This is a genomic window from Aerococcus vaginalis (genome assembly GCF_053762225.1).
Genome location: NZ_JBSMYC010000001.1, coordinates 1 through 57,671, shown reverse-complemented (window position 1 = coordinate 57,671; position 57,671 = coordinate 1). Strand labels below are relative to the sequence as shown.

Sequence of the window (57,671 nt, the reverse complement as noted above, 5' to 3'; positions counted from 1 at the left end):
AATCATATATTTCCATAGCGACTAAATCGATGTCGTCAAATTCAAAATTCTCATTTTCACTGTAATCATCTAACAAAAACATCTGGCGTTCCTTATCAAAGGATACAGTACAGCGTTCTTCGCCATTTTTTTCGAATTTACGTACTTCAATCGATGAATCGTCGGCTGTCATCGCTTCTAACCGAGTGATAATCGCCTTTAATTGTGATGGCTCCATCAAAAAACTCCCTTCGCTCGACGTTCCTCGTTATTTTATCACGCCTCGCGTCCTTTATCTAGCCGATAATTTCGATTTCCGCGAATTAACCAATCGTTCATAGACCGTCATCATCTCATCATAAAAATGATCAGCGCTCACACTTGGCGTGAGCTTTTGTAAGCTCGCTACGATCTGCTGACGATAACGTGAGACTTCCTGAATCGCACGGTACAGTTCTTCAGGCGCATCAATTAAGACACCGAGCTGATGCTGTTTACTTAATGATTCGAGATAATCATTTTGCATCGCAATGACTGGTAACTGATTGACAATCGCTTCGCTAAACGTCAACCCTTGTGTTTCTGTTAGTGACAGATTGACATAGATATCGGCAATCTGATAGTAGTCAGCAACCTGTTCGTGCGCCACCATTCCCGTCATAATAACACGTTCCGTCAATTGCAATTCACGAACCTGTTTCTCCAATTTTTCACGTTCTGGACCGTCACCAACTAAAACCAACCACAACCGATCGTTCTGCTCATGGCAGGATTTGAACTGTGTCAATAATTCGGAGAGGTTCTTTTCTTCGGCAAGACGATTGACAGACAATAAGACCGTCGCATCGTCCGGAATACCGAGTGATTGTCTAATAGATAACCGCAAGTGCTCTGATATACGTTCTGGCACCTGAACGCCGGTAGAGATGGTGTTAATCGGTCGTTCCACGCTGTAAGTCTCTAATACATCAGACATCATCGCACTCGGTACAATAATCTCATTCGCGCGATTACAGAACCATTGCGAAAAGCGCTGAACGGTTTTCTTATGGATCAAATGCCCATTAAAAACGTAATGTAAATAATATTCGTACCACGTGTGATACGTATGAACGAGCGGAATATCCAACGCACGTGCAATATGCTGTCCACAGAGACCGAGACCGAACTCTGTCTGCGTGTGAATAAGATCGAGGTCGAGTCGCTTGACCTGTTTCATCACACGACGCACGAACGGCATGGCTACACGACGTTCCTTAAAGAAAACAAACGGCACCGAGCGATAACGATACACATTTGCTTTCGGTTGTGCATTGGGATCCGTTGTCGTGAAGAGATAGACCTCATGCCCATGTGCTTTTAATTCATCACACAGCGTTTGTATCGATGTTGATACACCACTCATCTGTGGGAAATAAGTATCTGTAAATATACCGATGCGCATGCGTTCCTGTTCTCCTCCGTTCTTCGTCATTCCATACTATCATAATATGCACATAACAATAAAGATGCTAGCGTTTCTTAATATTTATATAAATTTTTCATCAAAAAAGACACCCACTCTGGGATGTCCTTAGTTCAGTAATTTCACATTAATCGTTATCAACGATTAGATCTTTTAAGGTCGCATCAAAGTAAGCCTGTGCTTCTTCGACATCATCATTCTTGTAATGTGCCGCAATCAAAATATCCTTGGTTGTCTTCCAACCAGAGACACTACCGACACGTTTGAAGAAATCATACGCTTTTGTTCCATATTTAATAGCCGCGTCATAATCCTCGTTAACGTAGTACGTATATGCTAATGCACCGTAGCATTCGCCGAGGTAATCCTGCGCATACTTCTCAACCGTTTTGAGATCTTCTAACAAAATATCGATTGCTTCTGGTGTGCGTTTCTTGTTGGCGTATAACTGTGACAAGTTAATACTCAACTGACTGCGATAACGTGCAATCTGAATTTTCATCTGATCGGTAAAGATCGGACTGTTCAAGGCTGCCTTGATGACACCCAATGCATTATGCAACACCACGATAATTGTTTTTTCTGGAATCTTGTGCTTCGTCATGTAGAGCGAGTACAAGTTATCAAAAATCGCAATGTATGCCCAACGCACGGCTTCTTCATCGATCTGATGAATCATGTAGAAGAGTTGTTCCAACGCTTTGGATTGTTTTTCATCATCTTTCGTACGTTTAATGTAATACGTGGCGAGACGGTGTTGGCACAAAATCTTCTCGTATTGGTCATTTGCTAATTTCTTCGCACGTTCGAGATAAACGATCGCTTCATCATCGACCATTGCAGCAAGATAAGCGCCGATATAGAGACAATTTTCATAATTATCGATGCGCCCATCTTTGGCGAGTTTAGCCTTTACCGCATCATATACCGCCGCATAATCACCGATCGTCAGCACGTAGACATCGAGGTAGAAACCAAGATGTTTAATTGGTAGGTTATTGAGATCTTCTTCCAACACTTCAGTGCTGATCGGTTCGATGGTTCCTTCTTCAATCAATAATTGACGAACTTCTTGAATGTCTTCGTTACGACGCACCCCTAATTCGTTCAGTAATTGTGGGGCAGCGATAGTACGTTTGACCGTATGCCACTCGCTCAACTGTTTCAAACTAAAGTTGATACGTTCAATATAGAAATGCGGTAGCGGTTTACGTTGCAATGATTTGAGGTAATCATAAAGTGCTAATGCTTCCATAGGTCCTCCTTTTGATTCACTGATAACGTCTGTTTTTAGAGATCTGTTCCGATCGCTTCTTTTGGATCATGGTTCCATGGTTGTAAGACCTGGGAGAACACCTGAAAGACAACTTTTTCATCAAACTTTTTAACATATTCTTCAAGTGACATACAATTCGCTCCTTTCTCACATTTCATTTGCAAAAAAAGGCGCACAAATCATTCGCATGATCTGCACGCCCTTAAAAATAGATACGTTAGTCGGTCAATTTGGCTTTGTAGTCTTCAACTAATTGTTCAACTTCATCGGAAGTTGTGCATTCATTGATGGCTTTATCAGCTAATTGACGGCATTCTTCGGTATCCAATTGAGCTAATAAGCTGCGTGATTTCAAAATAGAAGTTGCACTCATTGAGAATTCATCGAGGCCCATACCAACTAAGATTGGTAAGGCTGTTTGATCACCAGCAACTTCCCCACACATACCTGTCCATTTACCTTCTTTGTGTGATGCGTCGATAACAAACTTAATCAAACGCAATACGGAAGGATTGTATGGTTGGTAAAGGTAGGAAACACGTTCATTCAAACGGTCAGCAGCCATTGAGTACTGAATCAAGTCATTCGTACCGATACTGAAGAAGTCTACTTCTTTAGCGAACTGGTCAGCTAATACTGCAGCAGCAGGAATTTCGATCATGATACCGACTTCGAGGTCGTCACCGATCTTAATGCCTTCGCTCTGAAGTTTTTCTTTTTCTTCTTCCAATACAGCTTTTGCTTGACGGAATTCGGCAATGTTAGAAATCATTGGGAACATGATCCCTAAACGACCGTAAGCAGAAGCTCTCAACAATGCACGTAATTGTGTACGGAAGAGATCATCGCGGTCCAAGCTGACACGAATCGCACGGAACCCTAAGAATGGGTTCATTTCTTCTGGTAATTCCAAGTAAGGTAACTGTTTATCCCCACCAATATCCATGGTACGGATGATCACTTGCTTACCTTCCATGCCTTCGATAACTTCTTTGTAAGCTTCGAACTGTTCCTCTTCACCTGGCAATTCATCAGAATTCATGTAGAGGAATTCTGTACGGTAAAGACCGATTGCTTCCGCACCGTTCGCATGAACACCTGGCATATCTTTTGGTGAACCGATGTTTGCTGCGAAGACGAATTGCTTGCCGTCTTTAGAAACAGAGTCAGCATCTTTGAGTTTTTCCCATTCAGCCTTCTGTGTTTCGAAGTCTTGCGCCATCTTTTCGTATTCGGCAATCGTTGCTTCGTCTGGATCAACAATAACGTCACCTTCGAAACCATCAACGATGATCAAGTCACCGTTCTTAATTTCTTTAGTGGCTTTGCTGGTACCTACGACAGCCGCAACTTCCAAACTACGCGCCATGATGGCAGAGTGAGAAGTACGTCCACCGACATTTGTTACAAAACCTTTAACGAAGCTGTTCAACTGTGCGGTATCACTCGGTGTTAAGTCATCCGCTACGACAATCGCATCGTCAGCGATTAATCCAAGGTCAGGAATATCTGCGTCGATTAAGTGTGCGATCAAACGATCCGTCACATCTTTAACGTCAGCAGCACGTTCCTGCATGTATGGATTGTCTTCCATTGATGAGAAGATCTGGACGAACATGTCAGCACTCTGACGAACCGCAGATTGTGCATTCATGCCTTCATCATTAATCTTAGATTCGTAGCCTGACACCATTTCTGGGTCTTCCAACATGCTCAAGTGAGCATCGAAGACTTCAGCTTCTTCAGCAGACAAGCGTTCCGCTGCAACAGCTTTGATTTTTTCGATTTCTGTGCGACTCGTTGCAATTGCTTCGTGCAAACGGCTGATTTCAGCTTCTTTGTCCTCGGTCTGTCCGATTTCGAAGCTCAAATCCGGTTGTTCAAGCAAGAATGCTTTCGCAACTGCAATACCGTCACTCGCACCAATACCTTGAAGTTTATTCATCTTATTCAGATAAACCTTCGTTCTTCATAGTGTCTTCGATTGCTGCGATTGCTTCTTGTTCGTCTGTACCTTCAACAGTGATCGTTACGTCAGCACCTTGACCAACACCTAAAGACATAACACCCATGATAGATTTCAAGTTAACAGATTTTTCTTTGTATTCTAACTTGATTTCAGATTCAAATTTGCTAGCTGTTTGTACTAATAAAGTTGCTGGGCGTGCGTGAATACCTGTTTCAGCAGTAATGTGAAAATCGCGTTTTTCCATAATTCAATCTCTCCTTATATATGCTATAAATACTTTCTATTACTGTATCGACTATTAGCGATATGTAAAAGCTTACGAAAACAATTTACCATTAAATCGCTTAATAAACAAGAGCTACTCATGTGTTGTTTATCTCAAATGACCTTTATTTCATTATTAAGATACGTTTTACTCATTTTATATTTTTTTAATATCTTTTTGATAGTTATCCCTTGAAAGTCAAAAATGGTCAATGTATAATACATCCGTAAGGTCAAATAAGGTCAACTGATAAGCCAATACCTGTTGACTGAAAGATCATAGATTTAATGTTTTCAATTAAGGAGTGTGACGAATTATGGTATGTCAACGTTGTGGTAAACGTGAAGCTGCAATTCATATGTATGCAAATATTAACGGCAAACGCCAAGCGGTTAATCTTTGCCAGGCGTGCTATTACGAAGTTGTCACCGGAAAGAAAAGTGATCAACCGACTATCGACTCAAATGATGATCAAAACAACATGAATCGTTGGGGCAATAGCGGATGGAATGATCTCGATAACATTTTCAGACAATTCCAGGAACGCGGTGGCTTCAACGCATCAAATATTAATCAGGCAAACTTTGGTGGTAATGGTGGTGGTAACCCGAATGGTGGTGGCGACGGTTTCCTCGACCAATACGGTACAAACCTCACCGAACTGGCACGCCAAGGCAAATTCGATCCGATTATCGGACGTGACGAAGAGATTCAACAGATTGTCGAAATCTTAAATCGCCGTAACAAAAATAATCCCGTATTAATTGGTGAAGCGGGTGTCGGTAAAACTGCCGTGGTCGAAGGACTCGCGCAGCGTATCGTCGACAAGGAAGTGCCGCAGAAATTACAATCAAAAGAAGTTATCAGTTTAGATGTGGCTTCGCTGATTCAAGGTACAGGTATCCGCGGTCAGTTCGAAGAGAAAATGCAGAAACTGATCAAAGAAGTCAGTGAAAATAAAAATATCATTCTCTTCATCGACGAAATCCATGAAATTGTCGGTGCTGGTGGCACGGAAGGCAATACGATGGATGCGGGTAACATCTTGAAACCTGCCCTTGCACGTGGTGAAATGCAGCTCGTTGGTGCGACGACATTTACTGAATTTAGAAATATCGAAAAAGATGCCGCCCTCGCACGTCGTCTGCAACCAATCACTGTCAATGAACCGAGCGTTGAAGAAACGATCAAGATTATCGAAGGTATCGCACCAAAATACGAAAAATTCCACAGTGTGGAATATGCTGAGGATGCGTTGCGTGCGACGGTTACGCTTTCTGATCGCTACATCACCGATCGTCAGTTGCCAGATAAAGCGATCGACCTACTCGACGAATCCGGTTCAAAGAAAAACTTGTCCGTGCCGTTCTTAGACAAAGAAACGCTCGATAAGCAGATTGATGAATTGGAAAATCTCAAAGCAATGGCAACAGAATCTGAGAACTATGAAAAAGCTGCCTACTATCGCGATCAACTCCAACATTACAAGGAAATGCGCGATAAGAATGAGTCTGTGCCGGAAAATACCCCAGTGATTAACGTCAGCGACATCCAAAAACTGATTGAGAAGAAGACGGGTATTCCAGTCGGCGACTTACAAGAAAATGAACAGACACAGCTCGTCAACCTCGATGCGAATTTGAAACAGAATGTCATCGGTCAAGACGAAGCCGTTGAAAAAGTTTCTAATGCAATCCGCAGAAATCGTATTGGCTTCAATCATTCACAGCGTCCAATCGGTAGCTTCCTATTCGTCGGGCCTACCGGTGTTGGTAAAACCGAAATGGCACGTCAATTAGCGGAAGAACTCTTCGGCTCCAAAGACGCGATGGTACGTTTCGACATGTCGGAATACATGGAGAAACACTCCGTCTCTAAATTGATCGGTTCACCTCCTGGATATGTTGGTTATGAAGAAGCTGGTCAATTGACTGAACGCGTTCGTCGTCATCCGTACTCTTTGATCTTGTTGGATGAAATCGAAAAAGCGCATCCTGATGTATTGAACACCTTCCTCCAAGTAATGGAAGATGGACGCCTAACGGATGCACAGGGACGTACCGTATCCTTCAAAGATACGATTCTGATTATGACATCTAACGCTGGTAGCGGTGGTACGGAAGCCAGCGTCGGATTCGGCGCACGCGATCGCGATCAAGAACAAGCCAACGTCATCAACCAGCTCGAAGAATTCTTCAAACCTGAATTCTTGAACCGTTTCGATGCGATCGTGAAGTTCCAACCGCTCAAGAAAGAACAGCTCACGAAGATTGTGGACTTGATGATCGATGAATTAAATGAAATGCTCGATGGTCAAGAAATTCACATTGATACGACTGCTGCTGTGAAGGAACGCCTCGTTGATCTCGGTTACAACCCGCAGATGGGCGCTCGTCCACTCCGTCGTATCATTCAAGATCAGATCGAAAATCAAGTGGCTGACGTCTACTTGAAGAACCCTGAATTACATTATGTCCACTTCGATACGAATACTGATGATCAGATTGTGGTCGATAACTTCAGTTCAGAAAAAGTGACGAAAACTGATAATTCAGAGGAAACAAACGAGACTGACAAAGCAGATAAAGAAGATAACGAAAACTAAAACAACGTACAATTAATCCCCCAAGAATAAACAACGCAAAACTCCCGCGAAAGCTATTGCCGTCGCGGGAGTTTTTTTGTATCTAAATTATAATAATGTTTTTAATTCAACATCTGGATATTTCTGTTCAAACCAATTCTTCGCAAAGACATTCTCGAAGAGGAAGACAGGTTGATCGAAGCGGTCTTTACAGAGAAGATTTCGTGACGATGACATTGACGTATCGAGATCTTCTGGATCAATCCAACGCGCAATCTTGCGCCCCATTGGATGCATCTCCACTTCGGAATTATATTCATTCTCTAGGCGGTATTGGAACACTTCAAACTGTAATTGCCCGACCGCACCGATGATGTACTCTTCCGTATGCCAAGTCTTGTACAGCTGGATCGCCCCTTCTTGAACGAGCTGCTCAATTCCCTTATGGAAGGATTTCTGCTTCATCACGTTCTTCGGTACCACCTTCATAAACATTTCCGGCGTGAAGTACGGCAACGGTGGGAAGGCTATTTTTTCCTTCCCTTGATAGATCGAATCGGAAATCTGGAAGTTTCCTGTATCGTACAGGCCGATAATATCACCGGCCACCGCCGCATCCGCATTTTCACGGCTATCCGCCATAAAGCGTGTCGTATTGTTCAAGCGCACGCTCTTACCCGTACGTTCGATAAGCACTTCGTCACCTTCGTGGAAGGAACCGGAACTAATACGTACGAACGCAATACGGTCGCGGTGGCGCGGATCCATATTCGCCTGAATTTTGAAGATAAAACCAGTCAAACGTTCATCATTTGGGTCGATGAGCTGACCATCTGTCGTTTTTTCAGGTTTCGGTGCTGGCGCATATTCAACGAAAGCGTCGAGGAAAGTCTGTACCCCAAACCCAGTCAGCGCTGAACCGAAGAAGACAGGCGTTAATTGACCATTTTTAATGGCTTCGGCATCGAACGGATTACCGGCCTCTTGCAATAACTGCGCATTTTCCAAGGCTTCCTCGTAGTAGCCAGATTGTGCGACCGCATATTCTGAGGAAACTTCCCCATTCTCGTCGAGCGGTAAGAAGTCATTGCCACCATTGTCGTCTGGATGGGTTAGCTCTAAACGTTTATTATAAATATCATAAAGCCCCTCTAAGTTCTTACCCATCCCCATTGGCCAGTTCATCGCATACGCATCAATGCCTAACACATCTTCCAACTCAGCGACCAATTCCATCGGATCGCGCCCGACACGGTCGAGCTTATTCATAAAGGTAAAGATCGGAATGCCACGCTTGCTGGCAACCTCGAATAATCGTTTCGTCTGTGGCTCGATCCCCTTTGCAGAGTCGATCACCATCACGGCACTGTCAACCGCCATTAACGTACGATACGTGTCTTCAGAAAAGTCCTCGTGCCCCGGCGTATCGACAATATTAATCTGATAGCCATCGTAGTCCACCTGCATTACCGAACTCGTTACCGAAATCCCACGTTGCTGTTCGATTGCCATCCAGTCAGATGTTGCGAACTTTCCAGTCTTCTTACCTTTAACGGTACCCGCTTGGCGAATCGCACCAGAGTATAAAAGTAAATGCTCCGTGATTGTTGTTTTCCCTGCGTCCGGGTGAGAAATAATCGCAAACGTACGACGTTTTGCGACTTCGTCTTGTAAACTCATTAATTATCATCCTCGTTTTTTCATCGTTTTCTCGTGCCGATATTATACCAAAAATGGCATAAATTGCGTCGCCACAGAGAAATAAATTAACACACTGGTTAAGTCAGAAAGCGTCGTAATAAACGGCCCAGAAGCCACTGCTGGATCAAAGCCTAATTTATCCATCAACATTGGCACTAAACTACCAGCCAAGTTAGCTACAGTGATCGCTGAAAGCATCGCAATACCGACGACACCAGCTAATGCTAAATTGCGCTGCCATATGGTAATAATTAAGAAAATCGTCACTCCAGTTGCTAGTCCACTGATCAGTCCGATCACAATCTCGTGAATAATCATGCGGAAGAAACCGGAATGCTCTTCTTTTGGCATGGCGAGACGACGCACGGCAACGGCCAACGACTGCGTCCCCGCGTTACCGGCTGTCCCTGTGACCAAGGTAATGAATAGTGACAGTGTGGCCACTTCTGAAATTAAGCCTTCAAAACGTCCGATTAACGTTGCGGTTCCCATCCCAAGGAATAACAACGTAACCAACCATGGCAAACGACCAGCAGCAGCTTGGACGGAGGTTTCATGTACTTCATCGACGTCAACGGCAGCCAAACCGGAGTAGTCTTCCAAGGCTTCTTCATCCATAACGTCCAAGATGTCGTCAACGGTGATAATACCGACGAGTTCTCCCGTATATTCGGTAACTGGGATCGCCATGAAGTCGTAGTCACGAATGACTTGGGCAACGATCTCCTGGTCATCGTGAACATTGACCGCCACCACACGCTCACTCATGATGTCAGAAACGAACTCATTCGCATCCGACAGCATCATATCACGCAAGGTCACAACCCCGACGATACGATTATTATCATCAACTACGTACAAGTAGTAGATCGTTTCGGCCACATTCGCCTTAGAACGCACCAAGGTCATGGCGGATTTTACCGTCTGATTGGCCTGCAGAGAAACGAAGTCGGTCGTCATAATCGAACCGGCTGTATCATCCTCATACTGCATCAGAACTTTTAATTCATCAGCCTGACCTTTTGGCATTAAGCGTAAATAGATCTGCGCTTTGGTCGGTTTAATTTCCTGTAGAATATCGGCCGCATTGTCGCGATACATCTCCGCTAAGATCGCAGAAGCGCGGCGATCATCCATATTTGCCAGGAATGAAATAATTTCTTTGAACGTATCTTCGTCGAACACATCATAAATACTTGCGAGTTCGTAAGGCGTTAAATAGCCATTCGCGATTTGACGCTGCTTCGCATCTAAATTCACATAGATCTGCGCCTGCTCGTAGGTATGGTTGGCCATTAATTCCTCACGAAAACCCTCACGATTATGTTCCTTCAGTAATTTCGTGACGTTTTCAAATTTTTCCATATCGGTTAATTCTTTTAATTCGTCATTTTGGTTTTCATGTTTTTCGTCTGTCATACGCAGGTCCTCTCTTTCTCTCGATTTTGGATTATTCAGCGAGTAATTGCGCTAAATCTTCAGGATACGGTGCGTTGATCGTTAATTTTTCTTGTGTGAACGGATGTGTAAAAATCAACTGGCGACAATGTAACGCTTGATGCGAAAGTATGTCATCGTTACTGCCGTAGAGATCATCGCCAACGAGTGGCGCCGCTTCGTGCGAGAAGTGCACGCGAATCTGATGTGTGCGCCCTGTATGCAGTTGCAGGCGATATTGATAGTAGCCATCGCTCGTCTCCGACTGCAACCAGTACTCGGTCTGCGCTGCCTTGCCATCATCACGCACGCAACGTTTGATGATCGAATCTTCCGTGCGACCAATCGGCAAGTCGATAAGACCGTGCGCCTGCTCAGAAACAGGTTGTGCCGTCCAAGCCGTGTAGTACTTTGCCAATCGTTTATCCGCCATCTCCTTTGCCATGATGGAATGCGCGAATTGATGTTTCGCAAACATCACCGCACCGGATGTTCCCCCATCGAGACGCATAATCGGATGGATGACCTGATCTTCGTATCCCTGCGTCTGATAGTAGTACTTGATCGTACTCGCTAACGACGTATCATCGTGATAACGGACTGGAAGCGTCCGGACACCAGCTGGTTTATTGACAATGAGATAGTGTGCATCTTCATAAAGGATTTCAAGCACGCCTTCTTTTGGCAGGATTTCTTCCTGCTTCCCTTCACTCGGTAGCTCAATCGTAACCTGATCACCAGCAACCACTGGATAGGTCACAGGCACCGCTTCACCATTCACCCAGATACCACCATACTGTTTGATACGCACGAGCAGCGAGCGCGATATCCGCTGATGTTTCAGAAACGTCTTCAGCTTCACATCACGATCTGCCTGCCATTGAAACTGTAATCCCACTACTTCGCTCCCGGCTGATCGCTGATAAATGACTGGTGCACACGATCCCAAAAGTGCGTATGACGATAGCGTGAGAAGTGAATTTGTTGTTCAGCGACTTCGAAGCGAACCTTTTCAATGTATTTCAAGGAAATGGTGAACTGATCGAGCGTCATGAAGATACCACTCTGATCTTCTTTTCCGAGATCGACGGTAAACCATTCATGGTCACACGTAATGACAGGGCTAGACAAACTGCGGTAAACGCGGTTATTCAATGGCGCAATTTCAGTCAACTGCAGGGAACGCAAACTCGGGTGAATCACTGCACCACCGAGTGATTTATTGAGTCCGGTAGAGCCGGTCGGTGTTGAAATACAGAGGCCGTCACCACGATAGCGTTCGAAGAGCTCATCTTTGATGTAGATGTTTGCTTTCATCGTTCCTTCATAACGACGAACAGTCGCCTCGTTCAAAGCCAATTTCTCGATCGTAGCCCCGTGACGATCGGTAACGCCTACCTTGAGTATCGGATAGCTGATATCTTCTCCTTCATCAGTAGCGAGACCTTGGATGAGATGGTCAACATCCTCCTTGAGCCAGTCGGTGTAGAACCCCAAATGTCCTGTATGCACACTCGTAAAACGAATGCTATCCAACTGATTTTCATAATGATGGAACGCGGCCAAAAGCGTCCCATCACCGCCGACTGTAATCACGAGCTCGGGCGACTCTTCATCAATTTCAAAATCGTATTTTTCAAGTTGTTCTTCGATATAATTTTTGATTTCTATGGATTCTTCATTATCATTATTAAAAACCGAGTACTTCATATTAGTCCTCCATTTATTCGATCGTTCGTTTAGTCTTCTAAATTCTAGCACATCCGCCGATGCAAATTCACGGGCGCAAACACAAAAACTGTAAGTGAAAGCGAAATTCAGTATAATAACTAATACGCTAAAATGAAAATTTAAAGAATGTGAGTGAGTTTTGATGAGTCAGCAGTTGGAAACGGAATTTAAGAATATGATCAGTCGTTTGGAATACCAACGACTATTGGATCATTTCGACCGGCAGGCAACCGATGCGATCATTCAAACCAACTATTATTTCGATACGCCCGACTTCGAATTGCGTGAGGCACGCATCGGTTTACGCCTCCGCCTTACAGATCATTATCGCCATCTCACGCTGAAACAACCGAGTGGGAAAAACCAAATGATTGAAATTACCGACAAACTCACACATAATGAAGCACAAGCAGTCATTACAGACGGTGCGATGCCAGAAGCGCCAGCGATTCGCGCTGAACTCGCAAAGCATCAACTGTCGCTCGATAACGTTTCGCGTTTCGCAGCTTTTGAAACCCGACGTATCGAAACTGAAATTCCAAATAGCACGCTCGTTTTCGATGAATGTCATTTCGATCATTACACCGATTACGAGCTTGAGATGGAGACGACGCTCGAACCATCGGATGGTGAGCAGCAGTTTTTAGACTTGCTTAAACAACATCACATTCCCATCCGTCCATCTGAAAAGAAAATGATCCGCATGCAGCGGACAGAACCGCTCTATCCATTAGAAGAAGGAGGTCAATCTCATGGATGAGTTTGTGACACTCAGCCAAAAATCAACTAAACATCCATCCACGCATTACTTTGATCTATTCTTATTCGTCAACCCATTAGATCCGGATAGCTTCCGCGTGGAAAAGGAAATTTTCACGTTCGTTCAAGAATCCGATCAGAACGTTTCATTACGGATTCTCTGCTATCACGAAAATAAACTCGATAATCATGCGGGACAACCCGCCTTTGAATATGCTGACTTTAATTTCATGGCGAATTACCAAGTGGCGCTCGCCTTTAAAACGGCAGCGCTCCAAGGTAAACAGGTTGCCAATCAACTACTACTGTCAATGCAAAAGGCGTTCATCAATAATCGCGAGCGATGTCGGGACGATGCCGTAAAAGACATCATTCGTCAAAATGATATCGACTATCAGACCTGGCTCAATGGTTTTACCTCACGCTATATTCGTAAAGATTACCAGAGAGATATTCAACTCATGAAAGACATGCGTGTCGACAAATTGCCAACGCTCATTGTCTCTGATTCTGTGAATGACGACTGTGCAATTAAAATTGAACAACATGTCACTTCAAAAACTTTAGAACAGTTGTTGGAATATCTCCACGACTCTTCAGGTAACCCTGCAATTGATGAATTAGAGCAGACACCGCTGAGGCTTGCTTGGCACAAAGAATATTAATACAAACAAATAACCTCTAGGAAGGTCATGTTGCGACTGTCTCTAGAGGTTATTTTTATAGATATGGATATAATATGAAAATATTGTCATGCATTTATGGAATCCCTTTAAGCACATGCATGTTTGCGTTATCATAAAGAACTGCCTATTACTTAAATGACATTACTCATTCACTGATTATCAGTATCTTCTCTAGGAGGGATCATCATGAAAAAACGCCCAGATCTATGAAAGGCAGCAATATCCGGATTTTTCGGCGGTGTTGCGATATACTTTATTATTACTACTATCCTATCGTTCCTCAATTAGTTAATTTAGATTCTTGATATAAACAGGTGATACATCCTCTGAGAGATAGTCTTTCAGGGGATTTTCTGATCATCAAAAAAGTGCTAGCAACCTCTTCTCGCTAGCACTTTGATGTATCTATTTTATCTCTCTGATAGCAATGCTTCTAATTGATCGAGTCGCTGTTCGAAGAGTTTCATGGTGGCTTCGATATAATCAGCATTCGTCATGTCGACACCGGCACGTTTCATGATTTCGAGCGGATAATCGGAATCTCCAGATTTTAAGAATTGGAGATAAGCGTCTACCTTTTCAGGATCGCCACTTGTGACACGTTCTGCAAGTGCTGTCGCTGCTGAGAAGCCGGTCGCGTACTGGTAGACGTAATAATCGTAGTAGAAGTGTGGAATACGTGACCATTCGTAGGTAATATCGCGATCTTCGGTGGATAACGCTGGCCCATAGTATTCGCTATTCAATTCGAAGTACTTCTCATTCAGTAATTCTGGCGTGAGCGCCTGCCCTTCCTGTGCGGCTTGATGCATGAAGTGTTCGAATTCCGCGAACTGCGTCTGGCGGAAGATCGTTCCTTTCACAGAGTCCAAGAAGTAACTCAATAGGTAGATCTGTGTTTCAGGATTCTTCTTCGTCTCAAGCAAGTAATGCGTCAGGATATTCTCGTTTGTGGTAGACGCAATTTCAGCAAGGAAGATCGGATAGCTGCCGTAAACATATGGTTGATTTTCAGCGGTGTAGAGACTATGCATGCTGTGGCCGAGTTCGTGAGCGAGCGTGTAGTAGTCGTTCAAGGAATCTTGCCAGTTCAATAATACGAACGGATTCGTGTCGTACACGCCGGATGAGTAGGCACCTGATGTTTTTCCGATATTTTCATAAATATCGATCCAATGCTCATCGAAGGCACGATGCAAGTTCTTGAGATAGTCTTCACCGAGTGGCGCTAGAGCTTTGAATAATTCTTCTTTCGCTTCCGCAAAGGTGTAACTGATCGGTGCTTCCCCTGTTAATGGGACGTAGAGGTCGTATGGGTAGAGCTGATCGACGTCGAGTAATTGTTTACGCAAGGCAACGTAACGGTGAAGTAATGGCAAGTAGCGATGCACTGTTTCAACCAAGGTATCGTAAACTTCTTCCGGAATGTGATCCGCTGCCATCGCTGCTTCACGTGCAGAGTGATAGTTGTGCACTTTCGCGTCGACGTTGTGGTTCTTCACGTTCCCACTCATCACGGATGCCATCGTGTTATTGACGCGACGGTACCCATCATGGAGTTGATGGAAGGCTTGTTTGCGTAGCTCACGGTTCGATGATTCGAGAAGTTTACCGTAACTACCGTGGCTGATGGTAATCTTCTCGCCGTTTTCGTCAGTCACCTCACCGAATTTGAGATCAGTATCGCTCAGATAACTGAACACATTCTCGCTATTAGATAGTACAGGTGCGAGCGTACTGAGTAGGGCTTCTTCCTTATCGGAGAGCACGTGGCCGTCCTTCTTGAGTAAGGCTTCGAAGTAATGACCGTAATGTTCATCCGCACTGAGAGCTGCCTTGATGTCATCTGACAAACTGAGGACTTCCGGTTCAAACCAAGCCGTCGCTTCGCCCGTCTGTGTGGCGAGTTGTTCTGCCCGATCATTCATCTGGATGTATGCAGTCACCTGTGTTTCCTGATCATGTTTCATGTTGGCGTAGACGACAACTTTCTCGAGTTCACGACTGATTGCTAGAATCGTTTCGAATGCTTCGATAACGACTGAATCGCCTTCACTGAGACGTCCACGGAACGCTTCGATTGCTGGTAAACGTTCAGCAACGTCTTCATAAGCCACCTGCCATGCGTCATCCGTTTCAAATACCGTCGTCAAATCCCACTGATCATCTGCTGAGATCTCTTGACGTGGTTTCACTTGTGTTACTTTTGCCATGATGATTCCTCCTTCATATGTTCAAATTGCTTTGAGAGTAGCCACACGTGATTGAGCCATTGTGAAAGATAGGGTTTAATCTCACAGTTAAACTGGCGAAAATGCAGCCATTGGAAGAGCTGACGCTGATAATCTTCCGATGGTATATTGAGCCGTCTAAGCAACGTCATCAACACGAGTACATGACTGAGTTTCTCTTGAACGAACACGCTCGGATAGTCATAATTAAAATAATCGAGCGCCAAGGTGTCTGTTGATACATGATGTTGATAGAGTAATGCCAGCAATGTTTTCTCAACCTGCGTGGGATGCCTGAGCAGTCGCGTTTTCTGCTGTACTAATTGCGTCATCGTCCGCTGCTTCGCCTTTGGACATGATACTTTACGTGCTGAATGTTCAAACGGTGCGTCATCACTCGTACAGATCGCCAGATAATCCTCAATCGATAGGATCCAACGCTGAGTCATCCGTCCGAAGAAATCCACAGATAAGAGATGCACACGCTTCTCATCCGACTGCCAGTAAGGTAAGTATACCCCAAATGTGTCATGTGTTCGCATAAAGGGTGTTAGTCGCTGAAAATTGGATGGTCGATACTGATAATGTGCTTGCGATTCATTCAGCAACCATATCACTTTTATTTTATAAGTTTCATAATCTTTTTGTCGTTTACTGACTTCAAGAGCTGTAATTAATGACGACTGCAATTCAATCGTTAAGGTTTGCTCTCCCATCGTTACATAAACATCCGCTCGCCGTTCACCATCTGCTAACGGTAATTCTAGCACTGCCTCTATTCCTACACGTTTCAGTGTACGCGCAATCCACTGCTTATTCTTCTGATGCCAGATGGATTCGTTTGCAGTAGATAACTTGCCGTAATGCTTAAAATACGGTCGTTTCCGTTGACTAATGACTAACTGTACGGGTTGTCCACGGTCTGGACAATAGTAATGGCGATGTGGTGCATGCAGCGATTTAGTCGCTTCTTCATTCGCTCGCACTGGTTCATTGTTACATAGCGCATAATACATAAAAACACACTCTCCTCTACTGATTAAGTACGCTGAGAGTGTGTTCTTTTCATTTATGAATTAGCGAAAACCGATGGCGCGTTCAATCTCTGCCAGTGTCTGTCTGGCAACTTCATTCGCGTGTTTTGCGCCTTCAGCCAAGATATCATCGAGTTCGCTACTCTGCATCAATTCCGCATGGCGTGCCTGCATTGGTTCCATCACACTAACCACGCATTCTGCCAAATCACCTTTGAAGGCACCGTAACCTTTACCATCGTATTCCTTCACCAAGTCGTCAATCGAACGGTTGGAGAATGCAGAATAGATGGATAATAAGTTAGAAACGCCCGGTTTATTTTCTGGATCATAGGCAATTTCACCGGAGGAGTCCGTCACCGCAGATTTGATCTTCTTCGTAATCTTCTTCGGTTCATCCAATAATGAAATATAACCTTTTGGATTCTTATCTGACTTACTCATCTTCTTCGTTGGATCAAGCAAGCTCATCACACGACCACCAGATTTCGGAATCAATGGTGCTGGACGATGTAAGATCGGTTGTTCCTTCGTTGCAAAACGACTGTTGAAACGATCAACGAAACGCTGCGTTAACTCCATATGCTGTTTCTGGTCAGCCCCCACCGGTACTTTGTCTGCCTGATAGAGAATAATATCTGCGACCATCAACGCTGGATAAGCTAAGAGCCCTAAGTAAACCGATTCCTGTTTCTGCGCTTTATCCTTGAACTGTGTCATACGCTCCATATCGCCGAGCGGTGACAAACATTCCACAATCCAGCCTGCCTGTGCATGTGCTGGCACATGACTCTGAACGAAGATCGTTGATTTCTTAGGATCGAGACCGAGCGCTAAATACAACGCAGCGAGCGAGCGCGTATTTTGACGCAATGCTTCCGGATCCTGTTTCACTGTAATCGCATGTTGGTTAACAACACAGTAGAAGGTTTCATAGTCTTCCTGCAAGTCAACAAATTGCTTTAAGGCACCGATATAGTTCCCGATCGTTGGGATACCACTCGGTTGGATACCTGAAAAGATTCTTTCCATAACTTTATTTCCTCCGCTTCGAATTATCGAATATCATTGCTATTCTACCAGAGTTCCGGGTAAGTCACAAAATACAATTCGACAGCTTTTACTGCATAGGTTTTATTTTACAGCAGTAATTGTTTTAACTAACATATAATCAACAATATTAGGAGGCTAAAATATACGCATCAAAAAATACTTAAATACGGTACCGTCGCAACGCTGGCTGCCCTAGTCGTCGATGCGGTCGCTAGTAGCGCCTTAATTGCAAGCACGATGCATGAAAAAGCGAACCACACGCCGGCTACAGACGATGCCAATAATGAATCACTCATTGAAAATATACAGCGGGTACCCGAAGATGATGTCGCCCTACTCCCTGATGCCATGGATTCCCTCTATATCAAGCTGTATTTGATTCGCCATGCGACCGAGCGTATCGATATGGTCTACTACATGTTTGATAATTCGGATAGTGCCACTCTGATGTTGAATGAAATCATTAGCGCAGCGGACCGTGGCGTGAAAATCCGTCTACTACTCAATGATCTCAATCATACGTTTACATTCCAGCAGCGCTGGCGTCGCGAATTGTTGACAGGACATCCAAATATTTCGTTCTATCTCTATCATAATCCGAAACTTAATTTCTACAAGTTTAATGACAATATCCATGACAAGGCACTAATTGTTGACCACGATTATCTCATTACGGGCGGCCGTAATATCCAGGATCGTTTCTATTTCAAAGATAGTCCCAGTACCGTCTATGACCTGGATTTCTGTATTCGTCGTTTAGCAGATAGCGCCTCGTCAGCCATAGATGACTATGAACATTACTATGAAGCGCTCGTACACGCTAAGCCTGTGCGTCAAGTAACTACTAAACCCGTAATGAATAATCATGCATTGCGTCAGTTACTAAGCGAAGCTGTCCATGATGTCTATCGTGCGCGGGTTTCCTTCGTTCATAATCAGCTGAACCATGTCTCAAAGCGCCAAATATTCTACGCGTGATCGCTAAGTTGGGGCATCGTTATCCAGAATTTACGTGGGTCACGCCCTACGCCGTGCCATATGAATCGCTCTGTGATATCTTGGTACTCGATAAAGGGACACAGAAAATCTCGTTGTTCACCAATTCGAAGAAAACATCGCCTAATTATCCTGCTTTTTCTGCGACACTCGCTTATGCACCGTGGCTCAATGCTTATAGTCGGCTAATGAGTTATATTGACGATGGTAGCGTCCGTATGAAAGCTGTATTGTACGGTAATCATTTGACGGCCCTTGGTTCATTTAATCTCGATCCGCGTTCGACCTTTTTGAATACGGAAAGTATGGCACTCATCGATAGTGAACCTTTCCAATCAGAAATGCGTGATTTACTTGAACAAAAAGCCTTTGTCCCATGGGCAGAAGGTAAAAAAAGTAGACACACCACTGATTAAAAATGTATTACTTTTGAGTTGTAGGGCGCTTAAAGCTATTATTTTGCTGCTCATTTAGCTTTCTTCTCGATTCACAATGAAAACGATCGCAAATTTTCTGTGAATACTCTGCACATATGGGATATCTGGAGAAAGATTGTCGTTATCGCGAAACATTATTGTCTCTTTCACAAATAAATCTTAATTTTTTTGATAAAATAATTAAAAAATGTGAAAATCCTATAGCGAGTAGACATAAAACGTGATAGAATAAGTCAGTAAACGTCAGTCAAGTAACCTAAAAAAGGGGTGGACTTCGATGGTTGAACTCTATTCTTCACCAAGCTGTACATCATGCCGTAAAGCAAAGGCGTGGTTAGAAGAAAATGATATCCCATATCACGAACATAATATTTTTGCCAATCCGTTATCTGAAGAAGAAATCAAAGATATCTTGAAAATGACGGAGAATGGTACTGAAGAAATTATCTCCACGCGCTCCAAAGCTTTTAAAGATCTCGGTATCAATATCGATGAGTTGAAACTCGATGAATTGATCGCCCTCATCCAAAACGACAGTGCGTTGCTCAGACGTCCAATTATTATGGATGATAAACGTCTTCAGATCGGCTACAACGAAGATGAAATTCGTCGTTTCCTGCCGCGTGAAGTACGTACGCTTAATCTCGAAGAAGCGTTGCGCCAACTCGCTTAACATCAAAACCCAAGGCCTACAGATAGTTTATCCGTGCTTTGGGTTTTCTTATACCCTTTTTAACGGTTGCGATGCGTCAATCGTTTACTCTTGGCGCATTTTAGAGTACACTGAATACGAGTAATCGAGGTGAGAGCTATGGAAATGGAATACATCAATGAAAATACGTTGCGTGTCTTCATCGATGCCGACGATCTCGCAGAGCGTGGTGTTTCGATTATGGATTTGCTGCAGAACCGCAGCGAAGTTGAACATTTCTTTATGTCTATTCTAGAAGAAGCGGATGTATCGAATAAGTTCCAACAGAGCGACTCCGTCACGTTCCAAGTCATGCCGAAAAGAGGCGGTTTAGACTTGTACATTAGTAAAGCGCAAGATAATAGTGATGATAGTAAACAACAAATTGAAGAATTGCTGAAAGCCATCACCGCCAACGACGATATTGATATCGACGCGTTGGATATCGACGATGGTAGTAGTAAGAAGAAAAAAGAAGTCTTTCCATATCATGAATACGCCAATACGATTGTCACCACGTTTGAATTTAATTCACTCGACGATCTAATTAATGTCTCTCAGGATACGGATATGACGGACTACGGGATCACCTACGAAGTTTATCACTACAACGATCACTTCTACCTGGTTGCCTATTTCGATGCGATGACTTTTGACGTTTATAACGTGAAAAATGTCGGCTACTATATTCTCGAATTCGCGAACATCTCACCATTTAATGAGAATGTTCTGCATGAACACGGTGAATTAATCTTCAAAAATCATTCACTCATCCCGCTGCGAGATATTTTTGAATAACACATACGAACGAAGAAAAGAGCTGCCCGACCACAGGTATTGTGGTTTGGCAGCTCTTTCTTCTTGCTTTACTGCAATGGGTTATTTCAAAATATCTGTTAATTCTTCTGCCGTCGTGTCACCGAAGTAATGGTTGATATCAATGTTGTCCAATGCTTCTCTGATTGCGGCGGCAGTGTATGGAATACCTTTGAGGTGTTCTTCCACATCTTTGATCTCCCCTAATCCGAAGAAATCGCCGTAGATCTTGATATGATCGATATGCTGGTTCGCAATATCGAGATGGAATTCAACCTGTCCCGCACCCGTACGCGCTTCCTTCACAAGTTGGTAATTTGGATTCTTACCGTAGTTCCAGTCAAAACTTCCGGTAAATTCATCATGGATCGCTTTGATCTGTTCCCAGTCGTCATCATCCAATACGTACTCTTTCACATCTTTGACATCATCGACATCGAAAATGTTCAAGAGCAGCGCTTCGCGGAAGTCTTCAATCGTCATGTCTTGATTTTCTTCTGGAAGATACGGCTTGATGTTCGTCACACGTTTTCTAACGGATTGAATCCCTTTTGAAGTGAGTTTTTCTTTCTTCGGAACTAAAGCATCCGTCGTGACATCCACATCCACATCAAACATTAATGTTCCATGCGCTGTCATACGGCCGTCTTTTGAATACATCGCATTCCCTGAGAACTTCTGGCCGTTAATCATCAGATCATTGCGCCCTTTCAGTTCTGCCCCATCGACACCCATCTTGTGCAAGGCGTCGATCACCGGCTGCGTAAATTTCTCGAAGCGACGGAAAGAGAGTCCATCATCTTTCGTGATAAAGCAGAAACAAATATTGCCGTAGTCGTGGTAAACCGCCCCACCACCGGATTTGCGGCGGACAACGTCGATCCCATGCTCATCCACATAATCCTGATTGATCTCCGCACGGGTATTTTGGTTCTTACCAATAATAATCGCCGGTTTATTGATATAGAACAGGAGGATCGGTTCATCCAACTTTACTTCTTCAACCAGGTGATACTCAATGGCCAAATTCCACTCTGCATCATAAATCTCATCACCGTGATATTGATTTTTAACGTAATACATCCTTAAAGGCCTCCATCCTTTGAATCATTCGGAGCTATTGTAACATAAAGCGTTCACAGCTATATAAAATTTTACATATCCCCTCGAAATATACAAACAATTAAAAACCAAACTCCTTTACTAATCAATGCTAAGCGTTTACAATCGACAACTGGGGTCCGAATATTTTACAAATAGAAAGGAGGCTAACAATGAAACATAAACATTCGATTTTATCGTTACTTTTTGTAGCCATTTTGATCGTCGGCTGTGGCCGCGCGGGCTCTGATGCTGAGAATATGGAACATTTTGTGGTCGGTGCCAGTGGCGATTTTGATCGTGAAATCTGGGAAGACATCGGTAAACGTTTGGAACCTCAAGGGGTCGATCTCGAAGTCAAAAAATTCAGCGACTTCGTTCAACCAGATATCGCACTGGATGAAGGTGATATCGATGCGAACTCCTACCAATATTCATCATTCCTACTCAATAACGCGATGAATCACGATCTCGATTTGACTGCAATCGCCTATGCACAGATCACTCCGCTCGGTATCTGGGCACCGAAGAGTCAGCCGCTCGATAGCTTAGCAGATGTGCCAGAAGGCGGAAAAATGGCGATTGCTAACGATCCTGTCAACTTAAATCACGAATTGCGCGTGATCCAAAATATTGGTTTGATTACGCTCACACCAGATGAGGGACAACTCTACACGTTGGAGGATATTACTGAAAATCCGAAGAATCTTGAATTCAAAGCGATGGATTCATCTTCAATGATGAGTTTTGTCGATGATGTGGATATCTTTATTACTTGGGGCAGTCTCGCCGGTCTCTCTGACTATCAACCGAGCGATGCCCTATTTATCGAGGATCCAGAAACTTTGAGTAATGATTTCAAACTTGTCTTTGCGGTACGCACTGAAGATAAGGACGATCCACTCGTTCAAAAAGTTCTCAAAGAATATCAGACGGAAGCTACAGCTGAAGCGATGGATCGTGTCACGGATGGCAAATTCGTTCCAGGATGGAATAAAGATGATATCGAAGGCGATAATCAGATTGCCTATGACTATTATCAAAAACTAAAAACAGAAGCTGAGAATAAAAAATAATTGATGAAGGAAGGCTTAAAATCATGAAACGTCGGTATTTTTTATTACCACTTTTAGTGCTTGTACTCGTACTCGTCAGTTGTAGTCAAATCCCTTCTGCCGATGATACAACGTCAAATGGGGAACCTGAAAAGTTTACCGTCGGAGCGAGTGGTGACTTTGACTTTGAAATTTGGCGTGATGTCGCGAAACGTCTCGAGCCACAAGGCGTTGATTTAGAAGTTAAGAAATTCAGCGACTTCATCCAACCAGATATCGCACTCGCCGAGGGTGCGATCGATGCGAATACTTATCAATACCCACCATTCTTATTAGATACCACCACCAACCACGAGTTGGATCTCGTACCGATCGCTTATGCCCAGATCACGCCGATTGGTATCTGGACACCGAAGAGCAAAGACAACATCCAGAGTCTCGACGATCTGCCAGATGGGACATCAGTCGCTATCGGTAACGACCCTGTCAACTTGAATCACGAGCTACGTATCTTTGAACAAATCGGTTTGATTGAATTAACCGAAGACGAAGGTCAGCTTTATACTCAGGACGATATCACAAGTAATCCGCACAATCTTGAATTCAAAGAAGTGGATACCTCTTCTATGATGAGTCTGATCGATGATGTCGATCTCTTCATTACCGGCGCGAGCGTTGCCGGCAGAAGCGACTATGAACCGTCCGATGCATTATTCATCGAAGATCCAAAAGATATCCCAGATGAATTCAAATTAGTGTTTGCGGTACGTGCTGATGATAAAGATGATCCCCTCGTTCAAAAAGTATTAAACGAATACCAGAGCGATGCGACAGCAGAAGCAATGGATCGTATTACGAATGGTAAATTCTTGCCAGGTTGGAACAAAGACGATGTTGAAGGTGACAACGAGAAAGCTTACAATTACTTCCAAGAATTGAAAAAAGAACAAGCTGAATTAGAATAGTCTATTCACTCATCTGATCAGTGTTGGAAGGAAAGTTAGCTGCATGAAATCAAAACGCTTGTTTTCGATTATTTTATTGTTTCTACTATTGTTGGTCGGTTGTACCGATCAGCAACAAACGTTCGAACAATCACGCGAAATATTTACGGTCGGTGTCAATAGCGACTTCAACCGTGATGTTTGGCGTGACGTCGGTGAACGACTCAAGAAGCAGAATATCGATCTCGAAATCAAGATGTTTAGCGATTACGTGCAGCCGGATATTGCCGTGGATGAAGGTGCCGTTGATGCGGTCACCTATCAATACTCACCGTTCCTGCTCGATACCATTATGAATCATGATCTAGCGGTAGTTCCTATCGGCTATGCGCAGATCACCCCACTCGGTATCTGGGCACCGAAAAGTAAACCACTCAATCAATTGGCGGATGTCCCAACTGGTGGTATCGTGGCGATCGGCAATGATCCTGTCAACATGGATCACCAATTACGTACCTTCGCTGATCTCAATATGATCACATTAGCATCTGGCGACCACAAACTGTACACGATTGATGATATTACCGAAAATCCGCATCGTCTCACCTTCAAACCGATCGATACGCATCGATGATGAGCTATGTGGATGATGTCGATCTATTCATCAACGGTGCGAGTGTCGCTGGTACGGCGAACTATGAACCCGACGAAGCGTTGTTCATCGAGGATCCAAAAACGGTTCCCGATGACTTCAAACTCGTCTTTGCCGTTAGTGAATCTGAAAAGAACATCCCACTCGTCCAAAAAGTACGTGCTGAGTATCAGACGGAAGCGACAGCCAAAGCGATGGCGCGTGTCACTAATGGTAAATTCGTCCCAGGTTGGGATCCGAATAACCTCGACGCTGACAATCAACGCGCCTATGATCACTTTCAAGAGTTAAAGAAAAATTATCATAAATAATGCCCCAAATAAAAAGCTGTATCTCAACGTTGCAACGTTAGATACAGCTTTTCGTATTTATGAGTTAAAGCGTCGGTTGATAGAAGTCACCGCGCGCTTCAAAGAATGCGGCACAGGCGAGTAACCAGTCTTCATGGCCTTTCGGTGCAGTGACTTGAAGACCGATCGGGAGGCCATCCGCATTCTGACCAATCGGAATACTGATGGATGGATGTCCCGTCACGTTATAGATCCAACTATAGGATGTGAGACGCTGCGAGGTATTGTACATCTCAAATCGCGTACGTGATTTATCTTCATCAGATAACTCCTCATAGTGTCGCATGCGTTCTTTGAGGTCTTCACTTTCATGGATATCATCACGAAGTGGTGATGACATACTCGTCGTCGGCTGGAAATAGAGGTCGTGATCTTCAAAGAATTGTGCCATCGACCAAGCCGCTTGATCCCACAATGCGATCCCATGTTCCAAACTATAATTAGGCAGTGACAAACCGTAATGGTATATCGCCCAGGTAAACGGCTCGATGTCATCGAGTGTTACACTGCGTCCCAGTGCTTGTTCGAAGCTGTGAATCATGCCGAGTGTATCGACACCATTCATCTCCATATAACTTTGATACAGTGGCTCCTGATCGATCGCAGGTACCGCCTCTTCGACTGTCATGCCATTCTTTAAACATGCAGCTGTAGCTTTTTCGAGCAACGCCGTCACCTCAGGCGCATCCTCACTGACGAAAGGATTATAGCTAGAATAAGCAATACGGAGATCTTTGAAATCATGTTTTGCTTGCTGGATATCAGATTCAGTCAGTGACGACACATGAAATGGTGAGGCTTCCTGTTCGGTCTGTAGTGCTAGTAAGAGACGCTCTGTATCACGTACACTGCGTGTCACTGCAAAGTGGATGGATGCACCGCCCCAGCCACGCCAGGAGTCCGGCCCCATCGCCGTACGCCCGCGTGTCGGTTTCAGACCTAATAACCCTGTATATGATGCGGGCACACGAATCGAACCTCCCGCATCACTCGCTGAAGCAACGGGCACCATCCCACTCATTACCGCCGCACTCGCACCACCGGAAGAACCGCCCGGTGTATGATCAGGCGCAATCGGTAGCTTCGCATCGCCATGTAACATCGAATCCGTCTGTGTCTTGAACCCGAACTCTGGCACATTCGTCACACCGACAATGATGAAGCCGGCATCGCGTAATGACTGTACGAAAAAATCCGTATGCTTGCTGATATTATCTTTGGTGATGCGAGACCCGTTCGTTAATGGCGTACCTTCGAGATGCTGATTGAGATCTTTGATGAGAATCGGCACCCCCGCAAACGGTGCACTGAAATCAGTCAGCGCTCGCGCCTCACGCAATGCTTCCTCTTTTCGTACATATACAACAGCATTGGAACGCTGGTTTTCGCGTTCGATGACATCGAGTGCCAGTTGTACGGCTTCAACCGGTGTTAATTTGCCCTGCTTAATGGCTTCACTGACTGCCGTCGCATCGCTAAAATCATTAAAACCCTTCAATACAAAATCCTCCAGTTAACGAAAAAAAGGGATCAGCAATTGCTTGCCCATCCCAATGTTCTTTCTAATGTTCATAGTGCTCTGCGGCCTTATCAGATACCGCCTGCGCAATAAAGACAATAATCAAAATGATGAACGTACATACTAACGTGATGTCGATCTGATTACGTTGGTACCCACGAGTGATTGCTAAGTCACCAAGGCCCCCACCACCGACTGTACCGGCCATTGCGGAGAGACCGATCACATTCACAAAGGTCAAGGCGGAGATACGAATCAACCCTGGCACGGCTTCTTTCAGTAAGACACGGAAAATAATTTGTGAGGTCGATAACCCCATCGCTTCCGCCGCTTCGATCACACCGCTGTCGACTTCAACCAGCGTATTCTGTACGGTTCGTGCATAGAATGGTATCGTTCCGACAACCATTGGCACTATAACCGCTGTTGTACCGATCGACGTACCGACGATGAAACGTGTCACGCTCACCAATAATGCAATTAAAATAACAAATGGAATCGAGCGGAAAATATTCACGAGTTTGTCCAGTACACTATAGACCACTGGCTTGGGGCGTAATCCTCCCGGCATCCAGATCGTTAATAATACACCGACAATAATCCCTAACGTAAAAGCCACAATACAGGTAAGTACCGTCATATAGAGTGTCTCTAGTGTCGATTGACCAATCACATCGAGACTTTCCATCACATTAGGTAGTAATGTTTCTAAAAAATCCATTAGTGCTTACCTCCATTCGTTACTTGATGCGTAGTGAGATGAATATCTTTAGACTTAATATATTCAAGCGCGGCCTTGATATGTTCAGCGTCACCATCCAGCGTCACAAGCAATGTGCCCACTGGCGTATTCTGGATAACCTCGACATTCCCGAATAGAATGGAGGTGTAGACGTGATAATGTTCCACAAGCTGCGCGACGAGCGGATCACCTGAAGTATTTCCCACAAATTCTAAACGGTACACCGGCTGCCCTTCATGTAGGCCGTAAATCTCTGGTGAATGCAGGACGTCTTCGATCCCTTTTTCGGCTGGGTTGGCAGAGGCAATAAAGTCGCGCGTCAAGGGTTCCTTCGATTCCGCAAAAATCTGTAACACGGTTCCCTGCTCAACCACATGCCCGTTTTCCATGATAGCCACGCGATCACAGATCTGTTTAATCACGTTCATTTCATGCGTAATGATCACGATGGTAATACCGAGTCGTTCGTTCACAGACTTCAATAGTTCAAGAATTTGAGCGGTCGTTTTCGGATCCAACGCACTCGTTGCTTCGTCACAGAGTAATACGTTCGGATCATTTGCCAATGCACGAGCGATCGAAACACGCTGTTTTTGTCCACCGGATAGTTGCGATGGATAGGCATCTTTTCGTTCACTAAGGCCGACCAAGTCGATCAGTTCATCAACTTTCTGATTAATTTCTGTTTTACTTAAACCGGACTTTCTGAGTGGGAACGCCACATTCTGAGCGACAGTGAGCGAGCGCATGAGGTTAAAGTGTTGGAAAATCATGCCAATTTTTTTGCGTTTTTCGCGCAACGCCTTTTCAGATAGCAATTGAATATCCTCACCATTTACGGTCACTGTCCCTGATGTTGTTTTTTGTAGCTGATTGATTGTACGAACCAATGTACTCTTACCAGCCCCAGAATAACCGACAACCCCAAAAATTTCACCTTTTTCAACATGGAGCGTCACATCATTAACTGCCACGACTTTTTGGCCATTGGTACCATCAAATTCAACTGAAACGTGGTCTAAATCAATCATTGGCTCCCTCCTCTCTCAAATAACAGTACTTATTATAAGGGGTATATACTGTCTAAACATTGCGATTTTTGAACAGTAGTGATCAGTATAGTCGATCATACACCATTCCGGTTCATGTCAAACCACGCTAAGTATACTAAACATACACTGAAATCACTAACTTACCGCTTTCACATATTAAAAATAAAAAAAAGCTGCACAATGACTGCTCATCGTACAGCTTCTCAATATTATCGTTTAAATTAGCTTAAAGCCGCTTTTGCTTGTTCAACGATTGCTTTGAATCCAGCAGCATCGCTAACTGCTAATTCAGCTAACATCTTACGGTTGATTTCGATGTTTGCTTTCTTCAAGCCGTTCATCAATTGGCTGTAGCTGATACCTTCTTGGCGAGCTGCAGCATTGATACGTGCAATCCATAAACGACGGAAGTCGCGTTTACGTTGACGACGGTCGCGGTATGCGTACATATGCGACTTCATTACTTGTTGTTTTGCTGTTTTGTAAAGTTTTGATTTAGCGCCGAAGTAACCTTTTGAAAGTTTTAGGTATTTCTTACGACGACGACGAGTGACTGTTCCACCTTTAACACGAGCCATTAAATTTCCTCCTCTTCAGATAATCCTGATTAGTGCGTATCGAGCATTTGTTTAATACGACGCATATCTGTTGCGTGTACTAATGCTGGTTGTTTGTGCTGACGACGTTGTTTCTTAGTCTTACCGTGGAAACGGTGACTACGTTCGGAGTGGCTGCGTTTTAATTTACCAGTTCCTGTTTTTTTGAAACGTTTTGCTGATGCGCGGTGTGTTTTTTGTTTTGGCATTTTCAATCCTCCTGATTTCGTTATTTATCATCTTTTGGTGCGAGCATCAACTGCATAGAACGACCTTCCATGCGTGGTTGTTGTTCGACCTGGGCTACATCGGACATTTCTTCAGCGAAACGCTGTAAGACTTCGCGCCCGAGATCTTTATGCGTGATCGCACGTCCCTTGAAACGAATGGAAACTTTAACTTTGTCACCTTTCTTGATGAACTTGTTACCTTGACGTAATTTCGTCTGTAAGTCGTTCTCATCAATTGCTGGACTCAAGCGAATTTCCTTCGTTTGTTGAGTCTTCTGATTCTTACGCTGTTCACGCTCTTTACGCTGTTGTTCGTAACGGTATTTACCGTAGTCCATAATACGCGCAACAGGTGGCTTAGCACTTGGTGAAACCAATACTAAGTCTAAATTAGCATCTTCTGCTTTACGCAAAGCATCATCTGTTGCCATTACACCTAATTGATCGCCATTTGGATCAATAACACGAACCTCACGCGAACGAATGTCCTCGTTAATAATCATCCCTTTTGCGATAATTAACACCTCCACATTGTTAATTGATAGACGTCCATATAGCCACTAAAAAACGGGCTTGCATGCACAAACCCGTCTTGAATATCGTCACAATGTTTCCATACGAAAACAACTGATAATATCAACCCGAGGACGTATCTTGTCAACTCAGGTGAGAAACGGGGTTTCTGCTTCTTTTCTCACAGAGAATATCATACTATCGAAATGCCCGCCTGTCAATAACTAATTAAGCCTTTTTGCGGCTCTTGTTCGCGATATCTTCTTCGATCAAGTTCAAGAAATCTTCCCAAGGCATGGTTTCCGTTTTCTTCGAACCGTAACGACGAACATTAACCGTACCATCAGCGATTTCGTTGTCACCGAAGACCAATTGGTAAGGAATCTTCTTCGTCTGTGCTTCACGAATCTTGTATCCCATTTTTTCGTTACGGTCATCGACTTCGACACGAATACCATGGATACGCAATTCGTTGCGAGCCTCAAACGCATGATCGCCGTGTGCTTCGTCATTAACTGGAATAATCACAGCCTGTTCAGGTGCCAACCACGTTGGGAATGCACCCTTGTATTCTTCGATCAAGTAGGCAACAAAACGTTCCATCGTGGAGACAACCCCACGGTGAATCATGATTGGACGGTGGGTATCCTGACCGTCTTCACCAACATAAGTAAGGTCGAATTTTTCAGGCATTAAGAAGTCCATCTGAATGGTAGAGAGCGTTTCGTCGTTACCCAAAGCAGTCTTCACCTGAACGTCTAATTTAGGACCGTAGAAAGCTGCTTCACCTTCTGCTTCGTAGTAGTCCAAGCCCATGCGATCCATAGCACCTTTTAATTGACCCTGTGCTTTTTCCCACATTTCGTCATCATCGTAGTATTTTTCTTTGTCTTCTGGATCACGGTAGCTGAGACGGAAGCTGTAGTCTTTGATACCGAAGTCTTCGTAAACATCCAAAATCATCTGTAATACACTGATGAATTCGTCTTCTAATTGATCTGGGCGAACGAACAAGTGCGAGTCGTTCAAGGTCATTTCACGTACACGTTGCAAACCGGATAATGAACCGGATTTTTCGTAACGGTGCTGCATACCGAGTTCAGCCACACGGAACGGTAAATCACGGTAAGAACGTTTGTGGTGTTTAAAGACCTGAATGTGGTGTGGACAGTTCATCGGACGCAATACCAATTCTTCACCATCACCCATGTCCATTGGCGGGAACATGTCATCGCGGTAGTGATCCCAGTGTCCGGATGTCTTGTAGAGATCCGTATTCGCCATCACTGGTGAGTAAACGTGTAGGTAGCCGTTTTCGACTTCGCGGTCAACGATGTAGCGTTCGACTTCACGACGAATCGTTGCTCCTGCTGGCAACCAGAATGGGAGCCCCTGACCGACTTTTGGTGAAATCATGAAGAGATCGAGCTCTTTACCAATCTTACGGTGGTCACGTTCTTTCGCTTCTTCACGACGTTTGAGATCGGCTTTCAAATCGTTTTCGTTGAAGAAAGCTGTACCGTACACACGTTGCATCATGGCACGGTCAGAGTCACCACGCCAGTATGCACCAGCAAGAGACAATAACTTGAAGTGTTTCAAGTAACCCGTAGACGGCACGTGTCCACCGCGGCAGAGGTCGGTAAATTCACCTTGGCTGTAAACCGTGATCTTTTCGTCTTTTGGTAGGTCTTCGATTAATTCGATCTTATATGGATCGTCCTTAAACATTTCTTTGGCTTCATCAAAAGAAACTTCATGCCCTTCGATTGGGAAATCTTCCTTCACGATCTTTTGCATTTCTTCTTCGATACGTGGTAAATCTTCTTCAGTCACCTGATGTCCAGAGCCGTTATCCGTATCGTAGTAGAAACCATCTTCGATCGCAGGTCCTACCCCAAAGTGAATGTTTGGGAACAGACGGCGCAATGCCTGTGCTAATAAGTGCGCACCGGAGTGACGTAGAATACGCAATGCTTCATCCTTAGTTGCATCGTTTTTTGGATCGATCAACGCGATCTTACCGTCATGCGCAAGCGGTTCGTCCAAACCTTTGAGTTCGCCGTCTAATTCATAGGCAACGACGCGTTTTGCCAAACTGTTACTGATGGATTTCGCAACGTCACGACCAGTGATGCCGTCGTCAAACGTCTTTTCATTGTTATCTGGGAATACTACCTTAACCATCACAATTCCTCCTCTATATAAAAAAAGTCCCTTTTCGATGACTCGAAAAGGGACGATAACTTTCAATCTAATACCGTGGTTCCACCCAATTTATACGCTAAAACAATAATTAGCGTACACTCATTACACGTGATATCGGGCGCTCCCGTCCGACTTAGGTATGACATCATACGTTCGTCGAAAAGTCTAAGAAGTGGTGACACCGCAATCGTTCAAGCCTTTCACCTACCGCTTGTCTCTGTTAAATGATTGCGATTAAATCTTCTATTATTGACTAACTACTCGTAGTATAATCGTTCACTTGCTGAAATGCAATAGGACAGTAGCTAAGAAATTAGTCGTGGCGGCGATTTTTACCGCTCATTTCAACTTCTTTGGCGAAATAACGAATACGCTCCATGAGACGTTTCGCTTTTACAGATTCCTCACCATTCTTCGTATGGACGAAGTGATCCTCTAACTGTTCAAAATTAAGGTTGGAGGTGAACAGTGTAATGCGATGCGCACTCATCCGCGCTTGGAGAATCACACCGAGAATATCATCACGCACCCAGGGGGTATTGTTCTCGGCACCAATATCATCGAGCGCGAGCACTTCGCAGTTGATCAATTCGTCAAGATGTTCCTGCACCTTATTATCATTGATGCTATTACGCAGATTGGTCACTAATTGTGGAAAATGCACCAGCGTCGTCTTAATTCCCTGATCCGCAAAAGCATTCGCAATCGCACCCATTAAGTAGGTCTTTCCGATACCGAAATTGCCGTAGATGTAGGGGGATTGAACGAATGGATCGCTTTGATTTGAATCTTTCTTCGCTGCAAGATATCTATCTTTAAACTTTATCGCTTCAATTAAAGCATTCTGACGTTCCACTTCCGTCGTATCAAAGTTCTCAAACGTCGCCTCATGAAGGTCTTTCGGCAGATCAATCAAGGTAATCGCCTGATAGCGTTCCTTCGCCTTCTGCTTATTTTGGAACTCTTTGGTCGGTTCATACTTCACCGTAATCGCATTCGCATCCATCACGAGTTTCGGCGTATAGTTCGGCATTTTGAGCGGTTTATGTTCCTTGGCACGGCGCTTTTCACTCACAAACTCATAGAGCTTGGACATACTGCGATTCATAATTTCACGACTCAATTCGTCCTTATGTTCATTGAAAAATTGGCGGACTTCAGGATCGTTGATGACTTCCTTTCGCAATAATTCACGACGCTCAGAAGGATTGATGTCATGCAAGCGCAAGGTATCCTGTTTGTTCGAAAGTACGTCTCCTACATTTTTCATGCTCATCGCTCCCCTTTGTCTTTATTGAGTAATCGCTGAATTTCATCACTGCGATCTTTCAGTCGTTTATCTGCTTTTTTTGTCGTTGATTGATCGTCTTTCATCCAATCCGGTATCATTTCTTTATAGTTATTGTTTTTGTGATAACGACGCTTCTTTTGAGACTGGCGTTCGTTGCGCTGCGCGAGATAATACAGTGCCGCTTCCGGCGTATTGATGTTTTGTTTGAGCCAGTCATTCTCCGTACGCTCCATCGTATTTTGAATTAGCGTTGGTTTATCCATTTCAATCAGATAATAATACGCCATCACATTGATAACAGCAGAAGATAAGCCATCACGCGCCACCATATCCGTTAATATCTGACGTTCACTCTTCGTCAAATAACCGTTACGTGATTCTTTCAGGTATGAGACAAAATCAATCACCGAATACTCACGCGCTTCTTTAGCCAATTCGCGCTGATCAACCGTTAACTTTTCTAAAATCTTGGGGTCATTCGTATTCGATTGTAAAGCGGCTGTCGTTGCTTGATTCTTCTTAGAAGGCAGCGAATCATAAGCTTTTTGTTGCAGCTTATCGGTGTCGATTTGCTGCCGATTGAAATCCATCGCACGATACGTCAGACGCGCCAGATCCATTTCATCATAGCCGTAGAGATCGTGAAGCACTGTCGCCAATTCCAACACCTTGTCTGTCAGCGCTCGTTCAGGAATATGCCGCTGCATCAAAGTTTGCTTGTACAGCCAAACATCGAACTGATCACCGATAACGATGGGCGCATTAGGTTCCTTTTGTGCCGTTCCTAGGATAAATGATTGACCATTCGACAAATCCGGCATCGCATCCGCTTCTTCCGGCGAAAAGCGATACACATCTCGAAACGAGTACGTCTGTGCTTGCCAATCGTCATGGCTCGCTGATGGCCAGGATACCGAGAACGAATCACGCAGTTGTTTAAAGCGTTTCTCGCCGACCTCGCGATACAGTAACGTTGATAGTACAGCATCTTCAAAGAAAACTTGTGGCGTGACGGGCGCACTGAGTTCATAGAGCCACTGCGGGTCTTGGTAAGCGTCTTTGCGATGATAGACGCCAAGCAACCCAATCCCCTCTAAATGCGCACGCGCTGTCACATAGGTACGCGCCGACCAGACAAATGTATCCGTAATATCCGTATGACGGATGACAGCTGATTTGAACTGTTTCGTTGGTAAAAGTTGGTATAGGCCATGGAACAAGGCGTAGGACTGACTACCGATGATTGGCAGGTACAAACGCGCTAACGTCGTCCAATCAAGATCTGTGAGCCAATCTGTCTGCTTTACCTGTAAGGTGTCGGTCAGTTTTAAATTTTCCCAGGGTGGCTGCCCCATATACTATCCCGTCCTCTCATTTTGCTCATTCATCGTAGTGCAATTCGATTTGTCCTTCTGTCTCGTTTTTCTGTTTTTCCTTGAGCTGTTTAATCTCATCGAGGAATACAGAGGCATCCTTGAAATCGCGGTACACACTCGCATAGCGAATATAAGCAATTTCATCGACTTTCGGCAGGCGATCCATCACCATCTCACCGATTTCACGCGATGGAATTTCTGCCTCACCCGTTTGTTCCAACTCAAACTCGATATCCTGAACTAAGCCTTCCAATTGTTCCACAGATACCGGGCGTTTCTCACACGAGCGCACCAACCCACGCAGTAATTTTTCGCGCGAAAACTCCTGACGATTACCGTCTTTTTTAATCACAAGCAACGGCTGACGCTCCAGACGCTCAAATGTCGTAAAACGGTAATCACATTTCGGGCAGACACGCCGACGACGAATGGCGGTATCCTTATCGATTGGGCGACTATCAATCACCTTCGTCCCCTTCTCTTGACAATTTGGACATCTCACCACATTCACCTCCAAAACTCAGTTTGTATTCCCTTTAATTATCCCTTTTTAAGCTTGTAAGTGCAAGTTTTATCGAATGAAAAAGGCACCGCAATCACGCAGTGCCTGAGGAGGACTAAATAAAATAATCATTACCATCCTTGACCATAAATCACTTGATTCTCAAGTTTCCCAAGTGAAAGTTCTTCAAAAATTTGTTCCAAGATGGTCAATGCTCGATCTAATTCATCATCGGTAATTACCAATGGCGGTTGAAAGCGTAAAACATTATCTGATATTACTGTTATTAACACACCTAAATCATACGCACGATTTGCAATTTTAAGTGCTACTTCGTGATCCCTTACTTTTTTCTCTTTATCTGAGACGATATCAATACCTATAGACAGTCCTTTGCCACGTACATCACCGATAAATTCATATTGTTTTTGACTTTTTCGTAGACGTTCAACTACCCGTTCACCTTTGCGTGTTGTTTCAGACAAAATCTTTTCGTCTTCAATGGTTTTAATTAATGCCAAAGAAGCTTCGCAGGCAATTGGATTACCTGCTGCACTAAAGCTATGCGCTGGACTCTTCAAAGCCAACATAATTTCTTTACGCCCTACAATGGCAGATAGTGGCATACCATTCGCAAGAGACTTTCCGAAAGCGATAAGATCAGGTTCAAAACCAAAATGTTCTGGTGATGTCCAAGTCCCAGTACGTCCCATTCCCTGCTGTACATCATCGACAGCGAGAACAATACCATATTCATTACAAATCTCTCTTAGTCGCTCGAAGTAATGTGGTACTGGTTGTAGCAAACCACCATCGCCTTGAATCGTCTCAACATTAATCATTGCTACTGTTTCCGGTGGGCAAATTGTCTCAAAGAGTTCAAATAATGGAGATAAATATTCATCTACCGCCTGAGACTGTTCAGCGCCAAACATTCCACGATACTGATCTGGATACGGAATATGGTAGACTTCTGCAACACCTGGACCAATTTTTTCATTCATGGTTGGTGAGATAGCTGACATTGCTAGCGCGCCATATGTTGCACCGTGATACGCGCGACTGAAGGTAATAATTTTCTGACGACCAGTATATGCACGAGCAAATTTCATCATTCCATCATTCGCATCGGATCCTGATAGACCAAACGTCGCTAATTTATCAAAATCACCTGGAACAATAGATACTAATTTTTCTGCTAAATTAGCTGCACTCTCTTGGTAAGTGTATGCTGGTAGGTAATGAACCAATTGCTCTGCTTGCTTCTTAATCGCTTCAACGACGCGTTCTGGTGTAGCACCTAAGTTCAACGCCGCAGCACTGGCTAATAGATCAATATACTCCTTACCATCTACATCAACAATACGCGCACCATGCCCATGGTCAACAACTAATGGGTAATACTCTATACGACCGGACGGTGCATAACTCTGGTGATCTTTTTCGATAATCTGTTCTGATTTTGTTGGCATAAAAATACCTCCAAATTTTAGTGAAAATTAAATAGTTAGACAATTTCAAAATTTCAGTTATTAATTATAGAATTTATGGACAAAATCGTCAACTGCCTATCACATTTTATTTATAATTGGCAAATAATTCTAAAAAGACTGTTGGTTTACCGATAGCTATTTAATATACTTTTTATATCTTAAAAAATAAACAGAGAAACGAGGAATCTTTATGAAGTGGCGAGATATTTGGATTATTGGGTTTATGCTCTTTGCGATGTTTTTTGGTGCTGGGAGTCTTATTTTTCCTGTAAGTTTAGGCTTTGAATCTGGTGCACATTATCAAACAGCAATGATCGGTTTCATGATTACAGGTATTGGATTGCCTTTAATGACGATGGTTGCTGGTAGTCTCTCGACAAAAGGATATCCTGGATTGCTAAAGCAAGTGAATCCAATTTTTTCCGTAATATTTCTCGCTATCGTTTATATTATGCTTGGTCCTTTTTCAACAATTCCTCGCATGGCGACGATATCTTATGAAATGGTCACTTGCGCTTTTTTCATTTGTATTTTTGATAATCACTATGTTCCTTGCGCTGTCACCAGATGATATTTCAGAGGCCATTGGTAAGTATCTGACTCCTGCACTATTGATCACTATCGGCATACTCATTATTCGTCGTCTGGTCGTTTATAGAGGCAATCCTTCAACAATGACTATCCCCCGTTTTAGTGAGTCACCAGCTCCATGGTAGGATTTATTGATGGCTATCTCACTATGGATTCACTCGGTGCGCTTGCTTTTACACTTGTCCTAAGTAATACCGTTAAGCAACGCGGGATTACTAAACCAACAACAGCTATCAAAAGTTCTCTATATGCTTCTGCCATCGCTAGTGCTTTGATTGGAATCATATACTTTTTCCTCATTTGGATGGGAAACCACACGAGCGTAACCAACATCCCAGATGGACAAAATATCGGCACGCATCTATTAGTTCGTGCTTCTCAAGATGGCTTCAGTGCACTGGATGTTTTGATTCTAGGATCTACCGTATTACTAGCCAGCATTACGACATCGACTGGCGTCGTATCAGCCGTTTCCAGTTACTTTCATGCTAATTTCCCTAAAATTAGCTATCGTAATTTTGTTTTTATTATCATCTCGTTTATTTTTCGTCAACATCTATTATCGAAAGCGTTTTTGTATTATATAAAAAAGCACCTACTCCCATGAGAGTAGGTGTTATAAGTTTTCATTTACATTTTCTCTAACAATTCCTCAACTTGTTGTTTAGTATTTTCAATGGTTGTCGAATTATCGATCATGTGATCTGCATGTTTGATTTTTTCTTCGAGCGACATTTGAGAGGCGATACGTTGCGTCGCTTCGCTATCGGTGAGTTGATTACGTTCTATCAGACGTTCTTTCTGTGTATTTTCATTTACCGCGACAACGACAATCATGTCACACAGTTTTTCATAACCGCCTTCATATAACAACGGCACATCCAATATAGCGAGCGGGATGTTTGTTTGTTTCACGCGCTCAACTTCCGACTCAATACGTGAGCGAATTAGTGGTTTTAAGACTTCATTCAGTCGATCACGCATTTTCTCATCCGCAAATACTTCTGCACCGAATTTATGGCGATCGAGTTCACCTTCTTCAGTCAGATAGGCTTCACCGAATGTATCAACAATCGCTTGCAAACCGGGTTCACCTTTGCGTTCCAAGTCATAGACAATCTGATCGGCATCGATCACTGGGATATCGTGAGATTTGAAGATATCGCTCACGGTACTCTTCCCCGTTGCGATACCACCTGTCAATCCAATAATTTTAGTCATGTATTTCCTCCAACGTTTGACAATGCGGACAGTAGGACGTGCCGCGTTGGTGGACTTTGATTTTTTCAATCATAGTCCCACAGCGGCTACACGGTTCACCCGCCTTGCCGTATACCTTTAGCGACAGCTGGAAATAGCCATTCTCTCCGAAAGTATTCTGATACGTGCGGATCGTCGTCCCTCCTGCATCGACTGCACGCGATATGACGGATTGGATCGCCTGCCGCAGTCGTTCAATTTCCGCATCTGACAAATCGTTTGCGGGACGCTCGGGATGAATTTGACTGAGCCACAGTGACTCATCACAGTAAATATTACCGATACCCGCAATGACTGTCTGATCGAGCAAGACGTTCTTGATCACACGCGTTGTGCGCTGAAATCTATCTCTGAGATAATCCAACGTCAATTCACTCGGTTCAGGTCCTAGCTGCAAGGCATTGATCGCTTCTGGCATCGCATCGCGTGCGACACGGTGGATGCGCCCAAACTTGCGAACATCACGATAGCGCAAGGAGCGACCGTCAGCGAGATCGATAATGACGTGCGTATAAGCATCGGGTTCATCACGCTGATCAACGACTAGCCACTTTCCCTCCATACGCAAGTGACTGATCCAGCCGTCTGTCGTCCAGTAGAAGAAGAGAAACTTGCCGCGTCGTTCGACGGTATCCAACACCTGTCCGACCATGCGCTCTGCAAATCCATCGATCCCAAATTCATCTTGGACGATACGTGGCCATTTCACAGTGATATGCGTAATTTCAGCGCCCTGCACCGTTTCGATCAACCCACGTCTGACCGTTTCGACTTCCGGTAATTCCGGCATTTACATCTCTCCCTGTTCTATTTCGCGTCGTACCAAGTATCACCAACATTAACGTCCGCCAACAACGGCACATCCCAGTCGACTGCACCTTCCATCACTTCTTTGACGAGTGCGGTCAGTTCATCTACCTCTTCCTTCGGTACTTCAAAAATCAATTCATCGTGCACCTGAAGCAGCATATTTGCTTGTAAACCGCGTTCGGCTAACGCTTGTTTCATGCGAATCATTGCGATCTTGATAATATCGGCAGCGGTACCCTGAATCGGCGAGTTCATTGCTGTACGTTCCGCAAAACTGCGCAATTGGAAACGACGGTTATTGATATCTGGTAAGTAACGACGACGATGCCATAACGTTTCCACATAGCCATCGGTGTGCGCCTGTTTCACAACTTCATCCATGAACTGTTTCACGTTTGGATATGTTTCAAAGTAACGATCAATAAATTCTTTCGCTTCGTAGCGCGGAATACCGATGTTCTGACTCAATCCGTAATCGCTGATGCCGTAAACAATCCCGAAGTTCACCGCCTTCGCCTGACGACGCTGGTTGGCGGTCACTTCCTCAATCGGCACATTCATAATACGACTCGCTGTGTCCGAGTGAATGTCCTTGCCGTCGATAAAGGCCTGCTTCAGATGTTTGTCGCCAGAAATGTATGCGAGTACACGCAGCTCAATCTGGGAGTAATCGGAACTCAATACGACCCAGTCCGGATGTTTGGACATGAAGGCACGACGAATCTGACGTCCCTCGTCGCTACGAATCGGGATATTTTGAAGGTTCGGATCCGCCGAACTCAAACGTCCGGTAGCCGTCAATGTCTGGACGAAGCGTGTGTGGATCTTCTGATCATCTTCATGAATAAAGTCGCTGAGTCCTGATACGTACGTCGATTGTAGTTTGGAAATCTGACGGTAATTCAGGATCAGATCGACAATCGGAACACCTTGGAGTTTCTCCAATTCACCTTGTGCGGTTGAGTAGTACTTCTCACCATTTTCGCCCTCTTTTTTGAGCTTCTTACCGTGTGGGAGTCCCATTTCGCCGTAGAGGACATCGCTCAACTGATAGGTGGAATTAATCGTAAATTCGTGTCCTGCTTCTTCGTAGATGGCGCCTTCGAGGTCTTTGAGACGCTGGTCGAAATCGATCTTGAGTTCATCGAGCACGTTCTGATCGACGTGAACGCCCTGTTCCTCCATATCAGCCAACACATCAGCGAGCGGTAATTCCATATCGCGGTACAGAGACATCATCTGCTTCGCTTCAAGATGTTCATGTTCGATCGGTACGAGATCCTGAATCAATTGAATTTTACGTGCGAGGTGATCGTACATATTGGTTGCATCATTTGGAATACCGCGCTTCGCACCCTTACCGTAGACTTGATCATCGGTCGGGAAACCAGAAATTTCTTCTGCCGTTGCGACTTTAGCGATGTCGACACTCAAATCTTCCGAATGGCTGAGGTAGGAGCCGATCAGTACATCTTCCGTGACACCATGCATCTGAACGCCTTGGTAGTACCACATCACGCGCTGGCGTTTCATATCGAATACCCATTTCGGTGCGTCTGAAGTCAGCCAGTTTTGGAATACATCCGATGCGACTAGAACGTCAACAGGTGCTACATAGACGCTATCGGCATTCCCCCATGCTGCCGCAATCATGGTGCCGTCATGGTAATTCTTCTCCAACATTTCCGTGTAGAAAGCTTGGGCGTCGCCTTTGAACATGTCAGCCGTGAGCTCATCGGCTGAGGTGACCACCTGATATTCGGGCACTTCGACCGAGGTCTCCGATTTAACGGCTGCTTCGCCGCCCATTTCAGACAGGAACTGATTAAAGTTCATATCCTCATAAAACTGACGCAATTTTTCATCATCACGCGCCCGCATTTCAATATCATCAATCGTCAATTCAACCGGCGCATCAGTGCGAATGCGTGCGAGATCCTTCGACATGAAAGCTTGTTCCTTGTCTTCGATCAGATGCTCTTTGCGTTTTTTACCGGAAATATCGTCGATGTGATCGTAAACGCCTTCTACCGTTTCATATTCCTTCAACAACTTCAATGCTGTCTTCTCACCGATACCTGTAACCCCCGGATAGTTATCGGAAGAATCCCCCATCAATCCCTTGAGATCGACAATCTGTTCAGGGATAATCCCATATTTTTCCTTCACGGTATCAGGGGTGTAATCTTCCATATCGGTCGCACCACGGCGATTGAGTTTGACCGTCACGTGTTCACGTGCGAGCTGGGTGAGGTCTTTATCCCCTGAGATAATGACGACATCGTATGCTTCGGCTGGCACACTGAAAGCGAGCGTCCCGATGATATCATCCGCCTCATAGTTGACGAGTTCGTAATGCGAAATACCGAAACCGTCCAACATTACATTGAAGAATGGCATCTGTTCGCGGAATTCATCCGGTGCGCTCTGACGGCCGCCCTTGTAGTCGGCATACTTTTCGGTACGGAATGTGGTCTTGCCGGCATCCCAGGCAACGAGCGCATAATCCGGCTTTTCATCATCTAAAATCTTCGTCAACATGCGATGGAACGTGTAGAGTGCATTCGTGTGCAACCCATTCTTATTAGTGAAGCTATCAATATTTTGAATCGCATAGAATGCGCGAAAAGCTAGCGAACTGCCGTCAAAAAGGACTAATTTCTTTTTAGTTGTCGCCATGTGCGTCGTGTGCCTCCTTCATATGCTCCGTGTACTCGTTCGACTGGTTGACCGTCTGTACGGCTTCATCGATATTCTCAGAGGCGCTCTTACCGTTCTCATCGAATACGAGGACGGAAAGCATGGCGTCCAAAATATTATCTTCACCGGTTTTTTCATTCAGTCCTGTCACGTGAATCATCAGCATTGAGCGCCATTCTTCCTTACGAACGATTTCGAAACTGAATGTCACCGTCGAACCGATCTCGATGGCTTTACTCTGCGAATAGTTGAATTCAACGATTGCGTTGTTGGCACCTGGGAAGTGCATCGATACAGTCCGTGTCAACACACCCATTACTGCGATGATTGGTACAAAGCCAAAGTTTTTAATCTTGCGGTCATCATTTTTTTGTACTTGACCGAGATAGTGTGGATTCGTATCTCCCGTCACACCCATATACAATAAAATATCCTGTGGTCTGAAGGATTCACTTACTTGGAATGTATCGCCGACCGTGATCTTATCTATTTCCTTTGCGATCGGATCGGTTTTTAAATAATTTTTACTAGCCATGTGTCCGCCTCCTCAAAGACTTTTCTTGCTCTACTAGTTTATCAAAGTCTGGAAGTCTGAAACAACTCAAACCCGATCTAACAAACTTTTATTGCCTAGCTAATGAATAAAGCCCTTTCTTGTGGTAAAATGTACCCAAGAAGAAATCAAATGGAGAGGAGTGAACGGTGTGCAAGCTATTCATTATTACTTTATTCGTCATGGGGAAACGGAAGCAGAGGTTAATAACATCATCGAAGGGTGGCAGGACTCACCATTGACCCCTCGAGGTATTGAACAGATGCGTGCGTTGAGTCAGAGTTTCCAGGAATTGCCGATCGCACTGGTCTTTGCGAGTCATCTCGAACGCTCCACTAAGAGTGCCGAGTTACTTGTCGAAGGTCGTGATGATGATTTAATGGTGTCGTCGATGGAAGGTCTCAAAGAGTACGGTTTTGGTGGACTCGAGGGCGAAACATTCGAGGACGCTTTCCAACCGTCGATCAACGAACGTATCGAACTATTAAAAGAACAGAAAATCCCCGAAACACAATTATTGCCCGAACTGATGGCAAATATTGCGGAGGTCGATGGATTAGGTGAAACCGAACGTTTCATCGACTTCTGGTCGCGCGTGGAAGAGGCGATGCTTCAACTGCACGATGAAGCGCTCGAATATCGTATCGATCATCAAAAATCTGAAATCAACGTGATGATTGTCGGTCATCAATTTGCGATTACCGCCTTCCTACACGAAGTGCTGCCCGACTTCGACTTAACCAATCGTCTCGATTGTGGGCATTTCGCGGAAGTTACCTATCAGGATGGACAATACACACTCGAACAATGGAACGAAAGCTAAAACAACCATCAAGTCATACAAAAAGAGAGCCACTTCAACGAGTGACTCTCTTTTCTTTTGTTTATGTTTATTGTTTCAATTTAGGGATTGCTTCGTTCTTCAGATATTCTCTAAAACCATCCGCAATTTCTGGATGATGCAGTGAAACCTGAATGCTTGCCTTTAGCATACCGAATGGTTCACCCACTTCGAACCATTCGCCTTCGTAATCTGAAGCATATAGCGCTTGCTGCTTGGTAACGGTATCGAGCGCATCCGTCAATTCTAATTCTTGCTCGGTCTGTTTCTCCGCTAATTCGCGAATCACTGGGAAGATATCCGGCGTTAAAGCATAGCGACCACATAGCGCATGTGCTTTTCCTGCTACATGTTCTGGTTTTTCAGTCAAACCGCTCACACGGTAGCTATTCGCTGCCCCGTTGACAGGCTCACCTGACATAATGCCGTAATGGGTGGCTTCTTCCTCAGACACTTGCTGCGTGAGCACGGTCATTGCCTGGTTCTCTTCAAACGCAGATATCACCTGCTCAGAAGCAGTCGGCTCGCCATCCGCACTGAAGAAAATATCGTCTCCGAGTGCGAGTAAGAACGGTTCATCGCCAACGAATGATTCGGCTTCGAGTACCGCGTTTCCTAAGCCGTTTGGATAGTGCTGACGTTTGAACTGGACGTTGCCCAAGGTTGAACGACGAACCATTTCAAGCATTTCAATTTTTCCTTTTTGTGCGAGATTATTCTCAAGCTCGATGTTCGCATCAAAATGATCTTCAATCGCACGCTTATTGCGGCCCGTAATAATCAGGACTTCCTCAATACCACTCGCCAAGACTTCTTCAACGATAAACTCAATGACGGGTTTATCGACAATCGGCATAATTTCCTTCGCCAATGCTTTCGTCGCAGGTAAAAAACGTGTACCCATGCCGGCCGCTGGAATGACCGCTTTACGAATCTGTTTCACTGATATTCCCTCCTAACGCTACTCGGCGTTATTCGCCTCCGTCAGTGCTGCAATATAATCATCCGCATACTTCATCACATCACCCGCACCCATAAATAAGAGTACCGCATCGTGATAGACGAGTAACTGATCAATCGTTTCCTTCGTCAAATGCTTCGCTGGTGTCGTCATCTTCGTGGCGATATCCATACTTGTGATTTCGTGTTTATCCTGTTCACGCGCAGAAGCAAAAATATTACATAGATACACTTCATCTGCCAGACTCAAGCTCGCCGCAAATGGTGTCAGTAACGCCTTTGTACGTGAATACGTATGCGGTTGGAAAATACCGATGATCGGACGATCTGGATATTCCTGACGTGCAGCCTGAATCGTCGCCTTGATTTCAGATGGATGATGCGCATAATCATCGATCAGGATATTCGAATCAACCGTACGTTCATTGAAACGACGCGTCACCCCGCCAAATGTGCCGAGACTGCTGTTCACGACATCGGCTGGGAAACCTTCGAAGTAACAGAACGCGATGACTGCGGTCGAATTCAAGATGTTGTGATCACCAAATTGATTGATGTGGAAACGACCATAGAATTTATCTTGAATGTATACATCAAAGGAAGACCCGTTCGTATCCTTTTCGATATTCGTCGCGACGATATCGTCTTCATCACTGAAACCGTAGTACCAAATATCTGGCAGGTCTTTGAAGCGAGCCAGCATCGGGTCATCACCATAAGCGATCACTTTTTTCTTCACTTGGTTAGCGAATTGACGGTTAGCATCGTAAACTTCTTCCAGATTGTGGTAGTAGTCCGGGTGGTCGAAGTCGATATTCGTGAAGATCGCATAATCAGGCTTGTAAGCTATGAAATGTTTACGATATTCATCCGCTTCTAAGACGAAGTAATGCGAATCGCTCGCACCATTCCCTGTTCCATCACCGATCAAGTAGCTCGTTGGGATATTATCGTTCAACACATGACTCATAATCCCTGTGGTTGTCGTCTTACCGTGTGAACCAGTAATCGCGACACTCGTATACTTCTTGATCCATTCACCTAAAAATTCATGGTAGCGAATCACCGTATTACCGAGTGATTTGGCTTGGACGATTTCTGGATGATCATCTGAGAAGGCATTCCCACAGATAACGGTCATTCCCGGTGCAATGTTGTCCTCTGAAAAAGGGAAAATTGGAATTCCTGCTTCGTTCAAACCTTTCTCAGTGAAAAAGTGTTCCTGAACATCGGAACCCTGTACCTTGCAACCGGTACCGTGCAATACGAGCGCTAATGCACTCATACCTGTGCCTTTAATACCTGTAAAGTGATAAATTGTTTCAGTGTTCATGACGTTTATTTTCTCCATTCGTTTCCTTTTTTAGATAAGGTGGGAGATCACGATCCTCCGTGACGTAGCGTTGTTTGAAGGTCTGTTCTGAAATTTCAGGTTCTCGTGATTTTATCCCCGAAAAATCAATCGAACGTCCCGCCCGTTGGTGACTTTGCGTTGTACGACGTATAGCTGTCGATGATTGCGAGGAGGCCGGCTTCGATGCTACCGACTTTGACTGAGACGGTGGCTTCGGCTGACGCACCTGTGACTGTTCTGTCGCAACACGCGAAGTTTTGGATCGTTCAGTGTTCTGCCAAATAGATGGGACTTCCGTCCGTCTAAATGGCTGATGGTTACGATATTTCCGATAGTCTTTGATATCCTGGCGCAACTTCTGGTAATAGTCTTTCTTATCTTCTGTACGCGAAATCGGTTGATTCGCTACCTGCTTTGATGGCTGCTTCTCAGTTGGCGCCTGATTGGTAGATTGACGGTACGGATTTAAATAATTGGGAAAATCAACCTTATATCCTTCACGTGGACGCTTATTTCGCTCGGTCGATGCTGATGAGCGAGGCGAACGCGATGAACGTCTGCGCGTGTGGTATGTTGTTTCATCCCAATCCATCTTCCGATCACTCCCCAATACTAATTAGTTACTTCAATACTTCTGTCGCTGGCGTACCTGGTGCAACAGGTTCATCGAGATCAATGATCCCTTTTAATTTGTGTTCTGGATCAACACCCAGTTCATAAGCTGAACATAACATACCGATACTGTCGACCCCGCGCAATTGACCAGGACGAATAATTTGACCGTCAGGCATTACCGCATCCGGTAACGCAGCGATCGTAGTCATCCCTTCATGTACATTCGCGGCACCACAAACAATCTGTACGGTTTCGCCACCGATATCCGTTTGCGTGATGGATAAATGATCTGAATCCTGATGCGGTACGCACTCTAATACTTTGGCCACAACGAGGCGCGGTGTGCTATCAATCTGAACAGGATCAAAACCGGATTCATAGAGATGCTGATTCAACAAATCAATCTGTGTCGCATCCAATGTGACGTGTCCGGTCTCTTCTAATTCGAAGTAATTTGAAAGATCAAAAATATTGTATCCGTATGTCTCATTGGTTTCTTTATCAAAGATTCGTGTAATATTTGCTTGTGTTTCTGTAGCCACTTGCTCCTTCTGCAAATCGCCTGCGACGAGCATTAACACATCGCCAACGCCCTTCGGATTATAGAAACTTAACCACATACTCTGATACGCTCCTTTATACTTTTGCTTGTTATTTTTAACATTTTTTTGTTAAATACTAAGCGGCATATTCCGAATGATTATAACCTTTTCCAAACAAAAGTGCAACGTTACTATTCGGTCTTCCCTTCGACGGTTTTGAGGTCTTCCTTGCCATCAAATTGCACAATGGCGCGGATTGCAGCGGTGATGCCGCGCACAATATCTTCCAAAGCCATCGCTGGTGTACCGGGACGTGAAACGACCTGTTCAGGTAGGAACGGAATATGCATGAATCCCGCGCGTTTCCCCTTAAATTCAGTGTTCGTCAAATACAAAGTTTGATACATGATGTGATTGCAGACGAACGTTCCAGCGGTGTTCGATAATTCGGATGGTAAGCCTTCATCACGAATCGCTTTTACCATCGCCTTAACCGGTAATTGACTGAAATAAGCTGGTGCGCCGTCTTCTCGGATCACGCGATCGATCGGCTGATTCCCTTCATTATCTGCAATACGTCCGTCATCGCAGTTGATTCCCACACGTTCAGGCGTTAAACCAAAACGTCCACCGGCTTGCCCAATGTTGAAAATTACGTCGGGGTTTTCCTTAATGATCGCTTCACGGACAACATCCGCAGACTTATCAAAAACTGTTGGAATTTCTAATTTAACAATCTCTGCACCTTCGATCGTTTCCGGTAGATGTTTCACCGCTTCGATCGCCGGATTCACCTTATCGCCGCCAAATGGATCAAAACCTGTAACTAAAACCTTCATCGAAAATCATCCTTTCTTAAAATGCCCAAACATACATCAATACAATATGAAAAATTAATGTCACGATTGCGAACGGAATTTGTGCTTTTAGCACGCCATTCTCATCATTCATTTCTAAAATAGCGACTGGTAATACATTGAAATTACCTGCCATTGGCGTCATCAACGTACCACAGAATCCCGCTGTCATTCCAAGAGCAGCAACAATTACTGGATCGCCACCCTGCATAATAACAAACGGAACACCGATACCCGCTGTAATAACGGTGAAAGCAGCGAATGCGTTCCCCATCACCATCGTGAACAATGCCATACCAAGAACATAGGCAACAACACCAGCGAAAATACTCCCTTCTGGTACTGCTCGACCAATTAACTGACTGACTACTTCTCCAACGCCTGATGCCACGAAAATCGCGCCCAGAGCGGCCAATAATTGTGGTAGGATAGCCGTCGTTCCGACATCTTTTACCATCCGTTCACTTTCATGAACAACTTGTTTTGCAGATGGCTTGAATACAACCAATGCAACAACTAGTCCTGCAAGAGAACCAAATGCCAGAGAAGTCGCACCTGCTTCAGGAAAAATAAATGGTACGCTCAATGCACCGACAGATAATGCAATCATTGGAATAAATACCTTCCATCGCAAGCGATCTGCACGCGCCTTGATCGTGTCAGTATCTTCAGGTTGCTTTTCACCAGCACCATACTGTCTGAATAAAGTAATAACAGCGATAATGCAGACTAGAATCCCTGAAATAATACTTGGTAACCATTTCCCAAATACAAAGATGATTCCTAATACAAACCAGAACAATCCTGTTCCAATACGTTTACTATTCGTGTGATCTCTAAAAGCACTGAAACTGGCTAAGAAGAACATTAAACCAGCAATGATATAAAAAAATTCAAGTGCGATATCGAAAAAATTCTGCATATTACTTCGCCTCCTTTTGACTATCAGCGAAGTGGTTATCGAGTTTGCGATCAAAGTGCCAGTTCCAAACCCATCCTAAAATCCAAGTGAATAAAACTACTGGTAATGATGCTAGTGCGATGTCCACATTAGTGACAGGGTAGCCGAGTTCCTTTAATGCACCAACAATCAAAAGCACCCCACTAGCGCCCACAAAGGCTTGCTGTGAGAAAAAGTTTCCAAAGTTTTCTGCAGCAGATACTTGTCCTTTAACGAGATCTTTCGCAAAGTCGTCGTTTTTGCCATATTTTGTGGTAATCGCAGCCTGCGCCATTGGTTCGACAATTGGTCGAATTAACTGAATATGCCCGCCGATACGAATTGACATAATTCCCGCAATTTGGCGTAGTGTCAGATATAATGTGACAAATTTTCCAGCGGTTAATTTTTTGAAACGTTGAATCAAATTAACAGCTGAATAACGCATACCGTAGCGTTCAGCGAGTCCCACCATCGGAAGCATCAGCACAAAAAACGTCACGTAGCGTTGCTCTACGAATGAGCCACCCATAATTTCCAAAAATTCTTTTATCGACAATCCGCTCACCAACGCAGTGGCTAAACCAGCAATAACTACGACAGCGAGTGTATCGAGTTTAAAGACAAACCCAACAACGATAATCAAAATCCCTATTAATTTCACATATTCCAAGGTTATCTCCCCCTTAATCAGTAATAAGGAGTTTATTGTACCATAAACGTGAAAACCTTTTCGTTAAAATTAGTACATGAAAAAAGCAAGTACTTCATGTACTTGCTCCATTAGTCTATTTAAATACGGCGCGCAGGTAATAGATTGGCTGACCTTTCGCGCTAAATTTATCTTCATATTCGGTGGTGACATTATCTTCTGCTAATTCACTCTCATGCAGGTCTAAAGATACCTCTTCAAGCACCATGCCGTATTGTGAGAGGCTGGCGAGTGAATACTCAAAAAGACCGCGATTGTCCGTCTTAAATTGCAGATAGCCGTCTTTGTCTAAAATCTTTTCGTATTCAGAGAGAAAACGTTCATTCGTCAGACGGCGTTTCGCATGACGACGTTTTGGCCACGGATCAGAGAAATTCAAATATAATTGATCGACTTCACCCTGCTCAAAGTATTCCGCAATCTCCTGACCGTTCCCATTGATAAAACGTAGATTCGTCAGCTCTGTTTCTAACGCCTGCTCCAACGCCATCACGAGAACATCAGACTGTAACTCAATGCCGATGAAATTCTGTTCGGGATATTTCTTCGCCATGTTGATAATGAACTGCCCTTTACCAGTCCCTACCTCAACATGAAGCGGTTTATCATTCCCAAACACATCATTCCATTCACCCGCATGTGCCTTAGGTTCAGGAACCACCCATTCCGGATGATCCCCAATCATATCGCGTGCCCATGGTTTGTGTCGAACTCTCATAATACCTCCTTACAGTGCGGCCGCATGCATGACTTGCTGCGCCAAATAAATACAATGATTATACGTGTAGTGATTATTGCGCTGGTAGGATTCTGATGCCACGCGCAACAGATGGAACAACTTATACCACTGCAGATGTTTCTGTTCTTCCGAGTCAAGCATCATTCCATAAGCTGATAACCACTCTTCATGCGTTTCATCTGGAATGTACTGGACGAATAATTGACTGATATCATAAAGCGGATCAGCCAATTTCACCATTTCCCAGTCCACCAGATAGAGACGCCCATTTTCTCCTAAGAGAAAATTACGGCGATTCAAGTCGCCGTGGCATACCGTCAACGCCTCATGATTGAGCGTTGGTGCAGTGTCTTTTAAGGTTTGAATAATTTCTCTCACATAACGTGTCTCACGGAAAGCAGCAGGACTATTCGCTAATAAATCGTCAAGAAAACGTTCAGCCTGCCACTCTTCACCGTCGACCTTCTCTAGCATACGTAAGAGATAAGGTGAATTCTGATAGCGATGAATCAACTGTGTCACCATCGCCGTGCACATTTCATCACGTGTGAGAATCCGACCATTCATCCATTCCTGTGCCGAATAGGTATCACCATTGGCCACGCGTTGTGTCCAAATCAATCGTGGCGTGATACCCTCCATCGCTACCGCTGTGAGGAACGGTGAGGAATTACGCTTCAAAAAAATCTTTTCTTCGTTGTATGTTCCCATAAACGCCTGTCCAGTCGCACCATCTAGCGGATGCAAGATCCACTCGCGCCCCGTCCATTGATCATTCATTCGCGTAATTCCTCCTTTCTGTGTTTCTTTTTTAATGTATTACTGTTTTTTTCGATAGCGGAATATTACTGTTGTTTCCGATAGCGGAAAGGCAAATATACCCATAAATATAATACGACAGTCGCTATTGTAACAAGGATTGCCGGGAAAATAAAACCTGGTGTCGCCAAATAATGCCAAATCGCCACCATACTTGTGACGATTGCGGTCAGACTGAGCGGCAAACCCAACCAGCGTGCACCATCCTTAGCCTTATGGGACGTCGTATTCGGATAGATGCGCAAGAGCGGTTCACGATCATAGCTATTCATCAATGGCAACAACTGCATACCATTCATTAGAATTAATAGAGCGATGATCACGAGGCTAAGCCAATGCGCAGGCAAGAAAAACGTGACAACCGCTGTAAAGAGCGTCAAACGCACCCACAAGCCGAGCCAGAAATTCTGACGCCAGAAAGTCCGTGAATAGAGAAACGGATACGGTGTACGGCTTGCTTGTTGGTTGACAAGCAGATGATCTACCCATTTGCGACGTTTCACCGCCATCATACGGTGCGGTACATCCACAAACAGACTCAGCACCGCATCAACCTGCTGTTGACGACGGTTTTCCTGATCGATCAGTCGTTCCCATTGCCATGTTCTAGAAGCCTTCACGCGTCGTACTAATAGGAAGGTTAACCCAAAAATCAGTACGCCGCATATTGGATAGAGCCAGATCTGATAGTTTAATGTCCCCCACAGGATCAACGCATGGGCGACCATCAACACAAAATGGCTATAACGCCACGCATCGCCGGACTGCTCGAACGTCTTGGTCTGTGTAAGCAGCATCGCCCACTTGAAACCGAGTAGAGCGATCAACATGCCGATAAACGTGAGACCTGAAAACTCACCGACACGACTCAAGAATGGCCAGCTGACCGCTAACACGCCGGCCAAAAACGCACTCGGCCAGCGCAAACTGTAGCGAAATGCTGAACGCATGTATTCCTCGAAATGTTTCTCAGCCGGCAGCAAGAAAACGATATCTGCATGTTCAACAAACGTCGCTAGCTGTCCAACCAACAATAACAAGGAAATTATAAGCACCCAGAGGATGACCCATCGCTGTGGGACACTGCCTGGTGTCAATGTCTGAATCCACGAGGCATACTGAAAAGCAAGTGCCCCGAGTAGAAACATCAACGCCAATACGAAATGATCATTGAAGATATACTTGAAATAGCCGAACACACGCTTCTGTTGCTGCTTCGATCGCTTGGTAAAGAGTTCTGTCATCATTGAACCGTCCCTCGCGCGAGTGCCAAGTAGATATCCTCTAAGGTCGCATTGCCCATCTGCCACTGTTCGCGAATCTCATCCAACGTCCCGAGTGCGCGAATCTCGCCATCCTTCAAGAAGATGAAACGATCGCAGTAACGCTCCGCATTCGCCAAAATATGTGTCGACAATAAGACCGAGTGTCCCGATGCACGTTTCTCTAACAGCATATCGGTGAAATCCGCAATAGCGAGTGGATCCAAACCTACAAACGGTTCATCCACCACGTAGAGCGGCGTATCGAGCATCATACTGCAGATGATCATGACTTTCTGCTTCATCCCTTTGGAGAAATGCGCAGGCAGCCACTCTAAGCGTTCCGTCAATCGGAACTGATCCAGGAGTGGCTTCGCACGATCCATTGCTTCCGCAGCCGATAATCCATAAACCTTGCCGATCATTTCGATATGTTCGCGCAAGGTCAACGTATCGTAGAGAATCGGTAATTCCGGAATATAACTGAGACTGTGATGATAGGCCTCAGCATCTTCCGCAATCGTTGTACCATTGAGACGAATTTCGCCTTCGATCGGATTCAATAACCCGATAATGTGTTTCATCGTGGTACTCTTGCCGGCACCGTTCAATCCGATCAAGCCGACAATTTCTCCAGATGCTAGCGTAAATGTTAAATCTTTAAGTACCGCGCGATGGTGGTAGCCACCGCTCAAATTTTTCACTTCTAAAAGACTCATTTGTTTTTCCTTCCGCCTGTCACTGATCCTTCCATTTTAACAAACCAAACCGCGAATGACTATGTTACTTATACAACTTTTTTGTGCATGTTATGCTAGAATAGAAATGATTATTATAAAGAAGGAGCGTGTTTTTGATGCGTACCATCGATGAAAATTGTATCTTTTGTAAGATCGCAAATGGCGAAATCCCAACACATATGGTGTATGAAGACGATGACGTGGCCGCATTCCTAGATGCAGGACAGGTGACATTCGGTCATACCCTGCTCGTCCCGAAATATCACCTCAAAGATATCTTCGCTTATGACGATCAAGATGCACAGACCGTCTTCGCTCGCCTACCAAAAATTGCCAAGGCCGTGAAAGACGCTTTCCCTGACGTCAAAGGGGTTAATATCCTCAACAACAACGGTGAACTCGCTGGACAGTCCGTCTTCCACAGTCACATCCACATCATTCCACGCTACAGCGATACGGATGATTTCGACCTCAAGTGGCAACCGCAACCAGAAGACACCTACTCAGCAGAGGAACTCGACGATCTCGCCAAGACAATTAACGCACAGATTAAGGAGTCATAACACATATGTTCAAATCATTTATCAAAGGATTAGTTATCGGTGGTGGTGTCTTCGGCTCCATCGCCCTACTCAACAACAAAAATACTGGTGACGTCAACCGCCAAAAAGTCAAAGACTACAGTCGCGAAGTCGAAGGGGCGACCCGTTCATTAACGCAGAGCATCGCGAACTTACAGAACGCCTTCACCGACCTCGCGGCTCAGAGTCAGACCACACTCGTCAGCGTACAGAAGAGCGTCTCAGATATCAGTTCGAGCTTCATCGATCGCTCAGAACCGCAGTTGATGAACTTAATGCATCGCGTTGATCAACTCAAACACGACCTCAAAATTGCACAGGATCGTTTGGAAAGTGCGAAAGCACGCCACGTGGATGAAGAACCTGAAGACAACGAAAACGACGACTAAATCACAACTGAATAACTAAACATTAATAAAGTATGAAGTTTCCATTTCAAAACGGGAGATTTCATATTTTTTTGTGGAAATATGCTATGATTCCAGAAAGACTCTAACAAGGAGATTGATACACACTTATGAACAAAAAATTACTAACCACAGGAATCGCCATGCTCAGCACCCTCACACTTGCTGCATGTGCGAATAACAGTAGCAATGCAGAAGGCAATATCGTGACTGGAGAAAATATCGCCATCTCTAATGAAGACTTCATGAAAGAACTTAAAGATACCGCCGGCGAATCGATTCTCTCACGCATGATCCTGACCGAACTCTTCACCAAAGAAGTCGGTGAACCGAAATACAAACAGCTCGATCAGGCCGCCGATGCCGCTGTTAAAACCTCCAAAGCGCAGATCGGCGAAGACGGCTTCAACAACCTACTTCAACAGATGGGTGTCGGTACCGAAGAAGATTACCAGAATAACTTGCTCTTCTATTCATTGATGAATGAAGTATTACCGAACTACATCGAAATCACTGATGAAGAATTGAAACAGGCATACGAAGACTACCAACCGGAAACGGAAGTCTCACATATCCTAGTCGATGACGAAGAAAAAGCGAAAGAACTCATCGAACGTGCGAAGAACGGCGAAGACTTCGCTGAACTTGCGAAAGAAAATTCTACGGACGATCAGACGAAGGACAACGGCGGTTCGCTCGGCAAACTTGACAACACGGGAATTATGCAGCTTCAGGAACCGTTCCGTAACGCAATGAAAGATATCGAAGTGGGACAGATTGGCGACGAACCAGTACAGACCTCCTTCGGCTATCACGTCATCAAGATCGACAGTCGCGAAGACAAACCAGCGCTCGACGATATCCGCGATGACCTACAAAAACAGGTCACCGCTCAAAAAGCACAGCAGGATAACGTCGCCGTCACTAAAGCACTCAAGAAACTCGTCGACAAGTACAAAGTCGAAGTCACGGATGATGACCTCAAATCTGTCATGGATCAGTTCGACCCTGAAAAAGTTCAGCAGAACCCATTACAACAGACACCGGGACAAACCCCAGCACCTGCACCGCAGGGATAATCATATAACACATCTAAAGCACCGACATGACGCGCAATGCGATTGTGCCGGTGCTTTTTTGTGCACAAAAAAATCCCGCACAGCAATGGGGAAACTGTACGGAATTCTAGAGGTATACGTGTATTGGGGAGATTAATTGTAGTTGTTAGTTATATGCAATATGTATTTAGTGTTTAATTAGTGTTTATTTTAGTGGCGTTTCTTAAACGTCATGCCGAAGCCGAATGTGCTCAAGAACAAGCCGAGACCGAGCGGCAAGATGCCGAACTCTGCACCAGTTTGAGGTAATGTCTGTTGTGCGGAACCTTGTTCAGGGGTTTTAGCAGGTTCTGCATTCGTAGACGCTTTCGCAACAGCACCGCTGTGGGAAGTAGCTGGTGTGTTAGTACCTGGCACTTGGTGTCCCGGTTGACCTGAGGTGTGCGTACCTGGTTCGTCAGGCGTTTCCACGTTTGGCATACCCGGGGTTTGGGTATGTGGCTTGCCTGGAGTGGTTGTTCCTGGATTTTCAGGTGTCACTTCGCCTGGGTTCTGAGGCGTTTCTTCATCAGGTGTACCTGGTGTTTCAGTGCCCGGTTCTTCCGGATCTTCTTCACCTGGGTTGTCTGGCGTGTTACCGTCTGGGGTTCCTGGTTCCTGAGGCGTTTCTTCATCAGGTGTACCTGGTGTTTCAGTGCCTGGTTCTTCTGGATCTTCTTCACCTGGGTTGTCTGGCGTATTGCCGTCTGGATTACCTGGGTTTTGAGGGGTTTCCTCATCAGGTGTACCCGGTGTTTCAGTGCCTGGTTCTTCTGGATCTTCTTCATCTGGTTTTTCAGGTTTACCATGGATGTTACCAATTTCAACCATTGTGAAGTCGTTCTTCACGATAATCACATCACCGGAGACCGTAATCATCACATTTTGAATACCAGTTGGGTTCTTATCGCCTTCTGGATCTTTCACGTGACCCGCGTTAATCACACGACCATCAGTCAATGTAATCAACAAGTCGCCAGCTTCATTGATCTTCGCATCTTGAACGCTGACAGGTTCTTTATCCGTACCGTAGTGGTTGTGGATTGTCGTTTCGCTGCCGTCTGTGTAGTGAAGCACGAAGTCACCATCTTTGTTGATAGTGATGTTCGTAATCACAGTCACTTCTGCAGGTTCTTCAGACTTATCGAAGTTGATCTCCTTCGTTGAACCGTCAGTCAATGTAATAACGATCGTGTTGTTGTCCTTGTTTACGATTGAAACAATACCAACGCCGTCCTTACCATTTTCACCAGTGACTTTACCAGCGTTTTCAGTAGAACCATCGCTGAAGACTAAGATCAATTCACCGTCTTGATTGATGAAGGTTTCAGTGACAGAAAGTCCGTCTTTACCGACAACCTGACCGAGGTTATCTTCGCGACCGTCTGTGTATTGGATGTGGAGGTTACCGTTCTGGTCGATATACGCACCAGTTACGCCAACGCCGTCTTCACCCTTGTCACCTTTATCGCCTTTGTCTCCCTTATCACCTTTTTCACCACGTGGGATGAAGATTGTCTTACCGTCACTGAATGTTACGGTTGTACCTTTTTCATCCGTTACCGTATTTGTGATAGTGATCGATTCACCAGGTTTACCATCTTTACCGTCTGGGATAAAGGTTCTGTCAATCTCATTGTTCTTATCATCAGTGATGACTAACCAATGACCAGTCTGACCTTTGTATTCGCCAGGTTCAGTGTAGGCGTGGATAGAAGAGCCATCTTTACCATTTTCACCATCGAAGACAAATTCACGGTCGATTTCTTCACCGGTTTCTTTATCACGGAAGATGATGATTGTACCTGGACGACCATCCTGTTCACCGCGTTGAGCGATAACAGTTACAGATTGTCCATCCTTACCATTGCGAACCGTTTCACTACTGATGACGTTGCCATCTGGATCGATCACAACGACATCGAATGAGCCGTCACGGTTAGGAACAATCTTCACGCTGTTTCCATCTTTACCGTCTTTACCTGGCTCACCCTGAGGACCTTGTGGACCCTGAGCTTTAATACCAGTATCAACCGTTCCAATGAACCAGTTTCCGTTTTCACCGATATGTGGTGTTACACCATTCTCGCCATCTTCGCCATCTGGGATGAAGTAGGTGTCGAATGATACGTAAACTTCACCGTTTTCATCGTATGCAGGAGTTGTAATGATAACGAAGTGTCCATCTTTACCGTTTTCTTTACCAGATACGACGTTGATGATTGGGGAAAGACCGTTCTTGACAGTTTCTCGTTCGATTTCTTCGCCATCCGGTGTAACGATTACGACATCAAATGTACCGTCTTCGTTAGGTTCAATCTTAACGCTGTTACCGTCTTTTCCATCCTTACCGTCTTCACCATCGTTACCGTTTTGACCGTCACGAATGATTTCTTCACGGATGACTTCGTCTACGCCTTCAGTGTATTCACCGTCGCCGTCCACGTCGAAGTAGAATGTGATCGTTGTTGTCTTCGCTTCTTCATCGCGTTCAGTAGTTACAGATGGGGTGCGTCCGTCATCACCATCTTCACCATCGTTACCGTTTTGACCGTCA

55 protein-coding genes and 2 pseudogenes (1 of these 57 running past the window's edge) are annotated in these 57,671 nt (G+C 44.6%); 17 read left to right on the top strand and 40 right to left on the bottom strand.

Annotated elements, in window-relative coordinates; translation table 11 throughout:
- From ACWOEX_RS00285 to ACWOEX_RS00265, 5 genes are all read right to left on the bottom strand, one after another.
- On the bottom strand, positions 1-217 hold the 5' portion of the coding sequence (locus ACWOEX_RS00285) for a YkuJ family protein (protein WP_455297266.1). It extends 11 nt beyond the left edge of the window; only the first 217 of its 228 coding nucleotides appear in the window; its start codon is at positions 215-217; the stop codon falls past the left edge of the window.
- A gap of 54 nt (positions 218-271) precedes the next feature.
- A complete protein-coding gene (locus ACWOEX_RS00280) occupies positions 272-1,453 on the bottom strand; it encodes a glycosyltransferase family 4 protein (RefSeq protein WP_455297265.1) in 1,182 nt (393 codons plus the stop codon).
- A gap of 118 nt (positions 1,454-1,571) precedes the next feature.
- Positions 1,572-2,699, bottom strand: coding sequence for a hypothetical protein (locus ACWOEX_RS00275; RefSeq protein WP_455297264.1), 1,128 nt, complete (start codon positions 2,697-2,699; stop codon positions 1,572-1,574).
- Positions 2,700-2,937: 238 nt separating this feature from the next.
- Positions 2,938-4,665 carry a phosphoenolpyruvate--protein phosphotransferase gene (gene ptsP, locus ACWOEX_RS00270; RefSeq protein WP_455297263.1) on the bottom strand — a complete coding sequence of 576 codons (1,728 nt, stop codon included), beginning with the start codon at positions 4,663-4,665 and terminating at the stop codon, positions 2,938-2,940.
- 1 nt (position 4,666) lies between these two features.
- A complete protein-coding gene (locus tag ACWOEX_RS00265; protein ID WP_455297262.1) occupies positions 4,667-4,933 on the bottom strand; it encodes a phosphocarrier protein HPr in 267 nt (88 codons plus the stop codon).
- Between the two features lie 337 nt (positions 4,934-5,270).
- On the opposite strand from ACWOEX_RS00265, the gene ACWOEX_RS00260 reads away from it, so the two are divergent.
- Positions 5,271-7,559: an AAA family ATPase gene (locus tag ACWOEX_RS00260; RefSeq protein ID WP_455297261.1), complete on the top strand. Its 2,289-nt coding sequence runs from the start codon at positions 5,271-5,273 to the stop codon at positions 7,557-7,559.
- An 87-nt stretch (positions 7,560-7,646) separates the two neighbouring features.
- Here ACWOEX_RS00260 and ACWOEX_RS00255 read toward each other — a convergent pair whose 3' ends face one another.
- Genes ACWOEX_RS00255 through ACWOEX_RS00240 form a run of 4 tightly spaced genes read right to left on the bottom strand, consistent with a single transcriptional unit; the run spans position 7,647 to position 12,386 of the window.
- The gene (locus ACWOEX_RS00255; protein ID WP_455297260.1) at positions 7,647-9,218 is read right to left on the bottom strand and encodes a peptide chain release factor 3; all 1,572 of its coding nucleotides are present in this window, start codon (positions 9,216-9,218) and stop codon (positions 7,647-7,649) included.
- Between the two features lie 42 nt (positions 9,219-9,260).
- Complete coding sequence (gene mgtE / locus ACWOEX_RS00250; protein WP_455297259.1) at positions 9,261-10,658, bottom strand: magnesium transporter; 1,398 nt, start codon at positions 10,656-10,658, stop codon at positions 9,261-9,263.
- Positions 10,659-10,689: 31 nt separating this feature from the next.
- Positions 10,690-11,574: an RluA family pseudouridine synthase gene (locus ACWOEX_RS00245; protein ID WP_455297258.1), complete on the bottom strand. Its 885-nt coding sequence runs from the start codon at positions 11,572-11,574 to the stop codon at positions 10,690-10,692.
- Positions 11,574-12,386 (bottom strand): NAD kinase, encoded by an 813-nt coding sequence (locus ACWOEX_RS00240; protein ID WP_455297257.1) that lies wholly within the window; start codon positions 12,384-12,386, stop codon positions 11,574-11,576. Before ACWOEX_RS00240 ends, ACWOEX_RS00245 begins: the two co-directional genes overlap by 1 nt.
- A gap of 163 nt (positions 12,387-12,549) precedes the next feature.
- On the opposite strand from ACWOEX_RS00240, the gene ACWOEX_RS00235 reads away from it, so the two are divergent.
- Positions 12,550-13,167: a CYTH domain-containing protein gene (locus tag ACWOEX_RS00235; protein ID WP_455297256.1), complete on the top strand. Its 618-nt coding sequence runs from the start codon at positions 12,550-12,552 to the stop codon at positions 13,165-13,167.
- Positions 13,160-13,831: a DsbA family protein gene (locus tag ACWOEX_RS00230; protein ID WP_455297255.1), complete on the top strand. Its 672-nt coding sequence runs from the start codon at positions 13,160-13,162 to the stop codon at positions 13,829-13,831. Before ACWOEX_RS00235 ends, ACWOEX_RS00230 begins: the two co-directional genes overlap by 8 nt.
- Positions 13,832-14,262: 431 nt before the next feature.
- On the opposite strand, the gene pepF is transcribed toward ACWOEX_RS00230, so the two are convergent.
- Genes pepF through trpS form a run of 3 tightly spaced genes read right to left on the bottom strand, consistent with a single transcriptional unit; the run spans position 14,263 to position 18,149 of the window.
- Positions 14,263-16,065 carry an oligoendopeptidase F gene (gene pepF / locus ACWOEX_RS00225; RefSeq protein ID WP_455297254.1) on the bottom strand — a complete coding sequence of 601 codons (1,803 nt, stop codon included), beginning with the start codon at positions 16,063-16,065 and terminating at the stop codon, positions 14,263-14,265.
- Complete coding sequence (locus ACWOEX_RS00220; protein ID WP_455297253.1) at positions 16,053-17,099, bottom strand: competence protein CoiA; 1,047 nt, start codon at positions 17,097-17,099, stop codon at positions 16,053-16,055. The genes pepF and ACWOEX_RS00220 overlap by 13 nt, the downstream gene beginning before the upstream one ends.
- A gap of 60 nt (positions 17,100-17,159) precedes the next feature.
- Entirely contained in the window at positions 17,160-18,149 is a 990-nt protein-coding gene (gene trpS / locus ACWOEX_RS00215; protein WP_455297252.1) for a tryptophan--tRNA ligase, read from the bottom strand.
- Between the two features lie 258 nt (positions 18,150-18,407).
- On the opposite strand from trpS, the gene ACWOEX_RS00210 reads away from it, so the two are divergent.
- The 4 genes from ACWOEX_RS00210 to ACWOEX_RS00195 all read left to right on the top strand — a co-directional run bounded on the left by ACWOEX_RS00210 (position 18,408) and on the right by ACWOEX_RS00195 (position 21,092).
- On the top strand, positions 18,408-19,148 hold the full coding sequence (locus ACWOEX_RS00210; protein WP_455297251.1) for a phospholipase D-like domain-containing protein: 741 nt from the start codon (positions 18,408-18,410) through the stop codon (positions 19,146-19,148).
- An 8-nt stretch (positions 19,149-19,156) separates the two neighbouring features.
- Positions 19,157-19,582: a phospholipase D-like domain-containing protein gene (locus ACWOEX_RS00205; RefSeq protein ID WP_455297250.1), complete on the top strand. Its 426-nt coding sequence runs from the start codon at positions 19,157-19,159 to the stop codon at positions 19,580-19,582.
- Between the two features lie 298 nt (positions 19,583-19,880).
- Entirely contained in the window at positions 19,881-20,276 is a 396-nt protein-coding gene (spxA, locus tag ACWOEX_RS00200; protein WP_455297249.1) for a transcriptional regulator SpxA, read from the top strand.
- 138 nt (positions 20,277-20,414) lie between these two features.
- Positions 20,415-21,092 carry an adaptor protein MecA gene (locus ACWOEX_RS00195; RefSeq protein ID WP_455297248.1) on the top strand — a complete coding sequence of 226 codons (678 nt, stop codon included), beginning with the start codon at positions 20,415-20,417 and terminating at the stop codon, positions 21,090-21,092.
- Positions 21,093-21,173: 81 nt separating this feature from the next.
- Here the strand turns inward: ACWOEX_RS00195 and ACWOEX_RS00190 are convergent, their stop codons facing one another.
- Complete coding sequence (locus ACWOEX_RS00190) at positions 21,174-22,193, bottom strand: lipoate--protein ligase (RefSeq protein ID WP_455297247.1); 1,020 nt, start codon at positions 22,191-22,193, stop codon at positions 21,174-21,176.
- Between the two features lie 191 nt (positions 22,194-22,384).
- Here ACWOEX_RS00190 and ACWOEX_RS00185 point away from each other — a divergent pair, with 191 nt between their 5' ends.
- From ACWOEX_RS00185 to ACWOEX_RS00170, 4 genes are read left to right on the top strand one after another with little or no spacing between them, the layout of a single operon-like run.
- Positions 22,385-23,287, top strand: coding sequence for a MetQ/NlpA family ABC transporter substrate-binding protein (locus ACWOEX_RS00185; RefSeq protein WP_455297246.1), 903 nt, complete (start codon positions 22,385-22,387; stop codon positions 23,285-23,287).
- A 23-nt stretch (positions 23,288-23,310) separates the two neighbouring features.
- The gene (locus ACWOEX_RS00180; RefSeq protein ID WP_455297245.1) at positions 23,311-24,231 is read left to right on the top strand and encodes a MetQ/NlpA family ABC transporter substrate-binding protein; all 921 of its coding nucleotides are present in this window, start codon (positions 23,311-23,313) and stop codon (positions 24,229-24,231) included.
- Positions 24,232-24,274: 43 nt separating this feature from the next.
- Positions 24,275-24,844 carry a MetQ/NlpA family ABC transporter substrate-binding protein gene (locus tag ACWOEX_RS00175; RefSeq protein ID WP_455297244.1) on the top strand — a complete coding sequence of 190 codons (570 nt, stop codon included), beginning with the start codon at positions 24,275-24,277 and terminating at the stop codon, positions 24,842-24,844.
- Positions 24,841-25,173, top strand: coding sequence for a hypothetical protein (locus tag ACWOEX_RS00170; protein ID WP_455297243.1), 333 nt, complete (start codon positions 24,841-24,843; stop codon positions 25,171-25,173). The genes ACWOEX_RS00175 and ACWOEX_RS00170 overlap by 4 nt, the downstream gene beginning before the upstream one ends.
- Positions 25,174-25,237: 64 nt before the next feature.
- On the opposite strand, the gene ACWOEX_RS00165 is transcribed toward ACWOEX_RS00170, so the two are convergent.
- From ACWOEX_RS00165 to ACWOEX_RS00115, 11 genes are all read right to left on the bottom strand, one after another.
- Positions 25,238-26,710: an amidase family protein gene (locus ACWOEX_RS00165; RefSeq protein ID WP_455297242.1), complete on the bottom strand. Its 1,473-nt coding sequence runs from the start codon at positions 26,708-26,710 to the stop codon at positions 25,238-25,240.
- A 64-nt stretch (positions 26,711-26,774) separates the two neighbouring features.
- On the bottom strand, positions 26,775-27,452 hold the full coding sequence (locus ACWOEX_RS00160; protein ID WP_455297241.1) for a methionine ABC transporter permease: 678 nt from the start codon (positions 27,450-27,452) through the stop codon (positions 26,775-26,777).
- The gene (locus ACWOEX_RS00155; RefSeq protein ID WP_455297240.1) at positions 27,452-28,504 is read right to left on the bottom strand and encodes a methionine ABC transporter ATP-binding protein; all 1,053 of its coding nucleotides are present in this window, start codon (positions 28,502-28,504) and stop codon (positions 27,452-27,454) included. Before ACWOEX_RS00155 ends, ACWOEX_RS00160 begins: the two co-directional genes overlap by 1 nt.
- 242 nt (positions 28,505-28,746) lie before the next feature.
- Positions 28,747-29,103 carry a 50S ribosomal protein L20 gene (gene rplT, locus ACWOEX_RS00150; protein WP_455297239.1) on the bottom strand — a complete coding sequence of 119 codons (357 nt, stop codon included), beginning with the start codon at positions 29,101-29,103 and terminating at the stop codon, positions 28,747-28,749.
- Between the two features lie 29 nt (positions 29,104-29,132).
- On the bottom strand, positions 29,133-29,330 hold the full coding sequence (gene rpmI, locus ACWOEX_RS00145; RefSeq protein WP_455297238.1) for a 50S ribosomal protein L35: 198 nt from the start codon (positions 29,328-29,330) through the stop codon (positions 29,133-29,135).
- 20 nt (positions 29,331-29,350) lie between these two features.
- Complete coding sequence (gene infC / locus ACWOEX_RS00140) at positions 29,351-29,854, bottom strand: translation initiation factor IF-3 (protein ID WP_455297635.1); 504 nt, start codon at positions 29,852-29,854, stop codon at positions 29,351-29,353.
- 238 nt (positions 29,855-30,092) lie between these two features.
- Entirely contained in the window at positions 30,093-32,051 is a 1,959-nt protein-coding gene (gene thrS, locus ACWOEX_RS00135; protein WP_455297237.1) for a threonine--tRNA ligase, read from the bottom strand.
- 334 nt (positions 32,052-32,385) lie between these two features.
- On the bottom strand, positions 32,386-33,342 hold the full coding sequence (dnaI, locus tag ACWOEX_RS00130) for a primosomal protein DnaI (protein WP_455297236.1): 957 nt from the start codon (positions 33,340-33,342) through the stop codon (positions 32,386-32,388).
- A gap of 2 nt (positions 33,343-33,344) precedes the next feature.
- The gene (locus tag ACWOEX_RS00125) at positions 33,345-34,718 is read right to left on the bottom strand and encodes a DnaD domain protein (RefSeq protein ID WP_455297235.1); all 1,374 of its coding nucleotides are present in this window, start codon (positions 34,716-34,718) and stop codon (positions 33,345-33,347) included.
- 25 nt (positions 34,719-34,743) lie between these two features.
- The gene (nrdR, locus tag ACWOEX_RS00120) at positions 34,744-35,241 is read right to left on the bottom strand and encodes a transcriptional regulator NrdR (protein ID WP_455297234.1); all 498 of its coding nucleotides are present in this window, start codon (positions 35,239-35,241) and stop codon (positions 34,744-34,746) included.
- Positions 35,242-35,372: 131 nt separating this feature from the next.
- Positions 35,373-36,713 carry an aspartate aminotransferase family protein gene (locus tag ACWOEX_RS00115; RefSeq protein ID WP_455297233.1) on the bottom strand — a complete coding sequence of 447 codons (1,341 nt, stop codon included), beginning with the start codon at positions 36,711-36,713 and terminating at the stop codon, positions 35,373-35,375.
- A 211-nt stretch (positions 36,714-36,924) separates the two neighbouring features.
- On the opposite strand from ACWOEX_RS00115, the pseudogene ACWOEX_RS00110 reads away from it, so the two are divergent.
- A pseudogene (locus ACWOEX_RS00110) lies at positions 36,925-37,450 on the top strand (branched-chain amino acid transport system II carrier protein).
- Positions 37,444-37,932, top strand: a complete 489-nt coding sequence (locus ACWOEX_RS00105; protein WP_455297232.1) for a branched-chain amino acid transport system II carrier protein — start codon at positions 37,444-37,446, stop codon at positions 37,930-37,932. Before ACWOEX_RS00110 ends, ACWOEX_RS00105 begins: the two are co-directional and overlap by 7 nt.
- Before the next feature lie 23 nt (positions 37,933-37,955).
- Here the strand turns inward: ACWOEX_RS00105 and coaE are convergent, their stop codons facing one another.
- From coaE to ACWOEX_RS00085, 4 genes are read right to left on the bottom strand one after another with little or no spacing between them, the layout of a single operon-like run.
- Positions 37,956-38,546 (bottom strand): dephospho-CoA kinase, encoded by a 591-nt coding sequence (coaE, locus tag ACWOEX_RS00100; RefSeq protein ID WP_455297231.1) that lies wholly within the window; start codon positions 38,544-38,546, stop codon positions 37,956-37,958.
- Positions 38,539-39,375 (bottom strand): bifunctional DNA-formamidopyrimidine glycosylase/DNA-(apurinic or apyrimidinic site) lyase, encoded by an 837-nt coding sequence (gene mutM / locus ACWOEX_RS00095; RefSeq protein ID WP_455297230.1) that lies wholly within the window; start codon positions 39,373-39,375, stop codon positions 38,539-38,541. Before mutM ends, coaE begins: the two co-directional genes overlap by 8 nt.
- Positions 39,376-39,392: 17 nt before the next feature.
- Entirely contained in the window at positions 39,393-42,074 is a 2,682-nt protein-coding gene (polA, locus tag ACWOEX_RS00090; RefSeq protein WP_455297229.1) for a DNA polymerase I, read from the bottom strand.
- Positions 42,061-42,630 carry a dehydrogenase gene (locus tag ACWOEX_RS00085; RefSeq protein WP_455297228.1) on the bottom strand — a complete coding sequence of 190 codons (570 nt, stop codon included), beginning with the start codon at positions 42,628-42,630 and terminating at the stop codon, positions 42,061-42,063. The genes polA and ACWOEX_RS00085 overlap by 14 nt, the downstream gene beginning before the upstream one ends.
- Before the next feature lie 169 nt (positions 42,631-42,799).
- Between ACWOEX_RS00085 and ACWOEX_RS00080 the strand changes: the two genes are divergently transcribed.
- On the top strand, positions 42,800-43,471 hold the full coding sequence (locus tag ACWOEX_RS00080; RefSeq protein WP_455297227.1) for a histidine phosphatase family protein: 672 nt from the start codon (positions 42,800-42,802) through the stop codon (positions 43,469-43,471).
- A 67-nt stretch (positions 43,472-43,538) separates the two neighbouring features.
- Here ACWOEX_RS00080 and ACWOEX_RS00075 read toward each other — a convergent pair whose 3' ends face one another.
- The 11 genes from ACWOEX_RS00075 to ACWOEX_RS00025 form a co-directional block, all read right to left on the bottom strand.
- Positions 43,539-44,432, bottom strand: coding sequence for a UTP--glucose-1-phosphate uridylyltransferase (locus ACWOEX_RS00075; RefSeq protein WP_455297226.1), 894 nt, complete (start codon positions 44,430-44,432; stop codon positions 43,539-43,541).
- An 18-nt stretch (positions 44,433-44,450) separates the two neighbouring features.
- Entirely contained in the window at positions 44,451-45,782 is a 1,332-nt protein-coding gene (murC, locus tag ACWOEX_RS00070) for a UDP-N-acetylmuramate--L-alanine ligase (RefSeq protein ID WP_455297225.1), read from the bottom strand.
- On the bottom strand, positions 45,772-46,395 hold the full coding sequence (locus tag ACWOEX_RS00065) for a hypothetical protein (protein WP_455297224.1): 624 nt from the start codon (positions 46,393-46,395) through the stop codon (positions 45,772-45,774). The genes murC and ACWOEX_RS00065 overlap by 11 nt, the downstream gene beginning before the upstream one ends.
- A gap of 28 nt (positions 46,396-46,423) precedes the next feature.
- Complete coding sequence (gene ytpR, locus ACWOEX_RS00060) at positions 46,424-47,038, bottom strand: YtpR family tRNA-binding protein (protein ID WP_455297223.1); 615 nt, start codon at positions 47,036-47,038, stop codon at positions 46,424-46,426.
- A gap of 113 nt (positions 47,039-47,151) precedes the next feature.
- The gene (gene pcp / locus ACWOEX_RS00055; protein WP_455297222.1) at positions 47,152-47,799 is read right to left on the bottom strand and encodes a pyroglutamyl-peptidase I; all 648 of its coding nucleotides are present in this window, start codon (positions 47,797-47,799) and stop codon (positions 47,152-47,154) included.
- Between the two features lie 16 nt (positions 47,800-47,815).
- Entirely contained in the window at positions 47,816-48,739 is a 924-nt protein-coding gene (locus ACWOEX_RS00050; RefSeq protein WP_455297221.1) for a DUF979 domain-containing protein, read from the bottom strand.
- Between the two features lies 1 nt (position 48,740).
- Complete coding sequence (locus ACWOEX_RS00045; protein WP_455297220.1) at positions 48,741-49,430, bottom strand: DUF969 domain-containing protein; 690 nt, start codon at positions 49,428-49,430, stop codon at positions 48,741-48,743.
- A 115-nt stretch (positions 49,431-49,545) separates the two neighbouring features.
- On the bottom strand, positions 49,546-50,187 hold the full coding sequence (gene trmB / locus ACWOEX_RS00040) for a tRNA (guanosine(46)-N7)-methyltransferase TrmB (protein ID WP_455297219.1): 642 nt from the start codon (positions 50,185-50,187) through the stop codon (positions 49,546-49,548).
- A 9-nt stretch (positions 50,188-50,196) separates the two neighbouring features.
- The gene (locus tag ACWOEX_RS00035) at positions 50,197-50,988 is read right to left on the bottom strand and encodes a phosphotransferase family protein (RefSeq protein WP_455297218.1); all 792 of its coding nucleotides are present in this window, start codon (positions 50,986-50,988) and stop codon (positions 50,197-50,199) included.
- 65 nt (positions 50,989-51,053) lie between these two features.
- Entirely contained in the window at positions 51,054-52,274 is a 1,221-nt protein-coding gene (locus ACWOEX_RS00030; RefSeq protein ID WP_455297217.1) for an ABC transporter permease, read from the bottom strand.
- A complete protein-coding gene (locus ACWOEX_RS00025) occupies positions 52,271-53,008 on the bottom strand; it encodes an ABC transporter ATP-binding protein (protein WP_455297216.1) in 738 nt (245 codons plus the stop codon). The genes ACWOEX_RS00030 and ACWOEX_RS00025 overlap by 4 nt, the downstream gene beginning before the upstream one ends.
- Before the next feature lie 137 nt (positions 53,009-53,145).
- Here ACWOEX_RS00025 and ACWOEX_RS00020 point away from each other — a divergent pair, with 137 nt between their 5' ends.
- From ACWOEX_RS00020 to ACWOEX_RS00010, 3 genes are all read left to right on the top strand, one after another.
- On the top strand, positions 53,146-53,592 hold the full coding sequence (locus ACWOEX_RS00020; RefSeq protein ID WP_455297215.1) for an HIT family protein: 447 nt from the start codon (positions 53,146-53,148) through the stop codon (positions 53,590-53,592).
- A 5-nt stretch (positions 53,593-53,597) separates the two neighbouring features.
- Complete coding sequence (locus ACWOEX_RS00015; protein WP_455297214.1) at positions 53,598-53,999, top strand: hypothetical protein; 402 nt, start codon at positions 53,598-53,600, stop codon at positions 53,997-53,999.
- A 128-nt stretch (positions 54,000-54,127) separates the two neighbouring features.
- Entirely contained in the window at positions 54,128-55,096 is a 969-nt protein-coding gene (locus tag ACWOEX_RS00010) for a peptidylprolyl isomerase (RefSeq protein WP_455297213.1), read from the top strand.
- A 189-nt stretch (positions 55,097-55,285) separates the two neighbouring features.
- On the opposite strand, the pseudogene ACWOEX_RS00005 reads toward ACWOEX_RS00010, so the two are convergent.
- Positions 55,286-57,671: pseudogene (locus tag ACWOEX_RS00005) on the bottom strand (hypothetical protein); the annotation flags it as partial.

What these genes read in the sequence shown, in the direction of transcription:
- ACWOEX_RS00050 (WP_455297221.1), bottom strand. Translation starts at nt 48,739, where the DNA reads ATGCAGAATTTTTTCGATATCGCACTTGAATTTTTTTATATCATTGCT.
- ACWOEX_RS00020 (WP_455297215.1), top strand. Translation starts at nt 53,146, where the DNA reads ATGCGTACCATCGATGAAAATTGTATCTTTTGTAAGATCGCAAATGGC.
- ACWOEX_RS00190 (WP_455297247.1), bottom strand. Translation starts at nt 22,193, where the DNA reads ATGTATTACGTTAAAAATCAATATCACGGTGATGAGATTTATGATGCA.
- mgtE (WP_455297259.1), bottom strand. Translation starts at nt 10,658, where the DNA reads ATGACAGACGAAAAACATGAAAACCAAAATGACGAATTAAAAGAATTA.
- pcp (WP_455297222.1), bottom strand. Translation starts at nt 47,799, where the DNA reads ATGAAGGTTTTAGTTACAGGTTTTGATCCATTTGGCGGCGATAAGGTG.
- ytpR (WP_455297223.1), bottom strand. Translation starts at nt 47,038, where the DNA reads ATGTGGTTAAGTTTCTATAATCCGAAGGGCGTTGGCGATGTGTTAATG.
- trpS (WP_455297252.1), bottom strand. Translation starts at nt 18,149, where the DNA reads ATGGAAAGAATCTTTTCAGGTATCCAACCGAGTGGTATCCCAACGATC.
- ACWOEX_RS00025 (WP_455297216.1), bottom strand. Translation starts at nt 53,008, where the DNA reads ATGAGTCTTTTAGAAGTGAAAAATTTGAGCGGTGGCTACCACCATCGC.
- ACWOEX_RS00265 (WP_455297262.1), bottom strand. Translation starts at nt 4,933, where the DNA reads ATGGAAAAACGCGATTTTCACATTACTGCTGAAACAGGTATTCACGCA.
- ACWOEX_RS00235 (WP_455297256.1), top strand. Translation starts at nt 12,550, where the DNA reads ATGAGTCAGCAGTTGGAAACGGAATTTAAGAATATGATCAGTCGTTTG.
- ACWOEX_RS00160 (WP_455297241.1), bottom strand. Translation starts at nt 27,452, where the DNA reads ATGGATTTTTTAGAAACATTACTACCTAATGTGATGGAAAGTCTCGAT.
- ACWOEX_RS00085 (WP_455297228.1), bottom strand. Translation starts at nt 42,630, where the DNA reads ATGGCTAGTAAAAATTATTTAAAAACCGATCCGATCGCAAAGGAAATA.
- ACWOEX_RS00035 (WP_455297218.1), bottom strand. Translation starts at nt 50,988, where the DNA reads ATGAATGATCAATGGACGGGGCGCGAGTGGATCTTGCATCCGCTAGAT.
- thrS (WP_455297237.1), bottom strand. Translation starts at nt 32,051, where the DNA reads ATGGTTAAGGTAGTATTCCCAGATAACAATGAAAAGACGTTTGACGAC.
- rpmI (WP_455297238.1), bottom strand. Translation starts at nt 29,330, where the DNA reads ATGCCAAAACAAAAAACACACCGCGCATCAGCAAAACGTTTCAAAAAA.
- ACWOEX_RS00195 (WP_455297248.1), top strand. Translation starts at nt 20,415, where the DNA reads ATGGAAATGGAATACATCAATGAAAATACGTTGCGTGTCTTCATCGAT.
- ACWOEX_RS00155 (WP_455297240.1), bottom strand. Translation starts at nt 28,504, where the DNA reads ATGATTGATTTAGACCACGTTTCAGTTGAATTTGATGGTACCAATGGC.
- ACWOEX_RS00175 (WP_455297244.1), top strand. Translation starts at nt 24,275, where the DNA reads ATGAAATCAAAACGCTTGTTTTCGATTATTTTATTGTTTCTACTATTG.
- ACWOEX_RS00015 (WP_455297214.1), top strand. Translation starts at nt 53,598, where the DNA reads ATGTTCAAATCATTTATCAAAGGATTAGTTATCGGTGGTGGTGTCTTC.
- coaE (WP_455297231.1), bottom strand. Translation starts at nt 38,546, where the DNA reads ATGACTAAAATTATTGGATTGACAGGTGGTATCGCAACGGGGAAGAGT.
- ACWOEX_RS00220 (WP_455297253.1), bottom strand. Translation starts at nt 17,099, where the DNA reads ATGTATTATGCGCTATGTAACAATGAACCAGTGCGAGCGAATGAAGAA.
- murC (WP_455297225.1), bottom strand. Translation starts at nt 45,782, where the DNA reads ATGAACACTGAAACAATTTATCACTTTACAGGTATTAAAGGCACAGGT.
- ACWOEX_RS00180 (WP_455297245.1), top strand. Translation starts at nt 23,311, where the DNA reads ATGAAACGTCGGTATTTTTTATTACCACTTTTAGTGCTTGTACTCGTA.
- ACWOEX_RS00230 (WP_455297255.1), top strand. Translation starts at nt 13,160, where the DNA reads ATGGATGAGTTTGTGACACTCAGCCAAAAATCAACTAAACATCCATCC.
- ACWOEX_RS00065 (WP_455297224.1), bottom strand. Translation starts at nt 46,395, where the DNA reads ATGGATTGGGATGAAACAACATACCACACGCGCAGACGTTCATCGCGT.
- mutM (WP_455297230.1), bottom strand. Translation starts at nt 39,375, where the DNA reads ATGCCGGAATTACCGGAAGTCGAAACGGTCAGACGTGGGTTGATCGAA.
- ACWOEX_RS00030 (WP_455297217.1), bottom strand. Translation starts at nt 52,274, where the DNA reads ATGATGACAGAACTCTTTACCAAGCGATCGAAGCAGCAACAGAAGCGT.
- ACWOEX_RS00185 (WP_455297246.1), top strand. Translation starts at nt 22,385, where the DNA reads ATGAAACATAAACATTCGATTTTATCGTTACTTTTTGTAGCCATTTTG.
- ACWOEX_RS00105 (WP_455297232.1), top strand. Translation starts at nt 37,444, where the DNA reads ATGGTAGGATTTATTGATGGCTATCTCACTATGGATTCACTCGGTGCG.
- ACWOEX_RS00280 (WP_455297265.1), bottom strand. Translation starts at nt 1,453, where the DNA reads ATGACGAAGAACGGAGGAGAACAGGAACGCATGCGCATCGGTATATTT.
- ACWOEX_RS00275 (WP_455297264.1), bottom strand. Translation starts at nt 2,699, where the DNA reads ATGGAAGCATTAGCACTTTATGATTACCTCAAATCATTGCAACGTAAA.
- pepF (WP_455297254.1), bottom strand. Translation starts at nt 16,065, where the DNA reads ATGGCAAAAGTAACACAAGTGAAACCACGTCAAGAGATCTCAGCAGAT.
- ACWOEX_RS00260 (WP_455297261.1), top strand. Translation starts at nt 5,271, where the DNA reads ATGGTATGTCAACGTTGTGGTAAACGTGAAGCTGCAATTCATATGTAT.
- ACWOEX_RS00210 (WP_455297251.1), top strand. Translation starts at nt 18,408, where the DNA reads ATGCATGAAAAAGCGAACCACACGCCGGCTACAGACGATGCCAATAAT.
- ACWOEX_RS00125 (WP_455297235.1), bottom strand. Translation starts at nt 34,718, where the DNA reads ATGGGGCAGCCACCCTGGGAAAATTTAAAACTGACCGACACCTTACAG.
- spxA (WP_455297249.1), top strand. Translation starts at nt 19,881, where the DNA reads ATGGTTGAACTCTATTCTTCACCAAGCTGTACATCATGCCGTAAAGCA.
- ACWOEX_RS00255 (WP_455297260.1), bottom strand. Translation starts at nt 9,218, where the DNA reads ATGAGTTTACAAGACGAAGTCGCAAAACGTCGTACGTTTGCGATTATT.
- ACWOEX_RS00010 (WP_455297213.1), top strand. Translation starts at nt 54,128, where the DNA reads ATGAACAAAAAATTACTAACCACAGGAATCGCCATGCTCAGCACCCTC.
- trmB (WP_455297219.1), bottom strand. Translation starts at nt 50,187, where the DNA reads ATGAGAGTTCGACACAAACCATGGGCACGCGATATGATTGGGGATCAT.
- polA (WP_455297229.1), bottom strand. Translation starts at nt 42,074, where the DNA reads ATGGCGACAACTAAAAAGAAATTAGTCCTTTTTGACGGCAGTTCGCTA.
- ptsP (WP_455297263.1), bottom strand. Translation starts at nt 4,665, where the DNA reads ATGAATAAACTTCAAGGTATTGGTGCGAGTGACGGTATTGCAGTTGCG.
- infC (WP_455297635.1), bottom strand. Translation starts at nt 29,854, where the DNA reads ATGATTATTAACGAGGACATTCGTTCGCGTGAGGTTCGTGTTATTGAT.
- rplT (WP_455297239.1), bottom strand. Translation starts at nt 29,103, where the DNA reads ATGGCTCGTGTTAAAGGTGGAACAGTCACTCGTCGTCGTCGTAAGAAA.
- ACWOEX_RS00115 (WP_455297233.1), bottom strand. Translation starts at nt 36,713, where the DNA reads ATGCCAACAAAATCAGAACAGATTATCGAAAAAGATCACCAGAGTTAT.
- ACWOEX_RS00240 (WP_455297257.1), bottom strand. Translation starts at nt 12,386, where the DNA reads ATGAAGTACTCGGTTTTTAATAATGATAATGAAGAATCCATAGAAATC.
- dnaI (WP_455297236.1), bottom strand. Translation starts at nt 33,342, where the DNA reads ATGAAAAATGTAGGAGACGTACTTTCGAACAAACAGGATACCTTGCGC.
- ACWOEX_RS00170 (WP_455297243.1), top strand. Translation starts at nt 24,841, where the DNA reads ATGATGAGCTATGTGGATGATGTCGATCTATTCATCAACGGTGCGAGT.